Source organism: Vibrio sp. A8-1 (assembly GCF_013048685.1).
Taxonomy (GTDB): Bacteria; Pseudomonadota; Gammaproteobacteria; order Enterobacterales; family Vibrionaceae; genus Vibrio; species Vibrio metschnikovii.
Genome location: NZ_VHTC01000010.1, coordinates 57485 through 115155, shown reverse-complemented (window position 1 = coordinate 115155; position 57671 = coordinate 57485). Strand labels below are relative to the sequence as shown.

General features: G+C 44.0%; 45 protein-coding genes, 1 pseudogene and 1 riboswitch (2 of these 47 running past the window's edge). Of the genes and pseudogenes, 31 read left to right on the top strand and 15 right to left on the bottom strand.

Annotated features, from left to right (window positions below; translation table 11 throughout):
- Positions 1 to 103: pseudogene (locus FKN93_RS07825) on the bottom strand (methyl-accepting chemotaxis protein) (it extends 1528 nt beyond the left edge of the window).
- A 471-nt stretch (positions 104 to 574) separates the two neighbouring features.
- Here FKN93_RS07825 and FKN93_RS07820 point away from each other — a divergent pair.
- From FKN93_RS07820 to FKN93_RS07810, 3 genes are read left to right on the top strand one after another with little or no spacing between them, the layout of a single operon-like run.
- Positions 575 to 1993, top strand: coding sequence for an SLC13 family permease (locus FKN93_RS07820; RefSeq protein WP_170904812.1), 1419 nt, complete (start codon positions 575 to 577; stop codon positions 1991 to 1993).
- 6 nt (positions 1994 to 1999) lie between these two features.
- Positions 2000 to 3346: an ATP-binding protein gene (locus FKN93_RS07815; RefSeq protein WP_233268206.1), complete on the top strand. Its 1347-nt coding sequence runs from the start codon at positions 2000 to 2002 to the stop codon at positions 3344 to 3346.
- Positions 3333 to 3806: a response regulator gene (locus FKN93_RS07810; protein ID WP_004395326.1), complete on the top strand. Its 474-nt coding sequence runs from the start codon at positions 3333 to 3335 to the stop codon at positions 3804 to 3806. The genes FKN93_RS07815 and FKN93_RS07810 overlap by 14 nt, the downstream gene beginning before the upstream one ends.
- Before the next feature lie 53 nt (positions 3807 to 3859).
- On the opposite strand, the gene nqrM is transcribed toward FKN93_RS07810, so the two are convergent.
- Both nqrM and FKN93_RS07800 read right to left on the bottom strand, forming a co-directional pair.
- On the bottom strand, positions 3860 to 4051 hold the full coding sequence (gene nqrM, locus FKN93_RS07805) for a (Na+)-NQR maturation NqrM (RefSeq protein ID WP_004395325.1): 192 nt from the start codon (positions 4049 to 4051) through the stop codon (positions 3860 to 3862).
- 30 nt (positions 4052 to 4081) lie between these two features.
- Entirely contained in the window at positions 4082 to 4540 is a 459-nt protein-coding gene (locus tag FKN93_RS07800; RefSeq protein ID WP_040904326.1) for a NifB/NifX family molybdenum-iron cluster-binding protein, read from the bottom strand.
- Positions 4541 to 4954: 414 nt separating this feature from the next.
- On the opposite strand from FKN93_RS07800, the gene FKN93_RS07795 reads away from it, so the two are divergent.
- The 6 genes from FKN93_RS07795 (at position 4955) to FKN93_RS07770 (ending at position 13795) form a co-directional block, all read left to right on the top strand.
- Positions 4955 to 5650 carry a GntR family transcriptional regulator gene (locus tag FKN93_RS07795; protein WP_170904805.1) on the top strand — a complete coding sequence of 232 codons (696 nt, stop codon included), beginning with the start codon at positions 4955 to 4957 and terminating at the stop codon, positions 5648 to 5650.
- Positions 5647 to 6546 (top strand): methylisocitrate lyase, encoded by a 900-nt coding sequence (gene prpB / locus FKN93_RS07790; RefSeq protein ID WP_170904804.1) that lies wholly within the window; start codon positions 5647 to 5649, stop codon positions 6544 to 6546. Before FKN93_RS07795 ends, prpB begins: the two co-directional genes overlap by 4 nt.
- 116 nt (positions 6547 to 6662) lie before the next feature.
- Positions 6663 to 7793, top strand: a complete 1131-nt coding sequence (gene prpC / locus FKN93_RS07785; RefSeq protein ID WP_170904803.1) for a 2-methylcitrate synthase — start codon at positions 6663 to 6665, stop codon at positions 7791 to 7793.
- 51 nt (positions 7794 to 7844) lie between these two features.
- Complete coding sequence (gene acnD, locus FKN93_RS07780; RefSeq protein ID WP_170904802.1) at positions 7845 to 10433, top strand: Fe/S-dependent 2-methylisocitrate dehydratase AcnD; 2589 nt, start codon at positions 7845 to 7847, stop codon at positions 10431 to 10433.
- 5 nt (positions 10434 to 10438) lie between these two features.
- On the top strand, positions 10439 to 11674 hold the full coding sequence (prpF, locus tag FKN93_RS07775; RefSeq protein WP_170904801.1) for a 2-methylaconitate cis-trans isomerase PrpF: 1236 nt from the start codon (positions 10439 to 10441) through the stop codon (positions 11672 to 11674).
- Between the two features lie 258 nt (positions 11675 to 11932).
- A complete protein-coding gene (locus tag FKN93_RS07770) occupies positions 11933 to 13795 on the top strand; it encodes a potassium transporter Kup (protein ID WP_170904800.1) in 1863 nt (620 codons plus the stop codon).
- Positions 13796 to 13881: 86 nt separating this feature from the next.
- Here FKN93_RS07770 and FKN93_RS07765 read toward each other — a convergent pair whose 3' ends face one another.
- Both FKN93_RS07765 and FKN93_RS07760 read right to left on the bottom strand, forming a co-directional pair.
- Positions 13882 to 14565, bottom strand: coding sequence for a DedA family protein (locus FKN93_RS07765; protein ID WP_170904799.1), 684 nt, complete (start codon positions 14563 to 14565; stop codon positions 13882 to 13884).
- A 52-nt stretch (positions 14566 to 14617) separates the two neighbouring features.
- Positions 14618 to 14995, bottom strand: a complete 378-nt coding sequence (locus tag FKN93_RS07760; protein WP_170904798.1) for a hypothetical protein — start codon at positions 14993 to 14995, stop codon at positions 14618 to 14620.
- Between the two features lie 212 nt (positions 14996 to 15207).
- On the opposite strand from FKN93_RS07760, the gene FKN93_RS07755 reads away from it, so the two are divergent.
- Together FKN93_RS07755 and FKN93_RS07750 are read left to right on the top strand one after the other, a co-directional pair.
- Positions 15208 to 15990, top strand: coding sequence for a cytosolic protein (locus tag FKN93_RS07755; protein WP_170904797.1), 783 nt, complete (start codon positions 15208 to 15210; stop codon positions 15988 to 15990).
- A gap of 60 nt (positions 15991 to 16050) precedes the next feature.
- Positions 16051 to 17085 carry a cytosolic protein gene (locus FKN93_RS07750; protein ID WP_158143905.1) on the top strand — a complete coding sequence of 345 codons (1035 nt, stop codon included), beginning with the start codon at positions 16051 to 16053 and terminating at the stop codon, positions 17083 to 17085.
- Positions 17086 to 17186: 101 nt separating this feature from the next.
- On the opposite strand, the gene FKN93_RS07745 is transcribed toward FKN93_RS07750, so the two are convergent.
- Entirely contained in the window at positions 17187 to 18506 is a 1320-nt protein-coding gene (locus tag FKN93_RS07745) for an alpha/beta fold hydrolase (protein ID WP_170904796.1), read from the bottom strand.
- A 510-nt stretch (positions 18507 to 19016) separates the two neighbouring features.
- On the opposite strand from FKN93_RS07745, the gene FKN93_RS07740 reads away from it, so the two are divergent.
- A complete protein-coding gene (locus FKN93_RS07740) occupies positions 19017 to 19574 on the top strand; it encodes a sugar O-acetyltransferase (protein WP_170904795.1) in 558 nt (185 codons plus the stop codon).
- An 81-nt stretch (positions 19575 to 19655) separates the two neighbouring features.
- On the opposite strand, the gene FKN93_RS07735 is transcribed toward FKN93_RS07740, so the two are convergent.
- Positions 19656 to 21137 (bottom strand): carboxypeptidase M32, encoded by a 1482-nt coding sequence (locus FKN93_RS07735; protein WP_170904794.1) that lies wholly within the window; start codon positions 21135 to 21137, stop codon positions 19656 to 19658.
- A gap of 555 nt (positions 21138 to 21692) precedes the next feature.
- Between FKN93_RS07735 and FKN93_RS07730 the strand changes: the two genes are divergently transcribed.
- From FKN93_RS07730 to FKN93_RS07715, 4 genes are all read left to right on the top strand, one after another.
- Positions 21693 to 23378, top strand: a complete 1686-nt coding sequence (locus tag FKN93_RS07730) for a carbon starvation protein A (RefSeq protein WP_040904322.1) — start codon at positions 21693 to 21695, stop codon at positions 23376 to 23378.
- Positions 23365 to 23637 carry a cory-CC-star protein gene (locus tag FKN93_RS07725; protein WP_040904321.1) on the top strand — a complete coding sequence of 91 codons (273 nt, stop codon included), beginning with the start codon at positions 23365 to 23367 and terminating at the stop codon, positions 23635 to 23637. Before FKN93_RS07730 ends, FKN93_RS07725 begins: the two co-directional genes overlap by 14 nt.
- Before the next feature lie 39 nt (positions 23638 to 23676).
- Positions 23677 to 24687: an ArsA family ATPase gene (locus tag FKN93_RS07720; RefSeq protein ID WP_158138427.1), complete on the top strand. Its 1011-nt coding sequence runs from the start codon at positions 23677 to 23679 to the stop codon at positions 24685 to 24687.
- A gap of 198 nt (positions 24688 to 24885) precedes the next feature.
- Positions 24886 to 25521, top strand: coding sequence for a LysE family translocator (locus FKN93_RS07715; RefSeq protein ID WP_158138428.1), 636 nt, complete (start codon positions 24886 to 24888; stop codon positions 25519 to 25521).
- Between the two features lie 92 nt (positions 25522 to 25613).
- Here FKN93_RS07715 and FKN93_RS07710 read toward each other — a convergent pair whose 3' ends face one another.
- Positions 25614 to 26987 (bottom strand): sodium:alanine symporter family protein, encoded by a 1374-nt coding sequence (locus tag FKN93_RS07710; protein ID WP_154168241.1) that lies wholly within the window; start codon positions 26985 to 26987, stop codon positions 25614 to 25616.
- A 184-nt stretch (positions 26988 to 27171) separates the two neighbouring features.
- Positions 27172 to 27276: riboswitch (glycine riboswitch) on the bottom strand.
- A 448-nt stretch (positions 27277 to 27724) separates the two neighbouring features.
- Between FKN93_RS07710 and FKN93_RS07705 the strand changes: the two genes are divergently transcribed.
- Together FKN93_RS07705 and FKN93_RS07700 are read left to right on the top strand one after the other, a co-directional pair.
- On the top strand, positions 27725 to 27883 hold the full coding sequence (locus tag FKN93_RS07705) for a hypothetical protein (RefSeq protein ID WP_167363644.1): 159 nt from the start codon (positions 27725 to 27727) through the stop codon (positions 27881 to 27883).
- A 19-nt stretch (positions 27884 to 27902) separates the two neighbouring features.
- Positions 27903 to 28634, top strand: coding sequence for a chromosome partitioning protein ParA (locus tag FKN93_RS07700; RefSeq protein ID WP_170904793.1), 732 nt, complete (start codon positions 27903 to 27905; stop codon positions 28632 to 28634).
- A gap of 60 nt (positions 28635 to 28694) precedes the next feature.
- Here FKN93_RS07700 and FKN93_RS07695 read toward each other — a convergent pair whose 3' ends face one another.
- A complete protein-coding gene (locus tag FKN93_RS07695; RefSeq protein ID WP_154168237.1) occupies positions 28695 to 29177 on the bottom strand; it encodes a YajQ family cyclic di-GMP-binding protein in 483 nt (160 codons plus the stop codon).
- 17 nt (positions 29178 to 29194) lie between these two features.
- A complete protein-coding gene (locus FKN93_RS07690) occupies positions 29195 to 30253 on the bottom strand; it encodes a 3-deoxy-7-phosphoheptulonate synthase (RefSeq protein ID WP_154170651.1) in 1059 nt (352 codons plus the stop codon).
- A gap of 206 nt (positions 30254 to 30459) precedes the next feature.
- Between FKN93_RS07690 and FKN93_RS07685 the strand changes: the two genes are divergently transcribed.
- Together FKN93_RS07685 and FKN93_RS07680 are read left to right on the top strand one after the other, a co-directional pair.
- Positions 30460 to 31350 (top strand): putative PEP-binding protein, encoded by an 891-nt coding sequence (locus FKN93_RS07685; protein WP_154168235.1) that lies wholly within the window; start codon positions 30460 to 30462, stop codon positions 31348 to 31350.
- A 120-nt stretch (positions 31351 to 31470) separates the two neighbouring features.
- Positions 31471 to 31953, top strand: a complete 483-nt coding sequence (locus FKN93_RS07680) for a DUF4442 domain-containing protein (RefSeq protein ID WP_040904318.1) — start codon at positions 31471 to 31473, stop codon at positions 31951 to 31953.
- Between the two features lie 19 nt (positions 31954 to 31972).
- On the opposite strand, the gene FKN93_RS07675 is transcribed toward FKN93_RS07680, so the two are convergent.
- Positions 31973 to 33322, bottom strand: coding sequence for a hypothetical protein (locus FKN93_RS07675; RefSeq protein ID WP_040904829.1), 1350 nt, complete (start codon positions 33320 to 33322; stop codon positions 31973 to 31975).
- Positions 33323 to 33425: 103 nt separating this feature from the next.
- On the opposite strand from FKN93_RS07675, the gene FKN93_RS07670 reads away from it, so the two are divergent.
- Positions 33426 to 34259, top strand: coding sequence for a S1-like domain-containing RNA-binding protein (locus tag FKN93_RS07670; protein WP_004395302.1), 834 nt, complete (start codon positions 33426 to 33428; stop codon positions 34257 to 34259).
- 241 nt (positions 34260 to 34500) lie between these two features.
- On the opposite strand, the gene rsmF is transcribed toward FKN93_RS07670, so the two are convergent.
- The 4 genes from rsmF to FKN93_RS07650 all read right to left on the bottom strand — a co-directional run bounded on the left by rsmF (position 34501) and on the right by FKN93_RS07650 (position 41752).
- Positions 34501 to 35922, bottom strand: coding sequence for a 16S rRNA (cytosine(1407)-C(5))-methyltransferase RsmF (gene rsmF, locus FKN93_RS07665; RefSeq protein ID WP_004395300.1), 1422 nt, complete (start codon positions 35920 to 35922; stop codon positions 34501 to 34503).
- A gap of 68 nt (positions 35923 to 35990) precedes the next feature.
- On the bottom strand, positions 35991 to 38630 hold the full coding sequence (locus tag FKN93_RS07660; protein ID WP_170904792.1) for an MlaD family protein: 2640 nt from the start codon (positions 38628 to 38630) through the stop codon (positions 35991 to 35993).
- The gene (locus tag FKN93_RS07655) at positions 38623 to 39882 is read right to left on the bottom strand and encodes a paraquat-inducible protein A (RefSeq protein WP_170904791.1); all 1260 of its coding nucleotides are present in this window, start codon (positions 39880 to 39882) and stop codon (positions 38623 to 38625) included. The genes FKN93_RS07660 and FKN93_RS07655 overlap by 8 nt, the downstream gene beginning before the upstream one ends.
- A gap of 82 nt (positions 39883 to 39964) precedes the next feature.
- Entirely contained in the window at positions 39965 to 41752 is a 1788-nt protein-coding gene (locus FKN93_RS07650; protein WP_170904790.1) for an ABC transporter ATP-binding protein, read from the bottom strand.
- Positions 41753 to 41836: 84 nt separating this feature from the next.
- Between FKN93_RS07650 and FKN93_RS07645 the strand changes: the two genes are divergently transcribed.
- The 10 genes from FKN93_RS07645 to rlmKL form a co-directional block, all read left to right on the top strand.
- Positions 41837 to 42310, top strand: a complete 474-nt coding sequence (locus FKN93_RS07645) for a GAF domain-containing protein (protein ID WP_154170647.1) — start codon at positions 41837 to 41839, stop codon at positions 42308 to 42310.
- A 101-nt stretch (positions 42311 to 42411) separates the two neighbouring features.
- Entirely contained in the window at positions 42412 to 43044 is a 633-nt protein-coding gene (gene proQ, locus FKN93_RS07640) for an RNA chaperone ProQ (RefSeq protein ID WP_004395295.1), read from the top strand.
- A 17-nt stretch (positions 43045 to 43061) separates the two neighbouring features.
- Positions 43062 to 45059, top strand: a complete 1998-nt coding sequence (gene prc / locus FKN93_RS07635; protein ID WP_170904789.1) for a carboxy terminal-processing peptidase — start codon at positions 43062 to 43064, stop codon at positions 45057 to 45059.
- 182 nt (positions 45060 to 45241) lie between these two features.
- Positions 45242 to 45916 carry a hypothetical protein gene (locus tag FKN93_RS07630; RefSeq protein ID WP_154168221.1) on the top strand — a complete coding sequence of 225 codons (675 nt, stop codon included), beginning with the start codon at positions 45242 to 45244 and terminating at the stop codon, positions 45914 to 45916.
- A 281-nt stretch (positions 45917 to 46197) separates the two neighbouring features.
- Positions 46198 to 48807, top strand: a complete 2610-nt coding sequence (pepN, locus tag FKN93_RS07625) for an aminopeptidase N (RefSeq protein ID WP_170904788.1) — start codon at positions 46198 to 46200, stop codon at positions 48805 to 48807.
- A gap of 72 nt (positions 48808 to 48879) precedes the next feature.
- Positions 48880 to 49101, top strand: a complete 222-nt coding sequence (locus FKN93_RS07620) for a DUF2835 domain-containing protein (protein ID WP_040904316.1) — start codon at positions 48880 to 48882, stop codon at positions 49099 to 49101.
- Between the two features lie 184 nt (positions 49102 to 49285).
- Complete coding sequence (locus FKN93_RS07615; RefSeq protein ID WP_004395291.1) at positions 49286 to 54127, top strand: NAD-glutamate dehydrogenase; 4842 nt, start codon at positions 49286 to 49288, stop codon at positions 54125 to 54127.
- 71 nt (positions 54128 to 54198) lie between these two features.
- Positions 54199 to 55209, top strand: coding sequence for a quinone-dependent dihydroorotate dehydrogenase (gene pyrD / locus FKN93_RS07610; RefSeq protein ID WP_004395290.1), 1011 nt, complete (start codon positions 54199 to 54201; stop codon positions 55207 to 55209).
- Between the two features lie 166 nt (positions 55210 to 55375).
- Entirely contained in the window at positions 55376 to 55921 is a 546-nt protein-coding gene (locus tag FKN93_RS07605) for a cell division protein ZapC (RefSeq protein WP_040904315.1), read from the top strand.
- Positions 55922 to 56591: 670 nt separating this feature from the next.
- On the top strand, positions 56592 to 57671 hold the 5' portion of the coding sequence (gene rlmKL / locus FKN93_RS07600) for a bifunctional 23S rRNA (guanine(2069)-N(7))-methyltransferase RlmK/23S rRNA (guanine(2445)-N(2))-methyltransferase RlmL (protein WP_040904314.1). The gene runs 1068 nt beyond the window's last position; only the first 1080 of its 2148 coding nucleotides appear in the window; its start codon is at positions 56592 to 56594; its stop codon lies off the right edge, out of view.

The window sequence follows — 57671 nt, the reverse complement described above, 5'->3', positions numbered from 1 at the left end:
GGTGTTCTGTATGTAAAAACCAAGCAAATAAAATGTTGATAAGAGCAATGAGCCCAAATCCGCTGGCTAATTTTTTGCTAATCGACATATTTTTTAAAAACATGAATAAGCTACCTTACATTGGGTGGATTGGATTGGCACCAAACACAACTCCCTTGTGCACTTATTATCCAACAATGATTTGTTAGATATCCATAATCTGTGACTTTGGTTCAATTAATTGTGTATTTTATCACTATTTTTATTACCTGTGTTGCTAGTTATAAAAATAGTCAATAAATCATCAAAAAGAGAGCTGGTGACTAAAAAATTTTTCCTCACAAGATGAGATCAGGACGAGGTTTTGCTGATTTTCCGCGCTAGTGATTGAAACTAATAGATATTCGTTGATCTACCCCTAAGTATTTCTTTCAGGTATAGGCATAATTCATGGTGGCTTCGAACTGTAACTATTTGTAATAGTTATTAACTTACAAGAGTTATTAACTAACAAAAGTTATCAACGGGTCGTGGATAAGCGATCTGGCCATTATTCGTGGTTTTTATGCACATTGTCTCAGGAAGAGTAACTATGATACGCCCCTATATTAAGTACATTGTCCCGTTAGCGATTCCCTTATTGATCCTCCTTTTACCCCTCTCTGCTTTTCCTTTTGAGGGGCTGACCATTATTCAACAGCGAGTGATTGCGATTTTCCTGTTAGCGGCCTTATTGTGGGTATTTGAACCGATCCCGATTTATGCCACTTCAGTGGTGATCATTGTTTTAGAACTACTGATGTTATCGGATAAAGGCTTGTGGCTATTTAAAAGTAACCAGCATCTTGCGGAATTTGGTGGGTTATTAAAACATAGTGACATCATGGCGACTTTTGCTAGTCCGATCATTATGTTATTTCTCGGCGGGTTTTTCTTAGCCATGGCGGCGACTAAGTACCGTTTAGACGTCAACTTGGCCAGGGTATTACTCAAGCCTTTCGGTCAAAATCCTAAATTTGTGATGTTAGGTTTGATGTTGATCACCGGTATTTTCTCAATGTTTATGTCCAATACCGCAACCACCGCCATGATGCTCTCGATTTTAACGCCGGTTATCGCCGTTTTTGGCCCGAAGGATCCGGGCAGAATTGCTTTCGCCTTATCGATTCCGGTTGCCGCTAATATAGGTGGTATTGGTACACCCATTGGAACGCCGCCGAACGCAATCGCCTTAAAATATTTGGTGGGCGATAACTTAATCACGTTTGGTGAATGGATGGCTTTTGGTGTGCCTTTTGTGATCGTATTAATGGCGCTGGCTTGGGTGCTGATTGGATTTATGTATCGAGCAGAACAAAAAACCATTGAATTAAGTATTAAAGGTAAATTTCTTAAAACGCCGAAAGCGATGGTGGTTTATCTCACCTTCACACTGACCATTTTATTATGGTTAATGGGATCGACGCATGGCATGGACTCTTATACCGTGGCGTTAATTCCGGTTGCGGTGTTCTCGGTGACAGGGATCATCAATAAAGAAGATTTGAAAAAAATCTCCTGGGATGTGTTGTGGTTAGTCTCTGGTGGTATAGCGCTGGGTTTAGCGCTTGATAAAACAGGATTAGCGGAATTAGTGGTTAATAGCATTCCTTTTGATCATTACTCGCCTTATGTCGTGTTATTTGGTGCGGCGTTCTTATGTTTATTGATGGCGAATTTTATGTCGCACACCGCGACAGCAAACTTATTGATGCCAATTATGGCGGCATTGGGTACCTCTATGGTATCGCTTACCCCATTGGGCGGTGAGTTAACTTTAATTCTCGTCGTTACTTTTGCAGCTTCGCTAGGGATGTCACTGCCGATCAGTACTCCGCCTAATGCTCTCGCTCATGCGACCGGTCATGTACAAAGTCATCAAATGGCACGAGTTGGCGTTATCCTTGGTATTGTTGGTGTGTTGATGAGTTTTGTGATGATTTGGTTTTTACACTTTATTGGACACATTGGTTAATTAATGATGCTGGAAAACATGGATCCACAGATGCAGGTATTAGTTGAGCGTTATTTTACTCATGCTCAGCGCTGCATCTGTTTACCCAGTGGCTCGATAATTCTTAAGCAAAATGGCTATAACGATCGCCTCTATTACGTAAAATCAGGTGAGCTACTCGGTCAATTTAGAGAAAAAGAGGGGAAGGCGATTCCGATTTTTTCGGCCTCAGCGGGTGCCTTTATCGGTGTACACAGTTTTTTTTCTGGTCATTGGATAGCGTCTTCCACAGTGATTGCGCAAACTGATGTTGAGCTCGGTTGGATTGACCGACATACGCCAGTGATTGAGCCACAACAGTTCGGTCCGCTGAGTACCCAGTTTATGCCCGTGATTGTGGCTGAGCTTTCGCGTCGTCAACGACGCGCAATGCAAGAAGCGGTTGCCAAAGAAAAGGCGCTTGAGCGGTTACATATGGCGGAACAAATGACGACCTTAGGTCAGTTAGCCGCTGGTATTTCTCATGAATTGAACAACGCAATTGGCGTGGTAAGCAGTAAAACAGAACGGTTAGAAAGCTTATTTATCGAGTTGTTGCATGAAGTGCATCCCGAAGCCAGTCAGTTTTTTGATTTTGGTTTGCTGTATGGGCAAAAAGTGTCGTCGAGTGAAGCGCGCGAACGTGGCGCACACTTTGCGCAGCGCTATCAATTGCCGAAAAATCTCGCTCGTGAATTAGCTCGGGCAGTACCGGAGGAGACACTGTCCGCTCATTGGCTGGCCAATCCACATTTAGCGATTCGCTATTGGCAAATGGGGCGTGATTTACACGATTTACGTGTTGCCTCGAAACATGTGGTTGGGATCGTTAAATCGGTTAAACAATTAGGGCGTAGCGAGATCCATTTTGATGAGCAGTTGGATCTGAATGACACACTAAATCGGGCATTAGCATTATTGCAAAGTGATTTACGTCGAGTCTCGGTGCGGATGCGTCCCGGCGGATTACCAATCTTAAAGGGGTCGCAGACCGAATGGGTACAAGTGTGGGTGAATATCATTAAAAATGCTTGTGATGCGATGCTCCAAACCGAGCATCCGGAAATAGATATCCATACTCGTTATGATAAACAACGCATTTTGATCACCATTGCCAATAATGGGCCAGAAATTGATGAAGCCACACGGCGGAGAATATTTCAGCCCAGTTTTACCACTAAAAAAGAGGGGTTGTCGTTTGGTCTTGGGTTAGGGTTGGCGATTGTTAAGCGTATCGTGACCAGTTATGGCGGAACTACGGTTGTCAAAAGCAATCATGAGAAAACGATTTTCAGGATAAAACTACCAGTCGAGGATGGATATGGAGAAGCTTAATATTATTTGTGTCGATGACCAAAGGGAAGTGCTCAGTGCGGTGTTGCAAGACTTGCAACCGTTAGCGAGTTGGTTGCAGATAGAAGATTGTGAATCAGCAGATGAAGTACTGCAATTGATGGACGAATTAGACGCTGAAGGTGAGTTTATTGCTCTGATTATTTCCGATCATGTGATGCCAGGAAAAACGGGGATTGAACTACTCAGCGAGATCACACAAGATCCTCGTTTTATCGGCACGAAAAAGGTCTTACTCACTGGACAAGCGACCCACTCTGATACGATTAATGCGATAAACACCGCAGGCATCAACCGTTATTTTGATAAACCATGGAGTGCAGAAGCGTTGATCGCCTGTGTTAGACAGCTAGTGACAGAATTTATTTTTGACAAAGGGTTGGATTACACGCAGTGGCATCAAGAGTTGGATCAAAACGTGGTGCTAACTCGCGTACGCTAAATTTAACCTCAACTCAGCGTGATGATTAGCTCACGCTGAGTTTGCTATTTTTGCTATTTCAGCTCGTCGGTTTGAGTCGATTTAGTGTGATCTTGACACGGTGTCTTACAATTACAGACTTTATCAATCTCAACCTTTGCTAGACCGCCACAACTACCTTGAATCGGTTTTCGCCGAGCCATCACGCCAATGCTCATTAAGAGCACCATCAATAGAAAAACACCAAAAGCGATCAAGTACACCATGTTTATGACTCCTTTTGTTCTTCGTATGGGTTAGCGGTGAATCGTAAAAATACGCTGTAACTTTTTTAACGTTGTTGGGTTGAGTTTAGTCCTTGCCTGCGAAGAATGACAACCTTGCTTTGTTTGGCAGGATTTCTGATTTTTATGAATCGAAGGACGAGCGTAAGCCAGATCAGTGATTTCCTGAAGTTCAGTAAGAGTTAGCTGAGCCAATGAGCGGCGAGCTGGATAGGCGAAGACTTTGATACCTAGCTTAAATAGCGTCGATAGCATCGCCTGACCAATATTTTTTACAATTACAGCATCGACTTTATGTTGCCGTAACAGCTCAAGCAGCGCCGCTTTTTGAGCGCAGCGTTGAGCTGGGTCATGAGGTTCAGTGATGACAACACTTTGCTGCTCGGTCACAGAGTTAATCAATAAAAATTCGGATGCTTTGGAAAAATGGGGACTGAGTTTTTGACCTTGGCTGGGAATGGCATAGATCATATCAATATTCCTATTGTGGTGAGAGAAGAGTGAGAAGTGAATATTGTGCGCTAGTAATTAGCATATGCCAATTATTTTTTGTATTTTCCCTGTTTGCTGATCTAAGAAATCGTGGGTTCATCTTTAAGTAGACGCATTGATTGTCGACAATATTTCATTGGGATAAATCGACAATGCGACGTAACAATCAATAACAGTTAACTTTCCCTTAAAATAAGAGGTTTTTATTCGATTTTTGGATTGTTGTTGCGATGTTTTTTTGTGCGACCTTAGTCTAAATTGTCGCCGATTTTCTTGATTGTCGACAATTGCTTGTTTATGGTAAGCGGTATCAGCAAGTTGAGGTTGTTCGTATTAACCACCCATAAGCTTGATGAGCTCAGCGTAATGACTTATGCAAGGTAGAAGAGCCAAGTGAATAAACACGCAGATAACGAAAAAGAACATACTAAATCGGAAAGTTTAACTGAGTTTTTGATAGAGGCGATTGTCTCTGGCGACATTGCTCCTGGAAGTAAAATCTCTGAGCCTGAGTTAGCTAAACATTTTCAGGTCAGTCGAGGGCCTTTACGTGAAGCGTTGATGCGGATTGAAGGCTTAGGTTTAATCGAGCGTATTCCTCATGTTGGGGCCAGAGTGATTAAGCTTTGTCAAGAAAAGCTGGTGGATCTGTACGGCGTAAGAGAAGCGTTGGAAGGAATGGCGGCTCGTTTAGCGGCGCGTCATATTACCGAAGACGAATTGTCTAGCTTAGAGCAACTACTTATCACGCATTCTCGTCATATCGAACAAGTCGATGGGGCGGGCTATTTTCATCAATACGGTGATTTTGACTTTCACTATCGAATCATTCAAGCCAGTCGTAACCCACAATTGATTCGGTTGCTGTGCGATGAGCTTTACCATTTGCTGCGTATGTATCGATATAAATCGCCTCGTTCTCATTCTCGACCGATTGCCGCCCTTGAAGAACATAAATTTATTCTGCAGGCGATACGTCACCGTGATGAAGAGTTAGCGGAGATGTTGATGCGCAGACATATTGCTTACAGCCGGCGTTTAATTGAACAGCAAATTCAGCTCGACAGCCATACTAAGGAGTGTTTATGAGCATCAGTCCGGGAGCTAAATTTAAGCTTGCCCTTCACCAGCAGCAACCTTTGCCCATTGTCGGTACGATTAATGCGTATTGCGCGATGATGGCTAAACAGATCGGCCATCAGGCCATTTATCTATCCGGCGCAGGCGTCGCCAATGCATCCTATGGATTGCCGGATCTTGGCATCACCGCATTAAATGACGTACTGATCGATGTTGAGCGGATCACGAATGCTTGTGATTTACCCTTATTGGTGGATATTGATACCGGATTTGGCGGCGCGTTTTCGATTGCTCGGACGATCAAGCTAATGGAAAAAGCAGGGGCGGCGGCGGTTCATTTGGAAGATCAAGTGGCTCAAAAACGTTGTGGCCATCGTCCAAATAAAGCCATTGTTAGCCAACAGGAGATGGTTGACCGACTCAAAGCTGCGGTCGATGCTCGTCACGATGATGATTTTGTGATCATGGCGCGTACTGATGCACTGGCCAACGAGGGGATGGACAAAGCCATTGAAAGAGCGATTGCTTATGTTGAGGCGGGGGCCGATATGTTGTTTCCCGAAGCGATGACGCAATTGGATCAATATCAACAGCTTGTTTTGGCATTACAATCGGCAACCGGAAGAAACGTACCGATTCTTGCCAATATGACCGAGTTCGGGCAAACCCCACTGTATAGCAAAGCGCAATTGGCGGAAGTTAACGTTGCCATGGCCTTGTATCCTCTCAGTGCGTTTCGTGCCATGAACCACGCTGCAGAAATGGTTTACCGCCACCTATTGGACAACGAGCATCAACAGGCGTTATTAGACGGGATGCAAACCCGTCAGGAGCTTTACCACTATCTCGATTATCACGCCTATGAGCAAACGCTGGATACGCTATTTTCAAAAGGCAAATCTTAAGCTTTTCTACGCTGGAATGATAAGCACAATGAGGTGGTTTATCGCGACAAGAGGATTGTCGCTTTAACCTCCAACCTTGAATCAACCAAACTTAATGCGAAAAGGAGTTCATCATTATGTCTTGTCCCTCATCCGCAGGCGCGGGATTACGTGGTCAAAGTGCTGGCAGCACGGCACTGTGTACGGTGGGTAAAACCGGTACTGGTTTGACCTACCGCGGTTATGACATTACCGATTTAGCCAACCATGCTCAATTTGAAGAAGTGGCTCATTTATTATTGATTGGGCACTTACCGACTCAGCGTGAGTTAGACAACTTTAAAGCGCGTTTGATGGATTTACGAAGTTTACCTCCCGCGCTCACCGAGGTATTAGAGCGGATCCCCGCGACGGCTCATCCGATGGATGTCTTACGCACTGGCTGCTCGATGTTGGGTAATATCGAACCAGAGCAAGAGTTTACTCAGCAGTTAGCCAGTGCCGAGCGAATGTTAGCTCTCTTTCCTGCCATTATTACTTATTGGTACCGTTTCAGTCATCATGGAGTCAGGGTTGATACTCAGCAATACGATGAAGATTCTATCGGTGGCTATTTTTTGGCAATGCTCAGCGATCAAGCGCCGAGTGAGTTGTTTAAACAAGTTATGCATTGTTCTTTAATTTTATACGCTGAGCATGAGTTTAATGCGTCAACCTTTACCGCTCGCGTGTGCGCGTCCACCTTGTCTGATCTGCATTCTTGTATCACGGCCGCGATTGGTTCATTGCGTGGACCACTACACGGTGGAGCCAATGAAGCGGCAATGGCGATGATAGAGCCGTGGACGACGGCAGAGCAAGCCGAGCAACATCTGCTGCGGATGTTGGCGGAGAAGCAGACCATCATGGGTTTTGGGCATGCGATTTACCGTGAATGCGATCCACGTAATGCCTTGATCAAGCAGTGGGCTAAGCGCTTATCCGAGCAGGTGGGCGATAGCCATCTTTATGCGGTTTCTGAACGAGTGGAAGCCGTGATGCAGCGCGAGAAAAATTTATTTTGTAATGCCGATTTTTTCCACGCTTCGGCCTATCACTTTATGGGTATTCCGACCAAACTCTTTACCCCAATTTTTGTGCTGAGCCGTTTAACGGGTTGGGCTGCACATGTGTTTGAGCAGCGGGCTAATAATCGGATTATTCGTCCAAGCGCGGACTATATTGGGCCCGAGCCTCAAGACTGGGTTCCGATAGACCAGCGTGGCTAATCGTGACGCTGTCACTCGCTGTAATGGATTACTGAGGATCAAAGAAAGAGAATGAAGAGTCGTTTTAGACAAACCTTACCCGGAACCGAAATAGATTACTTTGACGCTCGCGCAGCGATTAACGCCATCAAGCCTGATGCGTATCAGAGGCTGCCTTATACCTCGCGGATACTGGCCGAAAATCTGGTGCGCTGTTGTCCTGGTGAGCAACTTACGTCAGCATTAACACAGTTGATTGAGCGTAAGCAAGATCGGGATTTTCCTTGGTATCCTGTGCGTGTAGTGTGTCATGATATTTTAGGTCAAACTGCTTTGGTTGATTTAGCCGGACTACGTGATGCGATTGCTGAGCAAGGCGGCGATCCAGCGCAAGTCAACCCCATCGTCGAAACGCAATTGATTGTTGACCATTCATTAGCGGTCGAGCACGCTGGTTTTGACGCCGATGCTTTAGCAAAAAATCGTGCGATTGAAGACCGACGCAATGAAGACCGTTTTCATTTCATTGAATGGTGCAAACACGCGTTTAAAAATGTCAGCGTGATCCCCGCTGGCAATGGCATTATGCATCAAATCAATTTAGAAAAAATGTCGCCAGTCATCCAACTGAAGCAAGGCGTTGCCTTCCCTGATACTTGTGTGGGGACCGATAGCCATACCCCTCATATTAATGCTCTTGGGGTTATTGCCATTGGTGTTGGCGGCTTAGAAGCGGAAACCGTCATGCTCGGCCGACCATCGATGATGCGTTTACCGGATATTGTCGGGGTAAAGCTTATCGGCCAGCGCCAAGCTGGAATCACCGCGACCGATATTGTATTAGCATTAACCGAATTTTTGCGTACGCAGCGAGTGGTCTCAGCTTATTTAGAATTTTTTGGTGAAGGAGCCCATCAACTGACGATTGGCGATCGCGCCACCATCGCCAACATGACGCCAGAATATGGTGCTAGCGCGGGTTTGTTCTATATCGATCAACAAACGCTACGTTATCTTCAGCTCACGGGCCGCGAACCAGATCAAATCGCGTTAGTTGAGCAGTACGCTAAACAGACTGGCTTATGGGCTGATGAGTTGCTCGAGGTGCAGTATGAAAGAGTCTTAACCTTTGATCTCTCTCAAGTCGAACGCACCATGGCTGGGCCTTCTCAACCCCATCGCTGTTTACCTACCTCACAATTGGTTGAGCGCGGTATCGCCCATACGCTAAGACAAGAGAGTACTCAATTCGGCTTACCTGATGGGGCGGTGATCATCGCAGCGATCACCTCATGCACCAATACCAGTAATCCGCGCAATTTGGTCGCGGCGGGATTACTTGCTAAAAAAGCCAATCAGCGTGGCTTGATACGTCAGCCTTGGGTGAAAAGCTCGTTTGCGCCCGGCTCTAAAGTCGCCAAACTGTACTTAGAAGAAGCCAACTTATTAACCGAACTTGAAACGCTAGGATTTGGGATTGTTGGCTACGCTTGTACAACCTGTAATGGAATGAGCGGTGCGTTGGATCCGGCCATTGAGCGAGAAATTCTTGCCCGTGATCTCTATACCACTGCAGTCTTATCTGGTAATCGTAACTTTGATGGGCGGATTCATCCTCATGCCAAACACGCTTTTTTAGCGTCACCACCGCTGGTCGTCGCCTACGCGATTGCTGGCAGTATTCGCTTTGATATTGAGCGAGATGCGCTTGGTGTGGACAGTCAGGGCAACCCGATTTACTTAGCGGATATCTGGCCGAGTGATGAAGAGATTGATGCCGTGGTCGAGAGTTGCGTTAAGCCGCAGCAATATCAGCACGTGTATATTCAAATGTTTCAGCTACAGGATTCGACTCAGCAAACATCACCGCTTTATGATTGGCGTCCTAACAGTACTTACATCCGACGCCCTCCTTATTGGCAAGGTGCGCTAGCTGGCAAGCCGAGTTTAACTGGCATGCGTCCGTTAGCGATTTTAGGTGACAATGTCACAACCGATCACCTTTCTCCTTCGAATGCGATTTTAGCGAGCAGTGCCGCCGGAGAGTATTTAACCAGCATGGGTGTTCCCGAAGCGGACTTTAACTCTTATGCGACTCATCGTGGCGATCATTTAACAGCGCAACGCGCCACGCTTGCTAACCCCAAACTATTGAATGAAATGGTCAAAGAGAACGGCGAAGTGATACAAGGCTCGCTAGCGCGGATTGAGCCAGAAGGGCGAGTTACTCGACTATGGGAAGCGATAGAAACCTATCTAGAACGTCAACAACCGTTAATCATTATTGCTGGTGCCGATTATGGCCAAGGTTCATCTCGTGATTGGGCGGCGAAAGGAGTACGTTTAGCTGGCGTTGAGGCGATCGTTGCCGAAGGCTTTGAGCGCATCCATCGCACCAATTTAGTCGGTATGGGGGTATTGCCGCTGCAATTTATGACAGGGATGAACCGTTTAACCCTTGATTTAGACGGCAGCGAGTTATTTGATGTCCGCGGAGTGATCCAGCCAAATGCCACACTTACGTTGACCATCACTCGCCGAGATCAGTCTTCTTTTTCGATTCCGGTGATTTGTCGCCTTGAAACGGAAGATGAACTCGACGTTTATCAAGCGGGCGGCGTATTGCCCCGTTTTGCTCAGCAATTTTTAGTGAAAGAGTAGCCCTTATGAGTGATATTAATTCTAAGATCTCTATTGCTTCAGATAGTACCGTTGGTTCAGCGCGGCAAATAAAAATTCCCGCTACCTATTTAAGAGGTGGTACCAGTAACGGCGTGTTTTTTAAGCTCTCCGATCTTCCTATTGATGCACAATCATCCGGTGAGTATCGCGATAGATTATTGTTGAGGGTTATCGGTAGCCCTGATGCTTATGGCAAGCAGATCGATGGTATGGGGGGCGGAAGTTCCAGTACCAGTAAAGTGGCATTGATTTCAAAAAGTCAGCAAGCGGATCACGATGTCGATTATCTGTTTGGCCAAGTCGCTATCGACCAACCACAGATTGATTGGAGTGGTAATTGCGGTAACCTTTCCGCTGCGGTCGGTCCTTTTGCGATAGAGGCTGGGTTGATTGACCCTGCTCGTATCCCTGAACAGGGTGTGGTGGAGGTAAAAGTATGGCAAACCAACATTAAAAAAACGCTGATCATTCATGTACCAATCGTCAACGGTCAAGTTCAAGAAATCGGTGATTTTCAGCTTGATGGCGTCGCGTTTCCTGCGGCTGAAATTCAGGTTGAGTTTATAGATCCTGCTGAGGGGCAAGGCGCGATATTTCCGACAGGGAATTTACGTGACTGCTTATCTATCCCCGGTCTTGGTGATATTGAAGTGACGTTGATTAATGCAGGGATTCCGACCATTTTTCTTGATGCTCACCGACTGGGTTATCAAGGCGATGAAGGGCAAGAGGTGGTCAACGCCGATCTTGAAATGCTCGCTAAGTTAGAAATGATCCGTGCCTATGGCGCGTTAAAAATGGGTTTGATTGAGCATTTAGAACAAGCTAAAGCGCGTCAACATACGCCTAAAATTGCTTTTGTAGCGCCATCGAAAGCCTATCTCACCGCTAGTGGAAAGCAGATTGAGAGTGCTGAAGTTGATCTCTTGGTGCGCGCTCTATCAATGGGGAAATTACACCATGCGATGATGGGAACCGCTGCCGTTGCGATTGCCGCGGCGGCTTGTGTTCCTGGCACGCTCGTCAACCAAGCCGCGGGAGGTGGTCAACGAAGTCAAGTCACTTTTGGTCATCCTTCTGGTACCTTAACGGTCGGCGCGACGATAGAAGGAATGATTATCGAAGGACAGACACAGCCCGTTTGGCAAATCACTAAAGCGGTGATGAGTCGCAGTGCACGAATTTTAATGCAGGGTTGGGTGCGAGTTCCTGCGCCTTAACCATTTTTTGGAGATAGTGTTGAGCTATCTCTATTGCCATACTAAGTGCAGCAATTGATTTGATTGTCAAAAGGAGTGGTTGAGCAAAGGTAAGTCGCATGACTCATTGAGCATTGACTGCAACTGAATGTCCTTTGGCGCTGAAATTTTATATTTTCTATATATCTCTCGTCTTGTTTTATACATTTTCTTTAAATCCATCTGATTAGTATGGGGGATCTCTATTCAGATAGGATGCGCTGAAAGCGCAATAGGAAAATGAAACCATCACAAAAAAGTACGTCTTCGCTTGCTCTATTGGCTGTCGGTATTGTTTATGGTGATATTGGAACTAGCCCTTTATACGCATTGAAAGAAGTGTTTTTTAGCCATCATCCCCTTATTATTAATCCAACCAATGTATTGGGAATACTCTCGTTAGTCTTTTGGGCATTTATTATCATCGTGTCGGTAAAGTATTTATTGTTCATCACCCAAGCGGATCAAAATGGTGAAGGCGGTATCTTAACCTTAGCGAGTATTGCCAAGACTCATTGTCCTCATTCATTCAAACCCGTGGTTCTGCTATTGGGTTTATTAGCCGCAGGGTTCTTTTTTGGTGAAGCGGTGATTACACCAGCGATGTCGGTGCTCTCTGCGGTTGAAGGGATAGCCGTGGCTAAAGCCAGCTTAGCGCCTTATGTCTTGCCAATTGCCTTAGCGATCATCTGCGCGTTATTTGCTATTCAAGTATTGGGAACAGAGTTGATTGGCCGTTTTTTTGCGCCAATTATGTTGCTCTGGTTTATCACACTGGGCGTTTTAGGTTTCATCGCTATCATCAAGCAACCACAGGTTTTGGCTGCAGTAAATCCATATTACGCTTGGCATTTTATTGCTACTCACGGCGCTTATAGCTTAATTATACTCGGTGTTGTCGTACTGTCGGTGACTGGCGTTGAAGCGTTATACGCCGATATGGGCCATATTGGGATTACACCGATTCGATGGGCTTGGTTTACTATTGTTTTACCCAGTTTGCTATTTAACTACTTTGGGCAAGGTGCGTATTTACTTCAAACACAAGGCATAGAAAGGCAAACTTTCTATGGATTAGTCCCCCATTCGTTACTGTGGCCGTTGATTATTTTGGCAACGTTAGCGGCGATCATCGCTTCTCAAGCGGTGATCTCTGGTATTTTCTCATTGACTCGTCAAGCGATGAACTATGGTTATCTGCCACCATTAAAAATCACTCATACTTCAGCGCACTCTCAAGGACAAATTTATGTGCCAGCAGCGAATCTATTACTATTCGCTTCAGTGATGATGGTGATGGCGAGTTTTAAATCCTCGGCAAATTTAGCCGCCGCTTATGGGATTGCGGTAACTGCGATTATGACCATCTCTTCATTATTAATCTTGGTGGTGATGCGTTATGGCTGGCATTGGCGGTTACGTTACGTCATTGTCATGGGCGCTATTTTCATCTCTTTGGACGTATTATTACTGATCTCGACATCGACTAAATTTAGTCATGGTGGCTGGCTACCAATCGTGCTTGGTGGTGGTGTATTCCTTATTATGTATATCTGGCAGCAACAGAAACAGCGTTTATTGGAACAATCCGGGAGTGATTTATCGTTACCGGCAATGATCACATCACTCGAAGGGGAAACCTTTCAACGTACCCAACGTACCGCTGTGTATTTTTCTCGTTCGAGCGTTCATGTGCCTCGGTCACTGATCCATAACTTAAAATACAATAAGGTGTTGCATGAGCGTAATGTCTTGATGACTTTTCAAAGTGAATCGCAGCCTTATGTTCATCCCTGTCGTCGAGCGGAGATAACCCAACTGTCAGAGACGTTTTGGCAGGTGATCATTCATACGGGATATCAAGAAACCTTAGAAATAGACCAAGTGATGCACTCTTGTGCTTTAAAAGGGCTATTTCTCCATCCTAATGAAACGATTTTTTTCCTTTCTGCTGAGCATATCCAAGCACAAAAAATCGGCTTATGGCATGACTTTAAGGCCAAGCTATTTATTTTGCTGAGCAAGCATGCATTACTAACGTCTGAGCGGTTGAATATTCCCTCGGATCGATTAATTGAGATGGGCGTTTATCGGGAAATTTAACCTCTGTCATTAAGGTTACGAAAAAAGTAAAAGGCCAAGTAACTGTGTTTACATGGCCTTTTTTGATAATAGAGAATGAAAGCTTATTAATTTGATTCGCGATGAATAGGCGATATTTTTTGCTGAGCACGTCGGCGGACAGACCAACCAATGAGTAGGCTTACGATACCAATCAACAACGTCATCAACGGGGCGAGAATCAAAATATGATTGGCAATTTTCGATAAGTTATCAGGCAGTAATGACACGCCATAACCTGAAAAGACCAGAAAAAGAACCCATGCGATGGCACTCAAGGGGGTAACCAATAAAAAACGCGTTGGAGATATCGCATTTCTCAGGCCCATGACCATCGGCAATAAAGAGCGCACAACCGGTAAGAAACGCGCCATAAACATCGCCAGCATGCCGTATTTATGAATTAAACGATCTGTTGTATCCCATTGTTTAGCCGGAACTTTCCCTAACCAAGAAGCCACCATACGCCATTCTTTCAATTGATGACCTTGGTAAAATGCCATTGCTCCTCCTAACCATCCGGCGATGATCAGTACGCCAATCACGGCGTATAAATTCAAAATGCCGACAGCAGCAAGGCTACCACACAAGATAACGATGCTATCACACGGTAAAGGCGCAGCAGGTAGGAAAGCACTCTCAACAAAAATCAATAACCCGATGCAGAGATACAATAACGAAAGATCGATGTGCTGTAATGCAATCAGATCTTGATGCCATAAGGCAGAAAAAATAGACAATAGCGTATTCACAATACCTTTCCTCAATCAAAAAAATAATAACGAACGGTTTGATTGAAAAAAGCTAAGCGTGAGCGAAACGTGAATAGAGGTTGGAAAATCGCAGAGCTTTGCGGATAAAAAACAGCGTGGATTGACTAAAGTAAAACCACAATATGATCGCCGCGACACTCAGTGCAAGAGCAAGATAAAAGGGAGCGTCTTTCTTTAGCGCGATATCGTCATTATCATCAGAGATTAGGCGAATGGGCGTTGCGCGGTTTGGCTCACTGCGTGCGATCACCGCGAGTGAATATTGTTCAGGATGCGCTTGTTCGCTAGCCAAGTGGTGATGAGTCTGAGTGGATACCGCCAGCGGTTTCTCTTGAATAGCATTTAAGTTAAGCCAGTCAGGAAAACTGACCAGAGCGATAAACAATGCAAACAGAGCAGACTGGATCATAAGACGATTGTGGGTAACTTGAAATTACCGAGAGTATGCGGTGTGTCAGCCATATCTGTAAAGCGTTTTTAACCGCCCGAGCAAGAGATAACCCTAATTCATTCATCGAGGTTAGCGTACTCAACTACCTCAACAAACGATCATCTCTTAACCTATCATTTCTGTTGAATTTTTGCTAAGGTGCGCGGTTTGATTTTTCGTCGGGGAAAGTAATGAAGTTACTGTATTGGCTTAATGAAGCTTTATCGCTTTCTCATCCGGCGTTGCAAGCTAGATTACCTTTTACAGGCTCGAACTTAATTGATGATGTATTTGTCCGTTACCAGCTGGTGGATATCGACCAGCCATTACTATTTCTATTTTCACCTTCGGGCAGTGATGTTCGTCAGCAAGAGTTGCATGCTGATTATGTTCCTTGGGGTTATGATTTCGCTCAGCAGCAACAGGTTAATGTGATTGCTTTTCAGCACCTAGGAATGACCAACTGGTTTCGAAGCCCGAGTTTGATTGAGTTCCTTGAGCAACTTGCGCCATTACTGGTCCGGTTTCCCCTGCGCTTAGGTTATGGTTTAAGCCGGGGTGGGTTTGCGATTGGGGCGTTTGCCAATTTACTGCAGCTTAATCATGTGCTGCTGTTTTACCCTGTGAGTACCAAAAATAAACAGCGAGTGCCATGGGATACACGTGTCAGTACTGAAGCTGCCCAAAAATTTGATTGGCAGGGGAAATACCATGATAAAGATCTTGGCGCAGCCCAAGGCTATATTATTTACGACCCTAACGATCCCATTGATGCCCTGCATGCTCAACGTTACCCAGAGTTAATTCAAGTGCCGATATCCGGCATGGGGCATGGTATTCGTTCAAATGATACTGACAAGTTAAGTTTTTATAACCATATCGCTGAGCAGTTTATCCATCAACAAAAGATAGCTGTTGATGATTGTTATCAACAAGCTCGGCAGTGGTTTTTCGAGAGGAAAGAGCCCGAATAAGCGGGGAAATACACGGTATTTTTAAACACAATTGCGTAATGCAATTTAGATGGAGGATAAATGAAGTTACTGTATTGGCTGGATGAATGGGCGTCTCTTTCCAAAGACGAACAACAGGCCAAGTTACCGATGTCTGGTGAGGATTTACTTGATGACATTTTTGTGAAATATCAATTTGTTGATTTAAATAAACCCTTGTTATTTACCTTCTCACCAGCAGGAACGAATTTACAGGAACAGGACTTAGATTCGAATTTTTCGCCTTGGGGCTATCGTCTTGCCCAAAAGCAAGAGGTCAACATTATTGCTTTTCAGCATTTAGGGAAAAGTAATTGGTTTCGTAGTCGCAACTTAATTTTCTTTTTAGAGCAATTATCAACCTTATTGAGCCCGTTTAAGTCGCGGTTAGGCTATGGGCTGAGTCGTGGTGGCTTTGCGGTGGGCGCGTTCGCTAATTTACTAAAGCTAAATCAAGTTTTGCTTTTTTATCCGGTGAGCACCAAAAACCAACAGATTGTCCCTTGGGACGACAGATCCAGCACTCAGCTGGCGCAGCAATATGACTGGCAGGGTGATTATCACGATCTCGATTTAGGGGATGCGAAGGGGTACATCATTTACGACCCGACGAATCACATCGACCGACTGCATGCGAAACGCTACCCGCAATTAACTCACTTAAGGGTATTTGGTATGGGGCATGGCACTCATGCTAATTATCTCAATCAATTTGGCTTTTACAAACAGGTGGCGGTAGATTTTATTCGTCACCAACATATTGATATCGCTCAGTTTCGTCATCAAACCAGAGCGTTGCGTTTTAAAGAAGACTATTATCAGTGTCTGAATAAAGCCAATGCGAATTCTAGGCATCGTTTAGGGTTACTCAGTACCGCGCATCATGTATTGATGGCTGAGAAAAATGCGCATATTAAACAGCATCAAACCAATATTGATATCCAGCCTTTGGTGGATATTGCTATTAAGCATCAGCATGAAAACCCGCAGGATGCGGTGCAGTTATTAGAATTTGCTCAACAGATTGTCCCCGGCGATCCGATGGTTGAATATAAATTGCAGCAACTGCTTTGTTAAATACCTAGTTAGTTGATAGCAATTAGTTGACAGAAAAAAGCGCCAACGGCGCTTTTTATGATCTGGATGTCACGAAAGTTAACGGCAAGCTTAAACCGCCATCAAGCCATTCGTTTTTGAGCGTCAATATTTGCTGCGATTTGATCGCCCATATTGATTAACTTATCTAAAATTCGCTCACCATCGGCGCGAAGTCCGTTGTGTTCATACTCATTGGTGATCCACGCTGTTGAGTTGGCAATTTGCTTAAGGGTCGCGCGGCTAATATCCATATCAACAAACATATCATCAGCGTAAACCGCGCAACTGACCGGCACCTTATTTTGCGCCAGCACCTGCGGATGATACAGTGCAGGCCAATCACTTTTGGCGGCTAGCTGCTGTGCTGCCGCTTGCAGTGGTTTTAAGCAGGTGTATTGTTCAAACATCCAAGGGAAAACCATCTCTCCGGTAAATAAGAAAGTCTGATCAGGCTGATACTCAAAGACTTGATACTCTTGGCGAATACGTTGTGCGGACCAATTCGAAGCGCTGTGCTGACAGTAAATCGATTCATGCAAAATGGCGTAGATAGGGTTGGTTTGAAATGCTTGTTGCATGAGCATCTGATGAAGAAACTCATAGCTCAAGGTCTCTTGCCCATCGACCGTGATCAAGGCGTTTTCCAGTAGATAATAAGTAGGCAGAAAACTGTCACTCATACCAAAGTTGATGCCGATCTGCTGAAACTGCTCAACGGTAAACACTTGACCATTAGGCAAGCTGACACGGTTTTTTATTAGATGGTTGGCTATACGCTGGCATAAGGTTTGCGCTTGGGGGAACTGGGCAAAAAAGGCGTGGTTTTTTTCTAAAGTACGAGCAAACGTCGCGCGGTAGACTTCATCAGCATGGGCGGTTAACGATGGCACGCCACCGGTAATATATGCGCGAGATAAACTATCAGGAAACAAGGATAAGTAAGTCAGTGAGCAAAAGCCACCGAAGCTTTGGCCTAAAATCGCCCATTGCTTAACCCCGAGCGCTTCACGAATGGCTTCCGCGTCGCGTACGATATTATCAGCGCGGAAATGGCTTAAATATTCTGCTTGCTGATTGGCGTTCATGGTCGATAAGGTTTGGTGGGAGATCACCGAGCTATTACCGGTGCCGCGTTGATCAAGCAGCAAGACTTGATGATCTTGTAGGGCGCGTTTTAACCAGCCGGATAAGCCATTAGGACGCGGCGCCGCAAAGCCAGGGCCACCTTGAAAATACACTAACCAGGGTTTTTGTTGCTCGCCATCAGAGACTAAGCGAATCGCCCGTGCAAAAACCGTAATAGTGCTTGAGTTCGGGTCGTTGTAGTTTAAGGGCAGGGTAAAAGAGTGCGGAGTGTAGTGTACTCCATTGTCAATAAAAGCAGTCAGGTGTTGCTGCATCACTATTCCTTGTTGATTATGGTTATGTTTTTAGTGACGCCGTCACTTATCGTGGGTCACAAAAGTAATCAGTAAGGTTATAGTAGTTTACTGCTCGGTTCAAAGTGTCTGCAGCAGTCAGCCTGATCTTAATCACGCAGAAAATAAAAAAGCCAGTCGCAAAGGGCGGCTGGCTAAAAATGTGAACAAAATCTATTCACTAACAACGTCAGTTGGCTAGGTGATCCTCGGCTTAAAAGGATCAATCTGTATAAAGCATTTAGCGTGCCAACTTTTTAATGCTGCGAATGTCCATAAAATCAGTGCTTGTTTGGGTTTAATATCACTTGGTTTCATACTTTGCCTTGCAAAGTGCAATTTATTTTGCGTTTTGCGAATTTCGGAGGTGTGAGGGATAACTTGAGTCAGAGTATGGTCATTACTTCACAGAGTGTGGGCGGCGTCCTTGCATGGTTCTTATGATCCGTTTATATCGGGGATTATCCCTGATAGAAAGAGAGTCCTTACCTTATGAATGAATTTGAAAAAATGACTTTAGGTTTAGCGCATGATTCTGATAGCCCTGAATTTAGTATGCTAAGAAACCAAGCATTTGATCTACTTAAAGAGATAAATTCTCGCCAGTTTGCCGCGGCTCAGCCTTATCTCGCGAGACTATTCAAGCAGGTCGGTGACAATACGGTGGTTTGCCCGCCGTTCTTTTGTGAGTACGGGAAAACCATTTCGATTGGTAACGATACTTACATCAATATGGGAGTGACGATGTTGGATAATGCGCCGATCATCATTGGTAACAACGTGTTAATTGGCCCCAATAGCCAATTCTATACACCCACTCATTCGCTCGATTATCAGCAGCGACGTGGTTGGACCTTTCAATGTGCGCCAATTGTGATTGAAGACGATGTTTGGATTGGGGGAAATGCTGTTATTTGCCAAGGCGTGACGATTGGCGCTCGTTCGGTGGTGGCTGCCGGAGCCGTTGTGACCAAAGATGTTGCTCCTGATACCTTGGTTGGTGGTGTGCCAGCTAAATGGATCAAGGCATTAAATCAAGTTGAAGAATAAAAACAGGGAGACGAAAAGTCTCCCGTTTGGATCTGTCTTTTTCCTATCGGAAACGACAGCGGTGTTAGCTACGTTGATTAATTAACCCAAATAACGCGACACTAAATGTGCCTTGAAGTGTACTGGGTTAAGCACTTCACCCGTAGCTTGTTTCACCAATTCGTCAGTCGTCAGCTGGCTGCCTTGACTCCAGATATTGTCACTCAACCAAGTAAAGATCGGGCTGAGATCTTTACGAGCAATCGCTGCTTCTACATCAACACTGTGCTTCATGGTGGCCATAAATTGCGCGGCATACATAGCGCCAAGGGTATAGGAAGGGAAATAGCCAAAGCTGCCGTCTGTCCAGTGAATATCTTGCATACAGCCATTTTGATAGTTGCCAGCGGTGGAAAGGCCAAGATAAGCGCCCATTTTTTCATTCCATAACTCTGGTACATCAGTGTGTTTGATGTGGCCGTTCATTAGATCACGTTCAATCTCATAACGTAAGATAACGTGAGCTGGGTAAGTAAGTTCATCGGCATCAACGCGAATAAAGCCTTTTTCCACACGGGTGTAGAGTTTTTGGAAGTTATCAGCGGCGAACACGGCACTTTCATTCGCTGAGAAATGTTGCTGAGCTAGAGTGGCTAAATGTTCGATAAATGGTGCGCTGCGGCCCAATTGCATTTCAAAAAATAGCGATTGAGATTCATGAATCCCCATTGAGCGCGCCTGACCAACTGGATTACCAGCAAAGGCTTTTGGCAAGCCTTGTTCATAACGCGCATGACCGGTTTCATGGACAATACCCATTAACGATTGAGTAAACTCGGCTTCGTTATAACGAGTGGTGATCCGTACATCACTGGGTACGCCACCGCAGAATGGGTGCGTACTTTGATCCAGTCGACCGTGATTAAAGTCGAACTGCAGTAGCTTCATTACCTCTAAACCAAGGGCTTTTTGCTCGTCTGCCGGATAATGAGCCGTCGGCAAAATGATCGGTTCGTGGCTTTGCTTTTCTAGAACCTGATCAATTAAAGAAGGTAACCAAGTTTTTACTTCATTAAATACCTTATCCAGCGCTTGGCTGTTTGTCCCCGGTTCATAGAGATCAAGCATGGCATCGTAGCGACTAAGACCGGTGATATCAGAGCGAATTTGCGCTTCTTCTTGAGACAGTTTGACCACTTCGGCCCAATTTTTTTCAAAACCAGTCCAGTCGTTATTTTTACGTTGACTGCGCCAAGCATGCTCACACTGAGAGCCTGCTAGGGATTGCGCTTTAACCAAAGATTCTGGCAGCGCATTGGCCAGTTGCCATTGACGATGCATTTCTCGCCAAGTCGCTTTTTGTTGTGCGGTTTCGAGCTGCTCTTGGCTGCGAGCGAACCACTCGGCTAGTTGTGGCTCAGTCAGTAACTGATGAATATGAACGGATAATTGTGCCATCGCTTCGGAGCGAGCTTGAGCTCCGCCCGCGGGCATAACCGCAGCTTGATCCCAACCACAAATCGAGCTGAGATGTTGAAAGTGAGAAATTTTTTTAAAATGTTCAATCAGAGCGGTAAAAGCCATGTTGATTTCCTTATTCGATGATGCGTTGGCTCACGATGGTGAATACGTAGAGCCTTGATTGGCAGTACTAGAAAACAGAGTCGATAGAATAGGGGATTCTGACTGTGCTGGCTAATCGTTGTTGTTTAAGCTCAATTAATGAGCCTGATACGCGCTAAATTTCTATCCCTAGTTGATGATCCGTCACTGTCTTCTATATGGAGTCTTGATTTGCACCCGTTATACTCTTCCTACTTGAAGCTGCTGCGGTGTTGGCTACGTTCGTTCACCCCAATCACATCGTTTGCCTATGCTCATGGGGATTCACTCACTTGCCGCCTACCTACAATTTCAAGTCGTTTGCGTATACCTATTATTTTCTTTATCCACTTTTGCATAGGCTGCATGGAAGATCTTAAGGTTAATGCGAAAAAATTAACTGAGAAGTGGCTCACTAATAGTACAAATAGGTTGCGAAGATGTTCAAATTTGTTGTGTTTTTATTTTTGGGGTGAATGTAAAGGTATTACTATCTTTTCGTGCATAACAATAATGAACGCTACAGTGGAGGTAGACATGAATGCAATATTCCTGATGCTAATGGGCTTAGGTGCCATGGCGCTGGGTTACATTTTTTATTCGAAATTTATTTGTGAAAAAATCTTTAAAGTCGACCCGCATTTTCGAACCCCCGCTCATGAAATGAATGATGGTATCGATTATGTACCAACCAATAAGTATGTCTTGTGGGGGCATCATTTTACGTCGGTTGCTGGGGCAGCACCGATTATTGGTCCTGCGATTGCCGTGATTTGGGGCTGGGTTCCAGCCTTTATCTGGGTCGTTTTTGGCACGATTTTCTTTGCTGGGGTACACGATGCTGGAGCGATTTGGGCCAGTAACCGTAATAAGGCAAAATCGGTTGGTGCGTTAACTGGCGACATTATCGGTCCTCGTGCACGCAGTCTATTTATGATCGTTATCTTTCTTGTACTACTGATGGTGAATGCGGTATTCGCTGTGGTCATTGCCCGTCAGTTAATCAGCTTTCCCAGTGCTACTATCCCTGTGTGGGGAGCGATTTTGGTGGCGTTGGTGATTGGTCAGTTGATTTATCGTCGTTATATCGGGCTTGCGATGGTCTCGCTATTAGGGGTTATTGCTCTGTACGCGATGATTTATGTTGGCCCTATGATGCCGCTTTCTTTGCCTGATACTTTGATGGGATTGAATCCTACACAGAGCTGGATCATCATTCTGTTTGCCTATGCAGCTATCGCTTCTTTATTACCGGTTTGGATGCTGCTGCAGCCAAGGGATTATATTAACGGCATTCAATTATTCATTGGTTTGTTTTTAGTTTACGGTGCGGTTTTATTCGCCGGTCCTGATGTGGTGGCTCCAGCGTTTAACACTAATTTACCAGAGGGAACGCCATCACTGATCCCATTGCTGTTTGTGACGATTGCTTGTGGTGCGATTTCTGGTTTCCACGGTTTAGTGGCGAGTGGTACTACGTCTAAACAGTTAGATAAAGAACCGGATGTCCGCTTTGTTGGTTACTTTGGTGCAATTGGTGAAGGCTCTTTAGCGTTAGCGGCGATTATTGCGGCAACGGCAGGTTTTGCGACCTTAGCTGATTGGCAGGCGGTTTATCATGGCTTTGGTCAAGGCGGCGTTGGTGCGTTTATTAATGGTGGTGCCAACATACTTCAGCAAGGTTTGGGGTTAGATACTACGCTGTCACAAACGTTATTAACCGTAATGGTTGTTCTTTTTGCAGGGACAACGATGGATACGGGGCTTCGTTTGCAGCGCTATATTTTCCAAGAGTGGGGGAATATTTATAACATTAGTTGGATGCAAAAAGCACTGCCCGCGACGCTCTTAGCGGTTGGATCTTGTGTTTTGTTAGCGTTTGGTGCTGGTGGCGATGGTTCGGGTGGTCTACTGATTTGGCCGTTATTTGGTACCACTAACCAGTTATTGGCAGGATTAACCTTGCTTGTTATTACGGTGATGTTAGTACGTTTAGGGCGGCCAATGTATTACACCTTAGTACCGCTAGTGTTTTTATTAATTATGACTACCTTAGGTTTATTGATTCAGTTGAAAAGCTTTTACGATAAGCAAGATTGGTTCTTATTTACGCTCGATATTATCGTACTGATTGCTGCCATTTTGATCACTTTAGAGTGCGCTTCCGCCTTGAATAAATTGATTAAAAGTAAGAAGGAGGCGGTGTTGAATGAAACTGAGTAAGATCCGAGCTTGTTTTAAGCTCGCTAATCATTACGCAGAAGAAATTTATAACGCGCCATATCGTTCGGCCATTGCTCGCGCTAAGCGCGAGCAAGACGATTTGTTTATGTTGCTGATCTTCTCCGAGATGATGGGGGTACCTAATCCGGCTAGTTATTACACACTGGAGTTACAACCTCTATTAATGGAGCGTTTTCATGATTGGCATCTGCGCATGGGGATGGCTCATTCACCGCTCGATCAATTTAGATGTTGTTAAACACAAAAGCGGCCAGACATTCACAGAGAGGAGAGAGCGGTGGCGTTATTACTGAATAATCAACGAGTGATTTTAGTTGGCGGAAAAGGTGGGGTAGGCAAAACCACCACTTCAGCAACGTTAGCCTTGTTAGCAGCAGAAAGAGGTCGGAGAGTATTAGTGGTTTCCACCGATCCTGCGCACAGCTTAGCCGATGCCTTTGACCGACCGATCGGCGATAAAATCACCCGAGTTGCCCCGAATCTTGACGGTTTAGAAATTGACCCAGATGAAGAAGTGGTTCGTCATCTTGAGCAAGTCAGCCGCCAGTTAAAACGGTTTACTCGTCCTGAGCTTTATGGTGCCGTTGAGCGGCAAATTCGTTTAACGGGGCAATCTCCCGGCGCACAAGAAGCGGCGTTATTGGAGTGTATTGCACGTACATTAGAGCATGGTCTACAGCACTATGATTTAGTGATTTTTGATACCGCGCCCACCGGCCACACTTTACGTTTACTCGCTCTTCCAGAAGCGATGGCGGCTTGGACACAAGGATTGCTGAAAAGTAACCAACAATCGGACAAGTTTGCCAAGGTGCTTGATCACTTAACGCCAAATAGTGGTAAAGATATTGATAACCCACTGAGCAGTCCAGAAGAGCATGCTACCAGTGGTCTTGATGAACGACACAAAGCAATTGCGGAAATTTTACTTAATCGACAACGGTTATTACAGCGAACGCGAGAAACGTTTTTGGATGGCTCACAAACGGCGATTTTATTTGTATTAACCCCAGAAAAACTGCCAATTTTGGAAACCACGCGAGCGGTACGCTCACTGACCGATGAAAAGTTACCTGTCGCCGGGATTGTGATTAACCGCATTTTACCGATTCATGCGGATGGCGAATTTTTAGCCTTGCGGCGTCAACAGGAAAAACAACATTTACAGGAAATTGATCAGCAGTTTTCCCATCTCAAGCGTTATCCAATCCCTTTACAAGCGACTGATATTCAGGGGGCCGACCAATTAATGGCGCTAGGAACGCAGTTTACCCAAGCTGGTTTCTAAGCCAAAGAAAATTGCTCAAAAGGTAAAAAAATATTACAGACAAGTGATTGACTCTCAGGTATAACGATTTTGTGATCTGAATCGTTATATCATTCAGAGCCGCAACAACCGCTAGGGAAGGCAGTGCAAAGAGGGCTTAGTCTGTTCTTTGTAAACTGTCTCTACGCAATTTGGTGTCAGTGACTTGTGTGAGAGATTATGTATATTCAGAATTTTGAAGCGTTTTTAATTGCGATAACTATTTTAACCTTAACGCCGGGTTTAGATACCGCGTTAGTGATCCGTAATACGTCCCGAGCGGGCATGGCTGACGGCTGTATCACCAGTTTGGGTATTTGTATTGGTCTATTTGTCCATGCCACGTTTTCAGCGATCGGTATTTCGGCGATTTTAACTCAATCGGCTGAGTTGTTTCAGGTGATGAAGATGATCGGTGCGGCTTATTTGATTTGGCTGGGCTTGTCTAGTTTACGTACTTTAATGAAGTCACCGAGCGGGATCGATATTGTTACCCTGCAACATACACAACTAAATCCCCGCCGTTCGCTACGAGAAGGTTTCTTATCTAACGTACTTAACCCGAAAACCGCGGTATTTTACTTGGCTTTTTTGCCGCAGTTTATCAATCCTGAATATTCTCCTTTGCTACAGTCGTTATTAATGGCTGCGATTCATTTTGTGATTGCAATGCTTTGGCAGTGTGGGTTGGCTGGAACGTTGAGTTCGGCAAAAAATTTGCTGAAAAATAGTGCATTTATGCGTTGGATGGAAGGGACGACCGGGGTGGTGTTGGTCGGATTAGGTTTTAAATTAATGACTGATGACATTGAATAGCTATCAATTTTCGAATAGAAAAGGGCTTGAGAAATATCTCAAGCCCTTTATTTTTTATTTTTAAAGTCAATAGTAGCAGTAAAAAGAGTAAACTAGGCTTTGGCTTTAATGGTTTTTAAGGCTGGTAACTGCGCTTCAAAATAAAGCTTAGTCTCTTTGATGACGACATGACGTAAAGCGATTAAGCCGATCAGGTTAGGAATCGCCATTAATCCGTTAACGATATCGGCAATAATCCAAATCAGATCGAGATGAAGAAAAGCACCAGAGGCGACTAAGCCGATAAAAATCACTTTATAAGGCAGAACGGCCTTGGTTCCCCATAGGAACACTACGCAGCGTTCTCCATAATAGTTCCAACCTAAAATCGTGGTAAAAGCGAAAAAAATCAGCCCTACAGAAACCAGTAATGGGCCAAGCGTCTGGGCATTAAGCCCCGTGGCAAAGGCATGGGTTGTCATCGCTGCGCCCGCAAAATCGCTTTGCCATGCACCTGTCAAAATCAAGGCCAATCCGGTCATGGTACAAATGATGATCGTATCAAAGAAGGTGCCCGTCATTGAAATCAGGCCTTGTTTCACACAAGAGTCGGTTTTTGCTGCAGCGGCAGCCATCGGTGCACTGCCTAAACCAGACTCATTGGAAAAGACACCACGGGCAATACCCGATTGAATCGCCAACATGATACTTGCGCCTAAAAATCCGCCGCTGGCTGCGGTTGGTGTAAAGGCGGAAACCAACACCAATTGAATCGCATCGAGTAGTTTATCCCCATTACTGATGATCACACTCAAACAAGCAACGACGTAAAAAAGCGCCATAATAGGCACAACTTTACCTGCGACTTTGGCGATGGATTGAATACCACCGACAGTGACAAAAGCGACTAGGATGGTCAGCACAACAGCGGACATCTCTCGGGGTACACCGAAAGAAATTTGAGTCGCGTCTAAAATGGCATTAACTTGTGGGAAAGTACCGATACCAAAACAGGCAACGCCTAGGGCAAAAACCGCAAATAAAATCGCTAACGTGTTTGACCCAACACCATCGCGCAGATAATACATCGGTCCGCCGACCATTTGTCCTTTATCATCGACTTTACGGTATTTCACCGCGAGTAAGCATTCCGCGTATTTCGTTGCCATACCAAATAAAGCTGCCAGCCACATCCAAAATAATGCACCTGGGCCGCCCAGTTTAATGGCAGTGGCAACCCCAACAATATTTCCAGTGCCAATGGTAGCGGAAAGCGCGGTGCAAAGTGCTGCGAAGCTTGATACATCACCTTGTTTATCGCCGGGTTCTTTACTAAATACCATTTTTATCGCAGAGGGTAGGTAACGAAACTGCAGTAAGCCTAAACGAAAGGTAAAGTAGATCCCGGTTCCTACGAGTAGGATCAGTAGTGGTGGGCCCCAAATAAAGTGGTCAATAGTTTGTAGCAGTGTTTGTAGGTTGGTCATTATTTCCCCTTAATAGTGTCAACATAAGGAGAAGAGGAAAGGGGCTGAATAATATATTCAGTCAAACTCACCGCGATAAAACAACACACAAAGAAAACCGTGCCACGATACCTGTGGTACAAAGTCACTGTCAGCGTTGTTTACGTAAAGTGAGTAAAGCCATAAGGCTTAGAATCATAGAACCTTTCACTCCTCTGTCCTTTTGCCTGAGAGTTTCACTGTGCTGATATGATCAGCACAGCTTGCTCCTTCGGCGACCGATTGAACGGTTCTCTCCAGAGGTTCCTCCAACAACAGTCCTCGCTTTTCTCTTCAAAAAGAATAAAGCACCTGAAAGATTTACTTCTTCGGCGGGTATAGTTAACTAAGTGTTAAGATTTAGTTAATAACCACTCTCCTGCTGTCTTCAACGGAACAATTATCTAGTGTTACAATAATTTGCTTGGCGATATTACCCAAAATAAAGTGTGATGTCATCTGCAAATTTAGTGGTAAATGACTGGAATCAACAAGGGAGCGCAGTGCACGAGTCAGCGTAAAAAATCAGCGCTGTTTGAAAAAACGTCACTTTCAAAGTGAACTCAGTTAAATTATTGACATAACAGCAGGTTAATCCATTTTTCTTTGACCTATTTGGTGCGATAAATGGTATAAAATAGCAAGCAGCAACAGGCTTGAGAGCTACACTTGTCTTACCGAATGTCATTGAAGTAGGCAAAATAAAACCGGAGCATACTATGACCAGATTGATTTTTATTGGGGTATTAATTGTTCTCGCTTTTCTTTTAATCCGTTATGGAACTAATGAGAAACTTCAAAAGTGGGTAGTGATTGTTTTATTATCGGCTTTTGCTCTTTATACCGCTTCGCTTGTGGTCACTGAATTAATTCGCTGATGCTAAATTGGGAGTCAATGTGAATCAAAAAAAGGCAGATGAACACCAAGATGTTGTTGTCATTGAACAACGTGACAAACGCAGTTACCTCTATATTGGGTTAGCGGCAGCATTAGGGTTGGCATTAGGGGGATTAGTCGGTTCGTCAGTGACGGAGACTAAATGGCAAACCGCTTATGCTGGTTTGCAGGTCAATGTTCAAGCGTTACAAGAAAATGCGAAGGCATTAAATGAACAAACGGCTCAGCAGGCAGAGCGACAAGAGCAAGAGTGGCAAGTGAAACTGCAAGAGCATCTTGAGCAGCAAAAAACACAACATCAAGAGCAGTTGGATCAATTAGAACAACAGATTGCAGAATTAGAAAAAGTTAACTTATCGTTGGATCAGCAATTAGCAAAGCAAAACAACGCATTACAAAGTGCTGATGAGAAAAATGCACGATTACATCGTCAAGCGGACATGCAATCGATACTTTTTGAACGTTCACGAGAGTTATTTCAAAAAGAGCTAAAGATTAAGCAAGAAGTTGAACAGCTACAAAAAGAGCAAAAGCAGTTGAATGATGCTTTACCTATCTTGAAAAAAGAGTGTGATGTTTATTTAAAAGGCCAATCTTGGGATGCAAAATCGGATGCTTGTGATAAGCAAGATGCGGCGAGTTCAAGATTAAGCCAAGTAGAACAAATGTTGCGCGTTCATCAACTAGATTTACAAGAAATTAAATCATTATCAGCGGAAATAGGTTTATAGCACCACGCGGTTAAGCATCGAAAAATCCAGCCTCTAGAGCAATAGAGACTGGATTTTTTGTTATTCGCGAAAGTTATTATATTGGAAAGGTTGTTCTAGGTTACTTTCTTTTAAAAAGGCGATTACCGTCTGTAAATCATCGCGTTTTTTACCACTGACTCGAATTTTATCGCCTTGAATAGAGGCTTGTACTTTGAGCTTGGCATCTTTGATCATCTTAACCACTTTTTTGGCCAGTAATGATTCGATCCCTTGCTTAAATACAATATCCTTGTACCAGTTTTTACCTGAATGGACGGAGTCTTTTAGCTCCATAGCTCGCGCATCAACACCGCGCTTGGCTAAATTGCCACGCAGGATATCCAACATTTGATTAAGTTGAAAATCATCTTCAGCGGCTAATTTTACTGTCTCATCTTTGAGCTCGAAACTGGCGTCGACATTACGAAAATCAAAGCGTGTGGCGAGTTCACGATTAGAGTTATCTACGGCATTACGCAGTTCTACGGTATCAACTTCTGAAACAATATCAAAAGAAGGCATAACTTAAATTCCTTATTTTATTGAGTACGTCGAGTGGTTATCGCTTGCGCAAGGCGAGTGAGCATTGTTGCGGTATCATCCCAGCTTAAACAAGGATCCGTGATCGACTGGCCATAGGTTAAATTATTCAAGTCACACATGGATTGATTGCCTTCAATAAGAAAACTTTCAGCCATAATACCCGCGACCTTATGGCTACCGGATTCAATTTGACGACCAATCTCTTCAGCAACTTCAAGCTGTTTGCGATGCTGTTTTTGACAATTGGCATGGCTAAAATCAACCACTAATCGTTCAGGTAAATTAAATTCAGCCAGTTGAGCGCAAGCGCTATTAATTGAATCTACATCAAAGTTTGGGCCACTTTCCCCACCACGTAAAATGACGTGTCCGTAGGGGTTACCGCTGGTGCGATAGACGGTCATGCGCCCATTTTTATCAGGCGAATAAAAGTAGTGTGAGGCATGAGCGGCACGAATGGCATCAATCGCAATTTTGACATTGCCATTCGTGCCATTTTTAAAACCGACAGGGCAAGAAAGTGCCGAGGCCATTTCTCGGTGAATTTGCGACTCTGTAGTACGCGCACCAATCGCTCCCCAACTGATCAGGTCTGCAATGTATTGCCCCGTGATCATGTCGAGAAATTCGGTTGCCGTTGCTAGTCCGAGTTTATTGATATCGAGTAACAATTGACGTGCTTTGTTTAAGCCAGCTTCTAACGCATAGGAGCCATCTAAATTAGGATCAGTGATCAGACCTTTCCAGCCAACCACGGTGCGTGGTTTTTCAAAATAGGTACGCATGACAATGAACAGTTGGTCACGATACTGATCTTGTATCTCACTTAATCGGCGTGCGTACTCAAGTGCGGCATGGGTATCATGGACAGAGCAGGGGCCGACAATGACCAATAAGCGGTCATCTTGACCCGATAGGATTTGTTCAATTTGTTGACGTGAGTGAGCAATGCGTTCGGCAACCTCATGGGTCACTGGATGAGCAAGGCTTAATTCAGCCGGCGTTGGCATTGGGCCAAGGGCTTGGGTTCTTAATTCATCAGTTTTTAATGGCATCATATTGCCTATTCTTTTATTGCGAAGCGCTAAAGATAACGAATTTAACTCAGAGAATAAACCACTTAGCATAAATGCAAGTGATGAAAACTGTAAACTTGATATTTTATTCACTTTAAATGAATTAATATTGATACTTGCCCTTGTGTTTGGTCAATGAACTCGGTATTTTCACCCTATACCAATCAAGAACAGATGGAGCCGTTATGAGTGTTGTATCACCCTCTTCAATAAATAAGCCGTTTGAGCAAGGGAATACCTTACCTCAATGGTCCCAACAAACATTGAGTTCGACGCTATTTGTTGTCATTTCAGAGTTGATCGCAGATAGCATTTTTTATCATCCTAGTTTGGTCACCGATCTGACTCAGCTATCTGAACGAGAGAAAAGCTCGCTGAATGCACTATTAAACGACCAGTCCATCGCTGAGCATTTTGTTGATACGTTAGTGGAGCGCATTGAACAAGCGATTAAACCCCATCACCAAAGCGTTCGTGTCTGTTTAAGTAATGAAGATAGTGCACAGAGTCGTGCTTTGCTTGGCGGAGAAAAAGTCACAGTTGAACCAAATCCGGCGCTTGGAGTGCGAGGTGTAGCTCGATTAACGGACAGTGAATACGCTGATGCATTTGAGTTGGAGTGCAACGTGATCAAAAGGCTGATCAGTAAAGGGCATCCTATTGAAATCGTCGTGCCTTTTGTTCGCTCGCTGAGTGATGCCGCTGGAATTATTGACGGCCTAGCTGAGCAAGGCTTGCCACGCGGTTTACATGGATTACAAGTGTCGTTTGTTTGCCAAGTTCCTTCCGCCGCGCTATTAGCTGAACGTTTATTGGCTTATTTTGATGGAATGCTGTTAGATTGGGACTCCCTTGCCCAGTTTACCTTAGCGACGGATAATACGGTAGAAAGCCTTGTTGAACGTTATCAGCCGACCGACAACGATGCCGTGTTTCAGTTAGCAGAAATGGCGATCAAAGCCGTTCATCAAACCTCTAAGCCATTAAGTATATTAGTTAGTGAGCAGAGTGTGTCGACTAAAATTCAGCGCTTTTTGTCTGAGATTGCTCAGCCAGACTCGGTTTACTATTACTGAGTCTTATCTTTAAGAAGCCAAGCAAAAATAGCTTGGCTTCTTATTTTCTGTAACATTTCGTTGACATTTTCTTGACTATCGAGTGAACTGGTCTGATGAGATCACAAGGAAGTTTTAACTATGTTTTCTGCTCTGACTAAAGCTAATTTCTATCTTAATTATTTCGGTATTTTTAAAGTTCCGCTGATTTGGTATTGCCGCCCTAAAATTTTGCTGTTGAATGAGCAAGCGGTTGAAGTACGTATTCCGCTGAAAAAGAGGAATAAAAATCATCTCAATAGTATGTATTTTGGCGTACTTGCCGTGGGGGCGGATGTGGCTGGTGGATTTATGGCCATGCATAAGGCTCAGCAGCGTGGGGAAGTGATTTCTTTAGCGTTTAAAGCCGTTAAAGCGGAATTTTTAAAAAGACCAGAAGGGGATGTCCACTTTCACTGTGTTGATGGTGCTGCGATTGATGCCATGTTGGATGAAACCATTGCGACTGGTCAACGCGTCAATCACGAGGTCAAAATCGTCGCCACTTGCCCATCACAGCATGGTGATGAGCCAATGGCAGAATTTTGGTTAACGCTGTCTGTTAAAGCGGTGAAATCAAAATAATCAGAGTAAAGAGAGTGACTTAATCTAACTCAATGACTTCAATGTCGACAATTTTGCTTCGGTTAATCACGATTTTCCAACGGTAATAACGCGGTGTCTGTTGATGATCGTCTTCTTTAATGATCAAGTTAATTAAGTGACGTTTTTCGACAGATTCTCGGCTGACTTGACCATTGCTAAGCTGATAAATTCGAGTCGAGCTTTTATCAATTAAGCGTGTTAACGGGCGTAAATCGATCATCATCGCTTCACGGGTTTCTTCATAACCGCTCATAAAGCGTGATGTTGACATCTCAACTTCAGATCGGTAATGAAGGATTTGTTCTTCACGTTGAACAATTCGCTTCTTACGAATAGCTTGAATTTTTTCTGGTAACTGGGATAACGATTGGTAATCCAACCATTCATCTTTTTGTCCAACTTGAGTTCCGGTACTGGGATCAAAGTAGCGGCGACGCCATTTAGGTTTGCCTTTACGGATCCAACGCCACATCATGTCGCGCAAATCATCTTTAAAAATTTCGCGTAGCGCGTAAATAAATGACATCGCAATAATAAATGAAGCGGTAATCTCTCCCCAATAGTCACGTGCCACAATCGCGGTTAGCGTAACCACGACCATGACTAACCCCGTTGCGACCCCCTTAACCATCCGTTTGATGTTATTACCCAAAGAGGTCACTTTCTCGTTAAGAATGATCGGGTGTTCAATTAAACGACGTAATAAACGCATTTTATTACTCAGACGGGTCATGTCGGTTCCCGCTTTGGCTGAGTTGTAATGGTTTAAGGCACGATGCGCTTGTTCTTTTTCAACTAAGGTGATGAGGCGTTCTTTAATGGTTTTATAGTCACTGTCACGGGTGAGATGAGCGACAATCGATAAAAATTTTTGTTCGGTATACCAAGAGAGATAGTTATCAATATTGGCATAATAGCGCTTAAGGCTTTCATCGTAAGGGATGGTTCTGCGTAATCGTTTTAGAATATCGAGCGATAGCTCGATCACCGTATCGACTTCATCAGCCGTGACGGTGTCACTAGTTGCATTGAGCTGATTAACGGCTCTATCTAAGGCGATAACATATTGATAAGCAAACAAACTCAAGCTCACCCGGTACTGTGTTGATGACAGGCGACCTCGTTGTGCTAATCGGCTATGGACAAGTGGCAGGAGAATTTTATCACTATAATAGGAGCGCTTTTGATGAATGGAGCTGTAAAAGAACTCCGACTCTGAAATGACTTCTGGGCTAAGGCCTAATTCTCCAGGAATAAAAAGATAAACATCCAAATCCAGTTTCTTACTGCCTGACATTTGAGTGGCAATCCTCAACGTGACAGCGTCATATTTATCTACCGTGATCAACGAAAGCTCCTGAAAAAATTGCTGAATTTTATCGATACAATTGCGAGAAAGCATAGCAGAGATCACGTATAATCTCTGCAAATTTGCTGTGAGACAATTTTACATGATTAACATTGGTCAAATTAATAGCTTAGAAGTGGTAAAAATCACTGATTTCGGCGTTTTTTTAGATGCGGGAGAGTTCGGTACCACTTTGCTGCCTAAGCGTTACGCACCTCAAGGTGTCGAACTGGGGCAATTTATCGATGTGTTTCTGTTCTTTGATTCAGAGAATCAATTAGCAGCGACAACGGAGACACCGATTGCTCAAGTGGGAGAGTGGGGATTAATGAAAGTCGTCGGTGTGAATAATACCGGAGCATTTGTTGATTGGGGCATTAAAGATAAAGACTTACTAATCCCGTACAGTGAGCAACGTGCGCGCTTTAACGAGGGGCAGACAATTTTAGTTTATGTCTATACCGACAAAGCCTCGGGTCGTATTGTGGGTACCACCAAATTTAATAAATGGTTAGATAAAACACCAGCGCATTATAAGGTTAACCAACCTGTTGATTTGATTATTGCTGAGCGTTCAGAGCTTGGCTTTAAGGCGATCATTAACGGAGCGCATTGGGGGATGATTTTCCCATCGGATGTGTTCGGAAAACTGTTTATCGGTAAAAAAATCAAAGGTTATATCAAAAGTATTCGTCCTGATGGCAAAATCGATCTGGCTCTTCAAAAAGTCGGTGTCGAAAAAATGGATGAGTTAAGTAGCAAAATTTTATCCATGTTAGAGAAAAAACAAGGCTTTTTACCGCTTAGCGATAAATCGACCCCAGAAGAGATTTTTGCCACTTTCCGGACCAGTAAGGGTACGTTTAAAAAAACCATTGGTGGTTTATTTAAGCAAGGAAAGATTGTGATTGAAAAAGACGGTATTCGCCTCGTTTAAGCTAGGTTGAGTATTATTAGCCAAAAAATGGCCCAAAACAGCGTTAGGTTTTGGGCCTTGGGAAACGCGCCAGAAGGGGAGTTGAGCGCGATTTACGGCTATCCCCTTGGTTTGGCTATTATATGGGGATATTGATAAAGTATAGACTAGTGTCCACCGTTTGATACTTATCATTCCTTAACGCTCAGCAATGCTTTTAAATCCGTCTATTAATATCATCAGTGTGGAATGTTCATTGGCTCTAAAATAGATTTTTATCGCGTACTAAATCTCGTGGTAAGCCATTTTTGATCCGATTACCGACCCATTTCCCTAGACCAATCACATCGCCTTGATAACAAACAATCACCTCACCTTGGCCTGATAGGTTTGGCCTGACATCACGTCCCATAAACCACTCACGAGCTTGAACTTTATCTAATTCGACCGATTGTAGCTCTTGTCCGGTTGCTAGCGTTGTGGCGACTTGATGCTGCCAACGGTAGCCCCGTTTGTGTTGCTCAGCAATTTTGATCCCCATCCGAGAAAAACGGAGTTCGCTGAGTAACGGCTCTAAAGCTGAGGGAAAGAGCCAAATGTCATTATCCCGTGACCACACGTGGCTGTCTTCTGGTAAGCGAATGTTCAGTGCATGATATAATTGTTGCTCAATCTCAAGGCGTTGTGCAGGGCCGACTTTAGCGAATGGAAATTTGCCCAAGCGTTTTTTTACAGCTGGTGTTTCCACCGATGCCTGTTTGGTGATTTTGGCGACGAAAAATCCTTCACAGTCATAAACTTGTGGGAAAATATGCAAAAACCCTTCTTCAGTAATGGTCTGTTCAGCACTCGGGAAAAGTTGATCGAGACGAGTGAATGTGACCGCGTCACCATAAGTGTGTTTTAAGTGCCAGCAGACGTCTTGATTCTCTTCACGACTTAACGTGCAGGTTGAATACACCAAAACACCGCCAACCTTGAGCGCCTGAAAAGCACTTTCAATTAAGGACTTCTGGGTTTGTGCGATACTCATTACTGAGGCTTTGCTCCAATTTTTCATCGCATCAGGATCTTTACGTACCGTGCCTTCACCTGAGCAGGGAGCATCAAGTAATACGGCATCAAACTGCTCAGGCAGCCAACCACCAAAAATTTGCCCATCGAAATTGGTCAGAGCGCTATTGCGAATACCGCAACGCTCAATATTGGCGTGTAAAATTTTTACCCGACTGGCGGAATATTCGTTAGCGATTAATACGCCTTGATTATCCATTAACGCCGCGATTTGTGTTGTCTTGGAGCCCGGCGCTGCTGCCATGTCTAATACATGTTCAAAAGGCGCTCCAGATTGCATAAATAGGGCAGAGACGGGCATCATCGAGCTGGCTTCTTGGATATAGAATAAGCCAGCCATATGTTCTGCAGTATTACCTAAAGGGACTTGTTCTTCATCTGCGGTAATCCAAAAGCCGCTCTCGCACCAGGGGATAGGTTCTAAGTACCAACCTTTGTCTGCGGCTCGGGTTTGAAAGTCAGCGACAGATATTTTTAAGGTGTTAACACGAATACTTTTTCTGAGTGGTCGTTGGCATGCAGCAATAAAGTCATTCAGGTTCAGTGTTGAGGGCAATATTTCAGCGATGGTAGCGAGGAACTCTTCGGGTAGTGCGACAGTGGAATGCAAAACAGTGTCTCGATAAGCGGATTCTGGCCGCGATTATATACACATCGCGGCCAGACTTGAAGTTTATCTCAAGGTCTAGGTATCGCTGTTCGCCAGCGTTTCCATTCTTCTTGTGGTTTGGAGTGAAGATAAAAAGATTGGCCAGCTTGAGCAGGAGGAGCAAGCTGCTTTTGTTCTGGCGTTGCAAAAGTAATCCCACCGCGAACTATACTTTCCAGTGTTCCTGACTTGATATTCGCTCCAGTCAATCCAATTGAGACATCTACGCCCGACGTGTTCCAAAATAGGCTATTACGGCGAACTAAATAAGCATAGTCGGGATTAATATCGATTGTTGAGATAACCCGATCAGCAAGAGCGCCCAGTTGGATATCAATCACTCTGCCAACTTCAATATCACGGTAAAAGACAGGAGTTCCGACATTAATTGAACCACGGTATTCGGTTTGGAGTGTAAACCTGACACCACTCGGTGAGTAAGGCGCAGAAGCGAGGTGAAAAGTATGTTGCTTAGCACCTTGACCGGGATAGACTTCGATATTCGGTGAGACAAGATTCTCTAAATTAGTGATGCCTTGTAAACTGACATTGGCTTTGGCTACCCAAAACACGCTCGTTGCACGAGCAATAAAAGGGGCGTATTCGGGATGAATACGAGCAGAAAAAGTCACTTGTGATTGACTAAAACTCGGTGAAACGGCGATAACTTCACCGACTTGTACGCCTTGATATTTGATTGGAGTGCCTCGGTTGACTCCTTCATTGCTCTTTGCCAATAACGTAATGGCTTCACCAAACTGTTGTGCTTGTTGATAGTTGGCGTAAAGCTTCCAACGCCCATCGAGTTTATTTTCTACACCGGGTAAGGTATCAAAGGCAATACCACCTTGGAGCAGGCTTTGTAACGGTGCCGCTTGGATACGCAGACCATCGGTTAAAGAGGCATTTACTTCAATACCAGAATGATTCCAGAATACAGTTTGTTCATTAATTAAATGTTGGTATTGGTTATCAATACTGACTTCCACCTCAACACCTTCTTTTTGTAACTTAAATTGGGTGACATGACCAACGGGTAAATGACGAAATAGTAGCGGGCTACCAATTTGTACCGGAGGCAAGGTATCTGCACTGAGTCGCAAGGCGCGAGAACCCGATTGTTGATACGCCGCCAGCTCTGCCAGTGATGGGTTAGCATACAGAGAATAGCGTTCAAGTACGGTTTCTTCTCCTTCACTAATAAAGCTGATAGCCCCACTCAGTAGTTGCTTCACAGGAGGAAGTGAGAGATTAATGCCGGCGCGGCCAAGCTCGGCACGCATTGAACCATCAACATAAAAACGGTTTTTGGAACGAATTAATGATTGGTATTGTTGTTCAATAACGGCATGAAACTCGACTTGATCCGCGCTGAGTTGAACATCTTTGATGATGCCAATTCGTACTCCGCGATACAAAATCTCAGCCCCTGACGTCAAACCATAAGCATGTTCAGCGGTAAGGGTAATGGAGAAAGTATGTGATTGAGATTGTTGATACTCAATTTTTCTTAGCGCTGTAAATTGTCGAGTACGTTCACCTTCACCCGGTTGTAAAGTAAGGTAATTACCTTTGATTAAGTTCGATAAATTTTCTAAGCCAGATAGTGAGACTTTGGCTTCTTGTAAAATGAACTGACTGCCGGTGGTGAGTAGCTCATTTAATGACGGTTGAATCGCAGCATGAGCAATAATTTGTGTATTATCCTCATTCAGTTGTAAATGAGTGATCTGTCCGATCTCTAATCCGCGATACATAATGGGCGATCCAGAAGCGTTAATCCCACTGTCATCAGGCAGTGTAATCGTGATCGGAATGCCGCGCCCGGCCGTTTTGAGATCTTGGTAAAGAATAAATTCACTAAATTGAGCGGCGGGTTCACCGCCATCGGGAGAGTCGACGGCAATCGCTCCGCCAATTAAGGCGCTTAAACTTTCTAAACGAACGTCAATTCCATCAAAGCCTAATGAGGTACCTATGCCGCTGACGTTCCAAAAACGACTTTCTTTGGTGATCAAATGGCGATATTCAGATTCAATGGAGACTTGTAACACGATGGATTGTGCATCTTTGGCAAGCTGATAGCTAAACACTTCACCAATCGGGATTTTTTTATAAACAATCGGTGAGCCAATAGAAATTCCGCCAAGATCGTTGGCCCGCAAGGTGATTTGTAGCCCACCATTGGAGACCAAGTCGGATGGGGCGCGATCTAAAGCATGATATATCTGCGGGTGATTTTCTTGCCCAGGACCTCCAGGATGCAGAGCAATATAATTACCAGACACCAAAGCATCCAATCCTGAAACACCAGACAAACTGGCGGTGGGTTTCACTAACCAAAAGCGTGTGGTATCAGAAAGTAATTGGGTAGCTTCGGGATAGATATCCGCTTCGACGTAGATGCTGTTTAACTCGGGAGCGAGTTTTATTTCCCGTACCATACCGACTTCTAATCCCTGATAGCGAATCGGTGTTCTCCCAGCGACGAGCCCTTGTGCATCCGAAAAATGAATTTGGATACGTTCACCAGCGTCATGTATCGCTTTACCGACCAGCCAACCTGCGAGCAATAAGGTGAGGATCGGTAGTATCCATAAAGGGGAGACCCCTTTATTGGATTTGATCTGCGGAGAGTAAGACGCTTGGGTCATTGGTGGTTTATTCATTACAAGACTCGCTGTGTTTTGTCTCTTGCTGATAATTATCCCACAATAGACGGGGATCAAGGCTTTCTGCCGCTAACATGGTTAATACGACCACAAAGCCAAAGGCTAGGGCACCATCACCAGGGATAAAATTAAGTAACTGGCCCCGATCGACCAAGGTCAACATAATGGCAATTACAAATAAATCGAGAACTGACCATTTTCCAACCCATTTTATCGCATAGAAAATACTCATTCGCTGCCGATGATAACGGCTACGTCGATATCGAATGGCCAGTAACAAGTAGATAAGCCCGAAAATCTTCATCACAGGAACGACAATGCTGGCAACAAAGATAATCACGGCAATGCCATACATACCTGAATTCATTAGCGAAGCCACACCCGATAAAATGGTATCTTCAAGACGTTGCCCATTGGTGATCAATATAGAGATAGGAAGTAGATTCGCGGGAATGATGGCAATACTCGCGGCGATAACATAGGCCCAAGTGCGTTCGATTGAACGAGGTTTTCGATGATAAAGTGGGTGATAGCAGCGAATACAACGGGCGTTTTCGTGTTGCGATAAGTGGCAATGATGGCAATGGACTTGTTTATCCGTTTGAGCGGGGTAATCTTGCTCGGGTTTCCATGCTTCCCAATAGCGACGAATGCTAATTCTGCTGAGTAATAACACAGTAAAAATTTGCAAGAGCACTAAACTGAACAGCGCAGGGCCAACAAAAATATCGGCGTAATCGCTCAATTTAAAGCTTGAAACCGCAACGCTGACCAAAAAGACATCAATCATTGCCCATGCTTTTAACTGCTGCATGATCCAGACCGAATAGCGTAAACCAAGAAACCAGTGATAACGTAGCGCAATATGGGCGGTAACGATGGAGGCAAAGACCAAAAATGGGGCTAGGGAGCTGCAAAAAAACACCAGTAGAGCCAGAATCACGTATCCTTCATTCGCTAGAGCGATGATCCCCCCAGATAAGGATGCAGGGATCATCACGCCGATCAAACGGATAGTTAAAAAGTCAAAGGCATGAGCAGGAAAAAACAGCAGTAAACAGGTGACCGCAATCGCTAAATTACCCGATAACGATGGGCTGCCACCTCGATAAAGTTGGGTCCCGCAGCGAGGGCAATGGGCACTTTTACCGCGCGGCACATCGACAACATCAACGGGCAATTCACATCCCTGACACAAACGAAGGTGGTTCGTGTTGGATGTATGTTGAGTGAGTGGCGTGCTAGACATCAGCGGTCACTCAATATTCGGTGACGATGTCACCGAATGGGTACATGAATTGCAGCTAATGACTGCCATAAGGCAAACGGAACTATGACTGAATAGCGCCATATAATGTTTGATAAAGTCCTTGCTGTTCAAGTAACTCTCCATGTGTACCAATTTGACTCACTCGCCCATCTTCTAATACATAAATCAAATCGGCTTGTTTCACGGCCGACAGCCGATGGGCAACAATCAGCGTAGTTCGTCCTTTTAAAAATCCACTTAATGCACGATGCAGTGCAGCTTCGGTTGCAGTATCGAGTGCTGACGTCGCCTCATCTAAAATTACCAATTTAGGATCACTTAATACCATTCTAGCAATAGCTAAACGTTGACGCTGGCCACCAGAAAGACGGATACCGTTACGACCAATGGGAGTATCCAATCCTTGACTGAGTTGGTGGGTGACATCTTGCAGTTGCGCTACTTCTAATGCATGCCAAAGCGAGGCGTCATCATAATCACCACCGAGGGTTAAATTATGCCTTAAAGTGTCGTTGAAAAGTATAGGTTGTTGTAACACCACCGCAATTTGACTGCGGATAATCTCAAAACCAATATCATCACACCGTTCGCCATTAAAATAAATTTCACCTGAATCTGCTCGATATGCTCCGAGTAGTAATTGAATTAAAGTCGATTTCCCGCCACCACTGGCCCCAACTAAAGCGACTTTTTTACCCGCGGGTATGGATAAAGATAGCTCATCAAGGACTTTTTTCTCGCCATCATAAGAAAAATTAACTTGTGAGAGTGTCACCGTTACGGGTTGATGAGTAAATGGGTTGACTTTACTGATCGGACGATACTCTTCCTCAAGCTGCAATAAGGTATTAATTCGTGTCAGTGCTGCTTTCGCGCTATACCAAGAAAATTGAATGCCCAGCAGCTCTTGTACTGGTCCTAACATAAACCATAAGTAGCCAAAAACCGCAAAATTTTGTCCGATAGTCAGATCGCTAAATAGCACCATTAACATTGCGACCGCGCGAAACAGCTCAAAGCCCAGTAGAAAGAGTAAAAACGAGAGTCGACCCGCGGCTTCAGCTTGCCAAGCGTATTTATCGGCGTTGGCTCGTACTTCGTCGGCATTGTTTTTGAGTTGAGTTAAAAACTCCCGTTCCTTGTTGGCCGCTCTAAGCTGATAGATACCATCTAAGGTTTCGACTAAACGGTTTTGAAATTTCTCAAATGCTTGGTTCTCGCGTTTTTTGAGATGTTTGACTTGGCTGCCGAGTAGACGGGAAAAATAGATAACAATTGGGTTAACCAATAGGATAAATAATCCTAATCGCCAATCAAGCCATAAGAGTACTAAGGCTGTACCTAATACTGTCAGCAAACTGATTAAAAATTTACTCAATGTTGAGCCAATAAATTGATCGATGGTTTCTATATCGGTTACCAAATGGGCATTAATTCCACCGCTGCCTCGTGTTTCATACTGACGAATACTGATTCGACCTAGTTTATCAATCATTTTACAGCGCATTTGGTAGGTAACCGTTTTTGATACCCGTGTAAACTGCCGACTTTGTATAATATTCAGCAGTTGGCTACCGGTGCGCATGAGCACCACCAGTAATAAAGTGAATAGGATATATCCAGTGGGTGTTTGCCAATCAGAGGGCAAGAGTGTATTCATTAACGCCAAACCACCAGCAGGTTGATTAAGCAAAACTTCATCGACCATCAATGGCATCAACAAGGGAATAGGTACACTGATTAAAGTCGCAACGATGGCAATAAAATTGGCAAAAAGCAGCGGGCGTTGATGTTTTTTTACTTGAGTTATCAACCAAGAACGGCTAATAGTGTCATGATTGTTGATCATTATAATGAGAATGCATCCTATTTAGTTTGATAGGTATTGTACGAAGAACAATAAGTGAAGTCTTTAATTTTATTGGGAATGAATATGAACTTAGCAGATTACCAACGTTTAACGAAGCAAGCCGTCGCTTTACTCGAATCTGAAACTGACTTAGTGGCTAACTTAGCGAATTTAAGTGCTTTATTAAATATGGAACTGAGCGATTTAAACTGGGTTGGTTTTTATCTCTTACAGAATGATGAATTAGTGTTAGGCCCTTTTCAAGGTAAACCCGCTTGTGTTCGTATTCCGGTAGGACGTGGAGTATGTGGGACGGCGGTTGCCACCAATACCGTACAACGTGTGGATGATGTGCATGCTTTTGTCGGTCATATCGCTTGTGATGCAGCAAGTAACTCGGAATTGGTGATCCCATTCACTATCTGTGGGCAATTGGTTGGTGTGTTAGATATTGATAGCCCAACAATTGCTCGCTTTTCAGAAATTGACCAGCAAGGACTGGTATTTTTAATGACGGAAGTAGAAAAGGTGCTTAATTCACACGCGAACAAGGCATAAATTCGCCTTTGCCAGTGGTTTTTCGTACTCAGGTCACTATAATACCGAACATATTTTATTATTTATGCCCCGCGGACCAGCCGCATCAACCAGGAATCCTCATGGAAAACACTGAAAAGTTAAAAAACAGCAAAGAAGTGATTGCGTATATTGCTGAATGTTTCCCTAACTGCTTTACTTTAGAAGGTGAGGCTAAGCCTCTTAAAATTGGTATTTTTCAAGATCTTGCTCAGCGTCTTAATGAAGATCCTAAAGTAAGCAAAACTCAACTTCGTGCAGCACTAAGACAGTACACTTCGTCATGGCGTTATCTGCATGGTGTTAAAGCTGGTGCGGTTCGTGTTGATCTTGATGGTAATGCTTGTGGTGAACTTGAACAGCAACATGTCGATCATGCTCAAGCTGCGTTAGCAGAAAGCAAAGCTCGCGTTGACGCGCGCCGTAAAGAGCAAGCGAAGAAAGTGCGTGAAGAGGCCAATAAAGCTAAGCCAAAAGCGAAAAAACCTCAACCACGTCGTGCACAAACACAAGATGTGACAGCAAAAACAGAGAAAAAACCAGTTGAAACGCGCGTGTTACAAGCTGACGAAATGAAAGTTGGCAAAGAAGTCAATGTGAACATGGGCAAAGGCAACATGGCTGCGACCATCGTTGAAATTAATAAGGAAGATGTGCGTGTTCAACTCGGTAACGGCCTGCAAATGGTTGTGAAGACGGAGCACTTGCGCGCTTAAAGGAGATATTCCTAAGCATGAAATGCCGTTCAAAATTAACATCAATTGCTGCTGGCCTATGGCTGGCAGCTTTTTCTGTTCAGGCGATAGAAGCCAATCTCAAGATAGAGGATCTTCCTCTTCTTACTCCACAAGCTCAACATGAAACCGCCAGTAAACGAGTGACGTCACGTTTTACTCGTTCTCACTATAAACACTTCTCTTTAGATGATGCGTTTTCTCAAGCTATTTTTGATCGTTATGTTGGCATGTTGGATTACAATCGTAATCTCTTTACTCAGGCCGATATTGACGCTTTTAAACCCTGGTCAACCCAGTTAGATGATCAGTTAAAAGCAGGCAATAATCAGATAGCGTTTGAATTGTATAATCTTTCAATGCGTAAACGTTTTGAGCGTTTCCAATACGCGTTGTCGCTCCTTGACCATGAAATGACCTTTGATAACGACGAGTTTATTGAACGCGATCGCTCCAAAGCCCCATGGCCGAAAGATCAAGCGGAAGTCGATGAGCTATGGCGTCAGCGTGTTAAATTTGATGCATTAAACTTGAAATTAACGGGTAAAACATGGCCAGAAATTCAAGAAACGCTGGCTAAACGTTATAATAATGCGATCAAACGTTTAACTCAGACCAATAGCGAAGATGTTTTTCAAGTCTATATGAATGCCTTTGCTCGGCAGATCGACCCTCACACCAGCTATTTATCTCCTCGCAATGCTGCTCAATTTCAATCGGAGATGAATTTATCTCTTGAAGGGATTGGCGCGGTATTACAGATGACGGACGATTATACGGTGATTCGCTCATTAGTCGTTGGTGGCCCTGCGGCGACCAGTCGACAGTTGAGTGAAGGGGATCGCATTATCGGTGTCGGTCAAGAGAAAGGCGATATTGTTGATGTGATTGGCTGGCGTCTCGATGATGTCGTGCAGTTAATTAAAGGGCCGAAAGGCACTAAAGTGCAACTGCAGGTATTACCGGAAGGTAATGACGCAAAAAGTCACATTGTCACTATTGTCCGAGATAAAATTCGTCTTGAAGACCGAGCGGTGAAATCTAAGGTCATTGAACAAGACGGCAAAAAAATCGGTGTCCTTGAAGTACCTAGCTTTTATGTAGGCTTAGCACAAGATACCGATAAGTTACTGACGGAGCTAAAAGCCAGCGGAGTCGACGGTATCATCATCGATTTACGTAATAATGGTGGTGGCGCATTAACGGAAGCCACGGCACTTTCTGGTTTATTTATTACCAGTGGTCCTATTGTTCAGGTACGCGATAGTTATGGCCGAGTGAATGTTAATAGCGATACTGACGGCAAAATCAGTTATCAAGGTCCAATGACGGTTTTGATTAATCGATTTAGTGCTTCTGCGTCAGAGATTTTTGCCGCGGCCATGCAAGACTATGGTCGAGCGATTATTCTTGGTGAAAACTCATTTGGTAAAGGTACGGTTCAGCAGCATCGCTCTTTAAATCATATCTATGATTTATTTGAACAAGAGCTTGGTTATGTGCAATACACGATTCAGAAGTTTTATCGAATTGATGGTGGCAGTACCCAAAATCGCGGTGTGATCCCTGATATCGTTTTCCCGAGTGCTATTGATGCGAGTGAAACAGGGGAAAGTGTTGAAGAGAATGCACTACCTTGGGACCGGATTGATCCGGTTAAATACCAAGTATTGCATGACTTTAGTGCGACGATTGCTAAGCTCGATCAGCGTCATCAAACTCGGATCCTAGCGGATCAAGAGTTTGGCTTTATCTTGCAGGATATTGAAAAATATCAAGCAGAAAAAGACGATAACTTATTGTCTTTAAATGAAAAGCAACGCAAGCAAGAGATGGAACAAGCGGATAAACAGCGATTGGATAGAATTAATCTTCGCCAAGCATCCCTTGGTAAAGAACCTTTTGCGGCCTTGAGTGATGTTCCCAAAGACTATGAAACTCCTGATGCTTATTTGAATGAATCGGTATCAATCATGGTGGACATGCTCAAGATTTGAGCTTTTCTATCTTGAAGAGTGAAAGCGAGCCAATGGGCTCGCTTTTTTATAACTGTTTGTTTTATCGTTGTTAATTTGAAATAAGTGTGCAGATAAGAAGAATTTATAATGTGATTTTCATCGAAATTTCGCATTATAAATTGAAACCGCCTAAGCTTAAAATAAAAGCATTAGGGGGCACGATGAAATGGATTGCACTATTTATTGCTTGCTTCAGCTTAACGGCAACGAGCCCACAGTTAGAAGCGCGTTATCACTCAAGACAAGATCTGACTCAGTTTGATGTGCCTTTTTTGCTTGGCGATTGGTTTTTGTTTAACTCTGCACCAGAGGCATCGAAAGAAAACTTTCTCGTCGTTCGCTTAACCCTCAAGTCGGATTATTCATTTTTAATCGATATACAAAAGAAAGACTACAGTATTGATCACTGGCAAGGGCAATATTCTCTCAATCAAGATAGCTTGATCCTTGGTATCGATAGCAGCAAACCACAGCACTATTTTTATCAAGCGAATCATAATCAATTAATGCTTAATGGCGTTATTTTTACCAAGATGTTAACTAGCCCGTTAGCGGGAACTTGGTCAGGAGACTCATTGGCTGGCAGCGATCAATCGCTTCTCAATTTACAAAGCCTCGATTTGATTTTACAACCCGATTTCATCTTCTTTTTTCGTGCAACGGGTCAAAATGGTAATCAAACCGTACAACAAGGGGTGTTTTATACCGAAGATGAACAATTGGTCCTGTTGTACCCCCATGGTGAACATAATACGCGCTTTCAACTCAACCAAAATCGCTTAACGTTAGACATTGAGCAGGGCATGCTTTATGCCGAATTAAAGCGAATTCGCTAGTCGCTTTTTTCTTCATCATTCCATCATATTGCAGATTGACGATTTTCTTTGTTCTTTAGCTTCTTTAGCGCTGTCAGCGTGACGCTTTATCGTTTTAATACTTTATTTTTGACCTTATCGTTAAAATCCCATATCGCGTATCTGGGATACATCGGGCGAAAATCTCTCATTTTTTCGGTCTAGGGGTTGTTATTGGTGAAAACAAGATTAAGATCAGTTGATTAACATCAAGGTTTCTCAACCTTGCTCTTCATCTGTTTACGTCAAAAAGGATTCCGACCATGGCGACAAGCCCATTAGCCAAGTATCGTAAAGATTATCAGGCTCCCTCTCATTATATTGATCGTATTGATCTAACCTTTGATTTGCACGATCACGCGACTGTCGTTACGGCGGTTTCTCACGTTGAGCAACAGGCTGACAGTTCAACACTATTGCTGGATGGTGAAGGGCTAGTATTAACATCATTAAAAATTAATGGTGAAGAGTGGCAACACTTTACCAAGTCAGAGGCTCATTTAGAAATAACTCAACTACCTCAGCAGTTTGAGTTAACCATTGTGACGGAAATCGATCCTCAAAGTAATACTGCATTAGAGGGACTCTATAAGTCCGGTGGCGCTTTCTGTACTCAGTGTGAAGCGGAAGGGTTTCGTCGCATCACTTATTTCCTTGACCGTCCAGATGTCTTAGCCAAATACACCAGTACCGTGATTGCCGACAAAGCCTTATATCCATACTTGCTAAGTAATGGCAATAAAATTGCTCAAGGTGAGGCTGACAATGGTCGTCATTGGGTCAAGTGGCACGATCCCCATCCTAAACCAGCGTATTTATTTGCTTTGGTCGCGGGAGATTTTGACGTCTTGCGTGACCAGTTTATCACTCGTTCTGGTCGTCATGTTGATTTGGAAATTTTCGTTGATAAAGGCAATTTAGATCGCGCAGGCCATGCGATGACGTCACTAAAAAATTCGATGAAATGGGATGAGCAGCGGTTTGGTCTGGAATACGATCTGGATATTTATATGATCGTGGCTGTCGACTTTTTCAATATGGGAGCGATGGAAAACAAAGGGTTAAATATTTTCAACTCAAAATTTGTGTTAGCCAATGAGAAGACGGCGACCGATACCGATTATCTTGGTATTGAAGCGGTGATTGGCCATGAATATTTCCATAACTGGACGGGTAACCGAGTTACTTGTCGTGACTGGTTTCAATTAAGCTTAAAAGAAGGCTTAACGGTATTTCGCGATCAAGAATTCTCTTCTGATCTTGGTTCGCGAGCGGTGAATCGCATTCATAATGTCCGGATTATTCGTGGCCCTCAATTTGCGGAAGATGCTAGCCCAATGTCTCATCCTATCCGTCCGGATAAAGTGATAGAAATGAATAACTTCTACACCTTGACCGTCTATGAAAAGGGCAGTGAAGTGATTCGGATGATGCATACCTTATTAGGTGAAGCAGCGTTCCAGCAAGGGATGAAGCTTTATTTTGAACGCCATGATGGCACCGCAGCAACCTGTGAAGATTTTGTTTTAGCAATGGAAGAGGCAAGCGGTATTGATTTAACTCAATTCCGTTTATGGTATAGCCAATCGGGTACACCATTACTTAAAGTGACGAGTCATTATGATGACCAAGCGCAAACGTACGCATTAACGGTTGAACAAAGTACAGAGCCAACGCATGATCAGCCAGAAAAATTACCATTGCACATTCCGTTTGATATAGAACTGTATCGTGAAAATGGTGAAATCATTCCGTTACAGTGTAATGGAAAGGCCGTTTCTAATGTACTCAATGTGACTCAAGCCAAGCAGACGTTTGTCTTTGAGAAGGTGACCAGCCAACCGATCCCATCTTTATTACGTGAGTTTTCTGCTCCGGTAAAACTTGAGTATGACTACCGTGATCAAGAGTTAAGCTTTTTAATGAGGTATGCGACTAACGCTTTTGCACAATGGGATGCCGGGCAGATGCTGTTGGCAAAATACATTCGAGCGAATGTCGAATCCGTTCAGCAACAACAAAAGGCCACCTTACCTGAAGCGGTTGTCGATGCATTTCGTGGTGTGTTGCTCAGTGATAAGCTAGAGCCAGCCTTTGTGGCAGAAATGCTGGCTTTGCCGAATCATAATGAAGTATCGGGTTGGTATAAGCAGGTGGATGTCGATGCGATTGCCAAAGTGTTACATGAACTGAAAGTGATGTTAGCCACTGAGCTAGAAGATGAACTCAGTGCCACTTATCATTCATTAACTCAGGCTGAATATTCGATTGAGCATGCGGCGATTGGTCAGCGTACTTTACGCAATACCTGTTTAGCTTTATTGGCTTTCACTGAGCAAGGCAACCGTTTGGTCCAACGTCAGTATCAGCAAGCCAATAATATGACCGACACGATTGCCGCAATGAGCGCGGCGAATAGTGCTCAATTGGCTTGTCGAGAAACGCTGATGGCTGATTATAGTCTGAAATGGCAACACGATGGGTTGGTGATGGATAAGTGGTTTACTTTGCAAGGTTCGAATCCTGCTGAAGATGCCTTGAGTGTCATCCAGGCAACGATGCAACATACCGCTTTTAGCTTGAAGAATCCTAACCGCATTCGTAGCTTAATTGGTTCATTCTTTACCATGAACCCAGTTAATTTCCATGCACTTAGTGGTGACGGTTATCGCTTTGCGGGGCAGATATTGCGTGAGTTAAACAGCAGTAATCCTCAAGTAGCTTCTCGTTTAATTGATCCGTTACTCAAGTTTCGACGTTATGACGAGCAGCGACAAGCATTAATGAAACAGCAGTTAGATGCGTTACAGTCACTGGATGATCTTGCGCGTGACTTATTTGAAAAAGTCAGCAAAGCGCTTGAACAAGCCTAACTTGTTCGATATTTACTCATTGATCGGGTGCTGGAAGGGAACCTCGTTTCCAGCACCATTTAAAGCACAATTATGAACTACTATTTTTTCTCTCTTAACATCTCTTATCAAACTTTCCTTGCTCATTATTCTGGGCTAGCCAGCCACATTCTAGTCACTACCGAACATGGCTTACGTTTACAATTACCGGCTGCAAAATTTCGCCCATTTCTTAGCCAAATTGGAGTAAAAGGTCGATTTCGTCTAACAACTGACCAAAACAATAAGTTTATAAAGTTAGATATGCTGTCCTGAGGTAAATTTGTGGTGATTTGAATCGCTACGCCTGTCACATTATTAAACATTTCACTATCAATTGCGTCCAAATGCGTTAACGAATGGTTAGCAAAGCACTACAATAGGCCTCGCATTACCGTAAGTTACAACTATGCTTAGCGCATACCCTACCAGCCTATAATTCTAATATTTGGAGTCGCATATGACCGCGCGTGAAAGTTTGATGCCGGTTCTACTTGAAAAAGTATACCAGCTAATTCAAGACAAACTTGAGCTTGCTCACCAACCTCTTGTTACTCAACTCGGCCAACACCTATTTAGTAATGTTGCGCAAGACGATCTTAGTAAACGTAATGAATCTGACTTATACGGTGCCGTAGTCAGTCTTTGGCATCATATTAATGAAAAGAAAGCCGACCAACGTTCGGTACGTGTATTTAACCCAACCGTCAGTAAACATGGTTGGCAATCGACTCATACGATCGTTGAAATTGTCGTACCCGATACTCCTTTCCTTGTTGATTCAATCAAAATGACGTTAAGTCGTCTCGATTTAACATCACACTTAATGTTAAACGGCCCAACGCACATAGAACGAGATAACAACGGTGCGGTGCTTAGCATTGGTCAAGGTGCTGGCGCGTTGCAATCACTTTTTCATATTGAAGTGGATAGATTAAGCAGCAAAGAAGAGATGACGGCGTTAAAAGAAGAGCTGTTGGAAATCCTCAGTGATACAGCTTTGGTGGTCCAAGATTGGAAACCAATGGCGAGTAAGCTTGAGCAAGTGATTGAGGAGTTAGAGTCGCATAAAAACCATATTCCGGTTGATGCTGAACATTATCAAGAAACTCTCGTTTTCTTACGCTGGCTTGGCGCGCATAATTTCACTTTCATGGGTTATAAAGAATTTGATCTGGTTAATCACGACGATGACACTGAGCTTCGACCTACGCCAGATGCAGGATTAGGCTTATTTTCGGATCCGAAACGGGTTCGTGGTGTGAAGTTATCACAGTTTTCCGACTCTGCTCGTTTAGAAGCGAAGAAGCCTTTCTTACTGATCCTGACTAAAGGCAACAAACAGTCGCGCATTCATCGCCCAGCGTATACCGATTATATTGGCATTAAGAAATTTGATGCCAATGGTAAAGTGATTGGTGAGCATCGTTTCACGGGTTTATACACCTCAGCAGTTTATAACCAAACGGTCGAAAGTATCCCACTGGTTCGTGAAAAAGTACAACGCATCCTAACAGCAAGTGGCTATCGTGCGGGCTCTTATGCCTACAAAGCATTACACAATATTTTAGAGAACTATCCTCGCGATGAGCTTTTGCAAGCGAAAGAAGAGGAGCTTCTTGAAGTGGGGATGGGGGTTGTGCAAATGCAAGACCGTGACCTGATCCGTTTATTTGTTCGCAAAGACCCCTTTGGCCGTTTCTTCAGTTGTATGGTCTATGTTACCAAAGAGCGTTACAACACCGAGTTACGCCGTCAAACACAGCGGCTATTAAAGCAGTATTTTGGTTGTGAACAAGAAGTGGAATTCACCACCTATTTTTCTGAAAGCCCGCTAGCGAGAACGCATTATATTGTGCGGGTAGAAAATAACAGTGCCAATATTGATGTTAAGAAGATAGAGCAAAATTTAATGGAAGCATCAACCAGCTGGGATGACCGTTTATCCGAAGCAATTATTGCCAACTTTGGCGAAAGTTCAGGTTTATCATTAGCCAAAGAGTATCAACGCGCTTTTCCTCGCTCTTATAAAGAAGATGTCATGCCAGGCTCAGCGGTTGCGGATATTGAACGATTAGAAGCCCTGAATGAAGATAACAAACTTGGCATGCTGTTTTATCGTCCTCAAGAAGAGGCGAAAGATTCTAAGGCGGTGCGCTTAAAACTGTATCATCGCGATGAGCCGATTCATCTGTCCGATGTGATGCCAATGTTAGAAAACCTTGGCTTACGTGTCATCGGTGAATCGCCATACGAAGTGACGAAGACCAATGGCCAAGTCTATTGGATTCTAGATTTCTCTATGCTGCATAAGAGCGAGAAGCAAGTTGATTTGCGTGAAGCACGCGATCGTTTCCAACAAGCATTTTCAGCCATTTGGCATGGCGAATTAGAGAGTGATGGTTTTAACCGCTTAGTGCTTGGTGCTTCTTTAACTGGACGTGAGATTTCTATTTTACGCGCTTATGCACGTTATATGCGTCAAGTCGGTTTCCCATTCAGCCAACACTATATTGAAGATACCTTAAGTCATTACCCTGATTTAGCGAAAGGGTTGGTTGATCTGTTTGTACGTCGTTTTGATCCTAAATTTAAAGGTTCGCAAAAAGGCCAAGCGGAGCTGATTGCTCAGTTAACCGAGCAATTGGATCATGTCGAAAGTCTCGATGATGATCGTATTCTTCGCCGTTATATGGAAATGATCTGCGCAACGTTACGTACGAACTATTTCCAAATGGATGAAGAGAAACAACCGAAACCTTGGCTGGCTCTTAAGCTAAAACCACGGGAAATTCCTGATATCCCAGCTCCCGTACCTGCCTTTGAAATTTTTGTCTATGCGCCGGATATGGAAGGGGTTCACCTGCGTGGTGGTAAAGTTGCCCGTGGTGGTTTACGTTGGTCTGATCGCCAAGAAGATTTCCGAACCGAGATTTTAGGCTTAGTAAAAGCTCAACAAGTAAAAAATACCGTGATTGTTCCCGTTGGAGCGAAAGGCGGTTTTGTTTGTAAGAAACAGCACTTACTGACTGGACGAGATGAAATCTTTGCCGAAGGACAGCGTTGTTACAAGCGCTTTATCCAAGCATTATTAGATGTCACGGATAACATTGTTGAAGGTGAAATTGTCCCGCCACGTAATGTGGTTCGTCATGATGAAGATGATCCTTATTTGGTTGTCGCTGCCGACAAAGGGACAGCGACCTTCTCTGATTTAGCAAACTCCGTTTCAGCGGATTACCAATTCTGGTTAGGGGACGCGTTTGCCTCTGGTGGCTCTAATGGTTATGACCATAAAGCCATGGGTATTACTGCTCGTGGTGGTTGGGAATCGGTTAAACGTCATTTCCGTGAACTCGGTATTAACTGTCAAACGACGGATTTTACCGCGGTCGGTATCGGTGATATGGCGGGCGATGTGTTTGGTAATGGTATGTTGTTATCGCAACATATTCGTTTACAAGCCGCTTTTAACCATCTGCATATCTTTATTGATCCAAGTCCAGATGCTCAAACAAGCTGGCAAGAGCGGCAACGTCTGTTCCAATTACCACGCTCTAGCTGGGAAGATTACAATCCAAGCTTGATCTCGCAAGGTGGTGGCGTTTTCTCTCGCAAAGCGAAATCAATCGCGCTTAGTCCAGAAATTCAAAAAATGCTTGGTACTAAGAAAGCGTCAGCCGCTCCGAATGAACTGATCAAGATGATCCTGAAAATGCAGGTTGATCTTCTGTGGAATGGTGGGATCGGCACTTACATCAAATCATCGAAAGAATCGCATGCCGATGTCGGTGATAGAGCGAATGACGCACTGCGTATTGACGGTCGTGAAGTCAAAGCCAAAATTATTGGTGAAGGTGGTAACCTAGGTATGACTCAGCAAGGGCGGGTAGAGTACGCGCTCACTGGTGGGCGAGTGAATACCGATTTCGTTGACAACGTAGGTGGGGTTGATTGCTCGGATAATGAAGTCAATATTAAGATCTTCTTGAATGGTTTAGTCGCCAATGGCGATCTAACCGTAAAACAGCGCAACCACATCCTAGAATCCATGGAAGAGGAAGTCGGTGAAATTGTTATTGAAGATGCTTATACCCAATCAGAGTCTATTTCGGTGACCGAGCAATTGGGCGTTGAGGTGGTTAAAGAGCAAATTCGTTTCATTCATCACATGGAGAAAACGGGTTATCTTGACCGCGCCTTAGAGCATATTCCTGATGACGAAACGTTGTTAGAAAGAGAGAAACAAGGTTTTGCATTAACTCGACCAGAGCTTGCCGTGCTGGTGGCCTATGGAAAAATGGCCTTAAAAGAGGAGTTGGCTTGTGATGAGATAGCTAATGATCAATTCCATGCGCAGCAATTGATTCAGTACTTCCCATCAAAGTTACGCGGTGACTATTCGCAGCAGATGCACAACCATCCACTGCGTAAAGAAATCATTGCCACCGCGTTAGCTAACCAAATGGTTAATGAAATGGGCTGTAATTTTGTGACGCGTTTGCAAGAAGAGACTGGAGCTAGCGTCACGGATATAGCTCATTCTTATGCCGCTGCCCGTGAAATTTTCGAGCTCGGTAGCGTATTGCAGCAAGTTCGTTCACTGGATAATCAAGCGACAGCGAGTGCTCAATATCAAGTGATGTTCCAAGTTCGTCGAACGTTGCGTCGTCTATCTCGTTGGTTGCTGCGTAATCGCACTGGAAAACAGTCCGTGCAAGCGCTCATTGATCAGTACCAATCGGACGTACGCAGTATTACTCGTCAGTTAGATAGTTTGCTGGTGGCTGATGAAGTTGCTGAACATGATTTGCTGGCGAATAGCTGGATAGAACAAGGCATTAATTCGGACTTAGCGCATTATGTCGCTCGTCTATCCAGCCTTTACTCGGTACTGGATATCTCTACCGTCTCTCATGAGAAAGCGATTCCAGTAGAGCATGTCGCTAAATTATATTTTAATCTGGGCGATCGTTTATCGATTCATTGGTTCTTGAAACAGATAAATAATCAAGCGGTTGAAAATAACTGGCAGGCATTGGCAAGAGCGGCATTTAGAGAAGATCTCGACTGGCAGCAACGCCAATTAACGGCGCAAGTGCTTAATGCGGTCAATGGTTCAGAGACTACGGATGTGATTCATGCTCTGCAACGTTGGATGGACAATAACAGCGTTTCACTGCAGCGTTGGGAAAACATTCTTAATGAATTTAAAGTGGGCTCGGTTCATGAGTTTGCTAAGTTTTCCGTTGCGATGCGTGAATTGATGTTGCTCAACTTAAATTGTGTAGCGACCGAATAAGCATTGAATTGTGCGACAAATAGGTCAATAATAACGCCCCGTTTATACGGGGCTTTTTTTTCGGAGGCACAATGCTTTACCGCTTAGCCAGAGCTGGCTTTTTTCAATTGGATGCTGAAAGGGCGCATGATCTCGCCATTCAAAATTTCAAACGCTTTACCGGTACACCGCTTGATCTCTTCTATCGTCAACACCTTCCTCATCGTCCTGTCGAATGCATGGGACTCACGTTTAAAAATCCTGTTGGTTTAGCCGCTGGCCTTGATAAAAATGGTGAATGCATTGATGCGTTTGCCGCGATGGGCTTTGGATTTATTGAAGTGGGCACAGTGACACCTCGACCGCAATCAGGTAATGATAAACCTCGTTTATTTCGTTTAGTGCATGCTGAAGGTATCATTAATCGAATGGGCTTTAATAACCTGGGTGTTGATCACTTAGTGGAGAAGGTAAAGCAAGCGAATTATGATGGCATCATTGGGATCAATATTGGTAAGAATAAAGACACGCCAATTGAAAAGGGTGCTGAAGATTATTTAATTTGTATGGAGAAGGTGTATCCCTATGCTGGTTATATTGCGGTGAATATTTCTTCCCCCAATACCCCTGGGTTGCGAACGTTACAATATGGTGAAGCTTTAGATGAGTTACTCTGCGTCTTAAAACAGAAGCAGACCGCGCTGGCTGAGCAACACAACAAATACGTACCTCTAACCTTAAAAATTGCACCAGACCTAACGGATGATGAGCTGCAGCAAATTTGCCAATCTTTACTCAAGCACAATATCGACGGGGTGATTGCTACCAATACCACTTTAGATCGTACTTTAGTGGAAGGAATGAAATTTGCTAATGAGGCAGGGGGACTGAGTGGCCGTCCACTGCAATCACGCAGCACTGAAGTCGTAAAACTATTATATCAACAGCTCGGTGAACAAATTCCAATCATTGGTGTTGGAGGAGTGGATAGCTATGTGGCAGCAAAAGAGAAATTGCTGGCGGGTGCTAAGTTAGTCCAAGTGTACAGTGGCTTTATTTATCATGGCCCTAAATTGGTCAGCGATATTGTGAAGAATTTATAACGTGTTGAATTAAATTCTGATTTTTAAAAAGTGACAAGGTGACATCAAGAGGAAGTGAGTAACTCATTTCCTCTTTTTTTTTATTCCATGCTTCCTAGAATGGCACTAATAGGTAAGAAATTTTTATCTGATTGGTTTGATCATCAGCAAATAGAGAGCCGGAATAATGCTAAAGCCCAGTGATAAATGGAGTTGGTACTATTCAGATAGTGAAGGCTATTTGATGCTGGACCTTGGACAAGAGATGGTCTTTCGCACTAATCTGAGTCGCAATCTATTGGTTGATTCCGCTTTCTCGAATCCTTCATTTACGGTCGATGATGCTTCCGATTACCAAACGTACAAAGAACGGATCAGTGGTCTTCAACTCACCGAGCCACGTCAAGTTGAATTGGCACTGTATTGCGTGGCAGCGAAGCGTTTCCATAAGCCTGTGCAGCCAAAGAGCTGGTTTTTTGATTATCAATCAGTCACGGATACTAAACCTGAAGAGGGTGATATTGTGGGTTTAGTAAATGGCTTCAATCAAGGTTTTTTTATCGTACTTGAGGTTGGAGAGAGTGCGAGTTTGTGTGCGTTAATTGAACTAGAACCGTTTATATTAAGCACGACGAAACAGTTAGAGTTCGGTCAAGTGATTAAAGTGATGCATGACCGAATGTCCATAGCCAACCACATCCTTCAGCCAGAGCGAGTTGCTTTGGTTAGCTAGTTTCCCTCATCATTTCGTTCCTTTGTTTTATTTCCTATCGGCGTTCTGCCGATTTTTTTTGTCTCTATATTGCCAAAACTCCCAGCGAACATTGTTAATCAACTGAAAGAGCGCGATATTCTGCGCAAAATTTAGAGATTAATTTCCGGAAACGTGACACAGCAAAGCCTTGAAAACGGAGGTTAGGAGTGTCAAAAGTTCCCGTTTTACCGTTAAATGGTGTTTTATTACAACCGGTGTTGCTGCTTGGTATAGTCCAGTTTTGTTGTGAATAAATACTCACTCCTTTGTTGGCGCAGGGAATTCGACATTGATTAAGATGGGCAAGGAGACTAATAAGAAGTGTTAACAGACAGCGGCAATAGTTTTGTAGTAAGTTTGTACCGGCTTTGGAGCCAATCAATCGTCCTTTCCAAAGGGGGTTAATTGACTATTCGATTTAGGCTTCTAAGCTGCAATCGTGTTGGCTGTGTTCGTTATCTCAATTGTTTAAGGATGCTCATTGGATGCCAGGCTTGTCGCCGAGCTGCAGCGCCACGTTGTTTGGGTATCGATAAAGTGCTAGGCGAGTTATAACGATGATTTTTTGTAAAAATGGTCGGTTTAACTTTAGGAATGGCCTTTAATGTCAGTTATAATCTGAGGCCATTTTTACCAGTTAAAGAACCCTATGAATCAATATCTAGCAGTAACCTCAAATGGCCTTGAAAATCTATTAGCCGAAGAACTCACACAATTAGGCATCACTAATGTAAAACCCGTTCAGGCCGGGGTGAAATTTACCGCTTCCAATGAACAGATTTACCGTTGCTGTTTATGGAGTCGATTAGCTTCTCGATTTGTTCGTGTTGTTGCTGAGTTTGCTTGCCAAAATGATATGGACTTATATCTTTCGGCTAGCGCGATTAACTGGGTCAATCATTTCCATAGTTCGAAGCAATTTGTGGTCGATTTTAATGGTACTAACCGCGAAATTCGTAATAGCCAATATGGTGCGATGAAGGTTAAAGATGCCGTTGTTGACTGCTTTACTAAGAAAAACTTACCACGCCCTTCGATCAATAAAGAGCAACCGGATGTAAGAATTCACGTTCGTTTACATAAAGATAAAGCGCTGCTTGGTATTGATATGGTCGGAGCGGGTTTACATATTCGTGGTTATCGCCCTGAATCGGGCCGAGCTCCATTGCGAGAAACATTGGCTGCAGCGATTGTATTACGTAGTGGCTGGGAAAGTACCAAGCCTTTACTCGATCCAATGTGCGGTTCTGGTACCTTATTGATTGAAGCTGCGATGATGGCGGCGAATATTGCTCCAGGTTTAAAAAGAGCCAAATGGTGTTTTGAAGCATTAGAAGATTTTCAACCAGAGCTGTGGGCAGAAGTGAAAGCTGAAGCAACAGTGCAAGCGAGAAAGGGCGTCAAGAAAACTGACGCAAGGTTTTTTGGCTTTGATAATGACAGCCGTGTTTTACAAATGGCTAAAGACAACGCACGTCGAGCCGGTGTAGAGAGCTTAATTCAATTTGACGTTGGTGATGCTGCGAAGTTGACTCGTCCTGCAGAGTTTACTCAGGGGGTGATTATTTGTAATCCACCTTACGGCGAACGTTTAGGTACTCATCCCGGTCTTATTGCTTTATATACCGCTTTCGGCGCTCAATTAAAAACCGAGTTTGGCGGCTGCCAAGCGTCCATTTTCTCTGGATCGGATGAGCTATTAAGCTGTTTACGCATGCGAGCAGAAAAA

What these genes read in the sequence shown, in the direction of transcription:
- FKN93_RS07815 (WP_233268206.1), top strand. Translation starts at nt 2,000, where the DNA reads ATGCTGGAAAACATGGATCCACAGATGCAGGTATTAGTTGAGCGTTAT.
- FKN93_RS07810 (WP_004395326.1), top strand. Translation starts at nt 3,333, where the DNA reads ATGGAGAAGCTTAATATTATTTGTGTCGATGACCAAAGGGAAGTGCTC.
- nqrM (WP_004395325.1), bottom strand. Translation starts at nt 4,051, where the DNA reads ATGGTGTACTTGATCGCTTTTGGTGTTTTTCTATTGATGGTGCTCTTA.
- FKN93_RS07800 (WP_040904326.1), bottom strand. Translation starts at nt 4,540, where the DNA reads ATGATCTATGCCATTCCCAGCCAAGGTCAAAAACTCAGTCCCCATTTT.
- prpB (WP_170904804.1), top strand. Translation starts at nt 5,647, where the DNA reads ATGAGCATCAGTCCGGGAGCTAAATTTAAGCTTGCCCTTCACCAGCAG.
- prpC (WP_170904803.1), top strand. Translation starts at nt 6,663, where the DNA reads ATGTCTTGTCCCTCATCCGCAGGCGCGGGATTACGTGGTCAAAGTGCT.
- acnD (WP_170904802.1), top strand. Translation starts at nt 7,845, where the DNA reads ATGAAGAGTCGTTTTAGACAAACCTTACCCGGAACCGAAATAGATTAC.
- prpF (WP_170904801.1), top strand. Translation starts at nt 10,439, where the DNA reads ATGAGTGATATTAATTCTAAGATCTCTATTGCTTCAGATAGTACCGTT.
- FKN93_RS07770 (WP_170904800.1), top strand. Translation starts at nt 11,933, where the DNA reads ATGAAACCATCACAAAAAAGTACGTCTTCGCTTGCTCTATTGGCTGTC.
- FKN93_RS07760 (WP_170904798.1), bottom strand. Translation starts at nt 14,995, where the DNA reads ATGATCCAGTCTGCTCTGTTTGCATTGTTTATCGCTCTGGTCAGTTTT.
- FKN93_RS07755 (WP_170904797.1), top strand. Translation starts at nt 15,208, where the DNA reads ATGAAGTTACTGTATTGGCTTAATGAAGCTTTATCGCTTTCTCATCCG.
- FKN93_RS07750 (WP_158143905.1), top strand. Translation starts at nt 16,051, where the DNA reads ATGAAGTTACTGTATTGGCTGGATGAATGGGCGTCTCTTTCCAAAGAC.
- FKN93_RS07745 (WP_170904796.1), bottom strand. Translation starts at nt 18,506, where the DNA reads ATGCAGCAACACCTGACTGCTTTTATTGACAATGGAGTACACTACACT.
- FKN93_RS07740 (WP_170904795.1), top strand. Translation starts at nt 19,017, where the DNA reads ATGAATGAATTTGAAAAAATGACTTTAGGTTTAGCGCATGATTCTGAT.
- FKN93_RS07735 (WP_170904794.1), bottom strand. Translation starts at nt 21,137, where the DNA reads ATGGCTTTTACCGCTCTGATTGAACATTTTAAAAAAATTTCTCACTTT.
- FKN93_RS07730 (WP_040904322.1), top strand. Translation starts at nt 21,693, where the DNA reads ATGAATGCAATATTCCTGATGCTAATGGGCTTAGGTGCCATGGCGCTG.
- FKN93_RS07725 (WP_040904321.1), top strand. Translation starts at nt 23,365, where the DNA reads ATGAAACTGAGTAAGATCCGAGCTTGTTTTAAGCTCGCTAATCATTAC.
- FKN93_RS07715 (WP_158138428.1), top strand. Translation starts at nt 24,886, where the DNA reads ATGTATATTCAGAATTTTGAAGCGTTTTTAATTGCGATAACTATTTTA.
- FKN93_RS07710 (WP_154168241.1), bottom strand. Translation starts at nt 26,987, where the DNA reads ATGACCAACCTACAAACACTGCTACAAACTATTGACCACTTTATTTGG.
- FKN93_RS07705 (WP_167363644.1), top strand. Translation starts at nt 27,725, where the DNA reads ATGACCAGATTGATTTTTATTGGGGTATTAATTGTTCTCGCTTTTCTT.
- FKN93_RS07695 (WP_154168237.1), bottom strand. Translation starts at nt 29,177, where the DNA reads ATGCCTTCTTTTGATATTGTTTCAGAAGTTGATACCGTAGAACTGCGT.
- FKN93_RS07690 (WP_154170651.1), bottom strand. Translation starts at nt 30,253, where the DNA reads ATGCCATTAAAAACTGATGAATTAAGAACCCAAGCCCTTGGCCCAATG.
- FKN93_RS07685 (WP_154168235.1), top strand. Translation starts at nt 30,460, where the DNA reads ATGAGTGTTGTATCACCCTCTTCAATAAATAAGCCGTTTGAGCAAGGG.
- FKN93_RS07680 (WP_040904318.1), top strand. Translation starts at nt 31,471, where the DNA reads ATGTTTTCTGCTCTGACTAAAGCTAATTTCTATCTTAATTATTTCGGT.
- FKN93_RS07670 (WP_004395302.1), top strand. Translation starts at nt 33,426, where the DNA reads ATGATTAACATTGGTCAAATTAATAGCTTAGAAGTGGTAAAAATCACT.
- FKN93_RS07660 (WP_170904792.1), bottom strand. Translation starts at nt 38,630, where the DNA reads ATGAATAAACCACCAATGACCCAAGCGTCTTACTCTCCGCAGATCAAA.
- FKN93_RS07655 (WP_170904791.1), bottom strand. Translation starts at nt 39,882, where the DNA reads ATGTCTAGCACGCCACTCACTCAACATACATCCAACACGAACCACCTT.
- FKN93_RS07650 (WP_170904790.1), bottom strand. Translation starts at nt 41,752, where the DNA reads ATGATCAACAATCATGACACTATTAGCCGTTCTTGGTTGATAACTCAA.
- FKN93_RS07645 (WP_154170647.1), top strand. Translation starts at nt 41,837, where the DNA reads ATGAACTTAGCAGATTACCAACGTTTAACGAAGCAAGCCGTCGCTTTA.
- proQ (WP_004395295.1), top strand. Translation starts at nt 42,412, where the DNA reads ATGGAAAACACTGAAAAGTTAAAAAACAGCAAAGAAGTGATTGCGTAT.
- prc (WP_170904789.1), top strand. Translation starts at nt 43,062, where the DNA reads ATGAAATGCCGTTCAAAATTAACATCAATTGCTGCTGGCCTATGGCTG.
- FKN93_RS07630 (WP_154168221.1), top strand. Translation starts at nt 45,242, where the DNA reads ATGAAATGGATTGCACTATTTATTGCTTGCTTCAGCTTAACGGCAACG.
- pepN (WP_170904788.1), top strand. Translation starts at nt 46,198, where the DNA reads ATGGCGACAAGCCCATTAGCCAAGTATCGTAAAGATTATCAGGCTCCC.
- FKN93_RS07620 (WP_040904316.1), top strand. Translation starts at nt 48,880, where the DNA reads ATGAACTACTATTTTTTCTCTCTTAACATCTCTTATCAAACTTTCCTT.
- FKN93_RS07615 (WP_004395291.1), top strand. Translation starts at nt 49,286, where the DNA reads ATGACCGCGCGTGAAAGTTTGATGCCGGTTCTACTTGAAAAAGTATAC.
- pyrD (WP_004395290.1), top strand. Translation starts at nt 54,199, where the DNA reads ATGCTTTACCGCTTAGCCAGAGCTGGCTTTTTTCAATTGGATGCTGAA.
- FKN93_RS07605 (WP_040904315.1), top strand. Translation starts at nt 55,376, where the DNA reads ATGCTAAAGCCCAGTGATAAATGGAGTTGGTACTATTCAGATAGTGAA.